Origin of the sequence: Psychrobacillus sp. BL-248-WT-3 (assembly GCF_012843435.1) — a bacterium.
Classification (GTDB): Bacteria; Bacillota; Bacilli; order Bacillales_A; family Planococcaceae; genus Psychrobacillus.
In genome coordinates this window covers 1-41,908 of record NZ_JABAFC010000032.1, presented here as the reverse complement: position 1 = coordinate 41,908, position 41,908 = coordinate 1, and the positions used below count along the sequence as shown (strand labels likewise).

Annotated in this window: 39 protein-coding genes and 1 rRNA gene; 21 read left to right on the top strand and 19 right to left on the bottom strand. The window is 36.9% G+C overall.

From position 1 onward, the window contains the following. Window positions 1–348: 348 nt before the first annotated feature. From HF876_RS14585 to HF876_RS14575, 3 genes are all read right to left on the bottom strand, one after another. Complete coding sequence (locus HF876_RS14585) at window positions 349–2,250, bottom strand: heavy metal translocating P-type ATPase (protein WP_169360781.1); 1,902 nt, start codon at window positions 2,248–2,250, stop codon at window positions 349–351. A 151-nt stretch (window positions 2,251–2,401) separates the two neighbouring features. Then, window positions 2,402–3,931, bottom strand: coding sequence for a fumarate hydratase (locus tag HF876_RS14580; protein WP_277347133.1), 1,530 nt, complete (start codon window positions 3,929–3,931; stop codon window positions 2,402–2,404). Window positions 3,932–4,048: 117 nt separating this feature from the next. Further along, window positions 4,049–4,234, bottom strand: a complete 186-nt coding sequence (locus tag HF876_RS14575) for an SE1561 family protein (RefSeq protein ID WP_169360745.1) — start codon at window positions 4,232–4,234, stop codon at window positions 4,049–4,051. 374 nt (window positions 4,235–4,608) lie between these two features. Here HF876_RS14575 and HF876_RS14570 point away from each other — a divergent pair, with 374 nt between their 5' ends. Continuing rightward, the gene (locus tag HF876_RS14570) at window positions 4,609–5,784 is read left to right on the top strand and encodes an MFS transporter (protein ID WP_169360780.1); all 1,176 of its coding nucleotides are present in this window, start codon (window positions 4,609–4,611) and stop codon (window positions 5,782–5,784) included. A 165-nt stretch (window positions 5,785–5,949) separates the two neighbouring features. Then, window positions 5,950–6,858 (top strand): EamA family transporter, encoded by a 909-nt coding sequence (locus HF876_RS14565; RefSeq protein ID WP_169360779.1) that lies wholly within the window; start codon window positions 5,950–5,952, stop codon window positions 6,856–6,858. A 256-nt stretch (window positions 6,859–7,114) separates the two neighbouring features. Here HF876_RS14565 and HF876_RS14560 read toward each other — a convergent pair whose 3' ends face one another. Both HF876_RS14560 and HF876_RS14555 read right to left on the bottom strand, forming a co-directional pair. Beyond that, the gene (locus tag HF876_RS14560; RefSeq protein WP_169360778.1) at window positions 7,115–8,254 is read right to left on the bottom strand and encodes a zinc-dependent alcohol dehydrogenase; all 1,140 of its coding nucleotides are present in this window, start codon (window positions 8,252–8,254) and stop codon (window positions 7,115–7,117) included. Window positions 8,255–8,335: 81 nt separating this feature from the next. Then, the gene (locus tag HF876_RS14555; RefSeq protein WP_169360777.1) at window positions 8,336–8,845 is read right to left on the bottom strand and encodes a DUF421 domain-containing protein; all 510 of its coding nucleotides are present in this window, start codon (window positions 8,843–8,845) and stop codon (window positions 8,336–8,338) included. A gap of 95 nt (window positions 8,846–8,940) precedes the next feature. Here HF876_RS14555 and HF876_RS14550 point away from each other — a divergent pair, with 95 nt between their 5' ends. Further along, window positions 8,941–9,636 (top strand): hypothetical protein, encoded by a 696-nt coding sequence (locus tag HF876_RS14550; protein ID WP_169360776.1) that lies wholly within the window; start codon window positions 8,941–8,943, stop codon window positions 9,634–9,636. A 276-nt stretch (window positions 9,637–9,912) separates the two neighbouring features. Here HF876_RS14550 and HF876_RS14545 read toward each other — a convergent pair whose 3' ends face one another. From HF876_RS14545 to HF876_RS14505, 9 genes are all read right to left on the bottom strand, one after another. Then, window positions 9,913–10,161 carry a hypothetical protein gene (locus HF876_RS14545; RefSeq protein WP_240949783.1) on the bottom strand — a complete coding sequence of 83 codons (249 nt, stop codon included), beginning with the start codon at window positions 10,159–10,161 and terminating at the stop codon, window positions 9,913–9,915. Window positions 10,162–10,366: 205 nt separating this feature from the next. Beyond that, window positions 10,367–10,954, bottom strand: coding sequence for a DNA-3-methyladenine glycosylase I (locus HF876_RS14540; protein WP_240949782.1), 588 nt, complete (start codon window positions 10,952–10,954; stop codon window positions 10,367–10,369). 525 nt (window positions 10,955–11,479) lie between these two features. Further along, window positions 11,480–12,895 (bottom strand): alanine/glycine:cation symporter family protein, encoded by a 1,416-nt coding sequence (locus tag HF876_RS14535; protein ID WP_169360773.1) that lies wholly within the window; start codon window positions 12,893–12,895, stop codon window positions 11,480–11,482. A gap of 284 nt (window positions 12,896–13,179) precedes the next feature. Then, complete coding sequence (locus HF876_RS14530; RefSeq protein ID WP_169360772.1) at window positions 13,180–13,539, bottom strand: DUF779 domain-containing protein; 360 nt, start codon at window positions 13,537–13,539, stop codon at window positions 13,180–13,182. Between the two features lie 23 nt (window positions 13,540–13,562). Beyond that, entirely contained in the window at window positions 13,563–15,083 is a 1,521-nt protein-coding gene (gene exaC, locus HF876_RS14525) for an acetaldehyde dehydrogenase ExaC (protein WP_169360771.1), read from the bottom strand. A 732-nt stretch (window positions 15,084–15,815) separates the two neighbouring features. Then, window positions 15,816–16,337 carry a YehS family protein gene (locus HF876_RS14520; protein WP_169360770.1) on the bottom strand — a complete coding sequence of 174 codons (522 nt, stop codon included), beginning with the start codon at window positions 16,335–16,337 and terminating at the stop codon, window positions 15,816–15,818. 133 nt (window positions 16,338–16,470) lie between these two features. After that, window positions 16,471–17,844, bottom strand: a complete 1,374-nt coding sequence (gene rlmD, locus HF876_RS14515) for a 23S rRNA (uracil(1939)-C(5))-methyltransferase RlmD (RefSeq protein ID WP_169360769.1) — start codon at window positions 17,842–17,844, stop codon at window positions 16,471–16,473. 124 nt (window positions 17,845–17,968) lie between these two features. Continuing rightward, on the bottom strand, window positions 17,969–18,778 hold the full coding sequence (locus HF876_RS14510; RefSeq protein WP_169360768.1) for a polysaccharide deacetylase family protein: 810 nt from the start codon (window positions 18,776–18,778) through the stop codon (window positions 17,969–17,971). 201 nt (window positions 18,779–18,979) lie between these two features. Beyond that, window positions 18,980–19,879, bottom strand: coding sequence for a TIGR01777 family oxidoreductase (locus HF876_RS14505; protein ID WP_169360767.1), 900 nt, complete (start codon window positions 19,877–19,879; stop codon window positions 18,980–18,982). A gap of 99 nt (window positions 19,880–19,978) precedes the next feature. On the opposite strand from HF876_RS14505, the gene recX reads away from it, so the two are divergent. The 3 genes from recX to HF876_RS14490 are packed head-to-tail and all read left to right on the top strand — an operon-like array spanning window position 19,979 to window position 21,369. Continuing rightward, window positions 19,979–20,794, top strand: coding sequence for a recombination regulator RecX (gene recX, locus HF876_RS14500; protein WP_169360766.1), 816 nt, complete (start codon window positions 19,979–19,981; stop codon window positions 20,792–20,794). Further along, window positions 20,784–21,113 carry a YfhH family protein gene (locus HF876_RS14495; RefSeq protein WP_169360765.1) on the top strand — a complete coding sequence of 110 codons (330 nt, stop codon included), beginning with the start codon at window positions 20,784–20,786 and terminating at the stop codon, window positions 21,111–21,113. The genes recX and HF876_RS14495 overlap by 11 nt, the downstream gene beginning before the upstream one ends. 1 nt (window position 21,114) lies before the next feature. After that, a complete protein-coding gene (locus tag HF876_RS14490) occupies window positions 21,115–21,369 on the top strand; it encodes a YfhJ family protein (protein WP_169360764.1) in 255 nt (84 codons plus the stop codon). A gap of 32 nt (window positions 21,370–21,401) precedes the next feature. Here HF876_RS14490 and HF876_RS14485 read toward each other — a convergent pair whose 3' ends face one another. Further along, window positions 21,402–22,382 (bottom strand): metal-dependent hydrolase, encoded by a 981-nt coding sequence (locus HF876_RS14485; RefSeq protein WP_169360763.1) that lies wholly within the window; start codon window positions 22,380–22,382, stop codon window positions 21,402–21,404. 127 nt (window positions 22,383–22,509) lie between these two features. On the opposite strand from HF876_RS14485, the gene mutY reads away from it, so the two are divergent. The 10 genes from mutY to HF876_RS14435 all read left to right on the top strand — a co-directional run bounded on the left by mutY (window position 22,510) and on the right by HF876_RS14435 (window position 33,291). Beyond that, window positions 22,510–23,580 carry an A/G-specific adenine glycosylase gene (mutY, locus tag HF876_RS14480; protein ID WP_446740156.1) on the top strand — a complete coding sequence of 357 codons (1,071 nt, stop codon included), beginning with the start codon at window positions 22,510–22,512 and terminating at the stop codon, window positions 23,578–23,580. Next, on the top strand, window positions 23,577–24,320 hold the full coding sequence (gene fabL / locus HF876_RS14475; RefSeq protein ID WP_169360762.1) for an enoyl-[acyl-carrier-protein] reductase FabL: 744 nt from the start codon (window positions 23,577–23,579) through the stop codon (window positions 24,318–24,320). Before mutY ends, fabL begins: the two co-directional genes overlap by 4 nt. 466 nt (window positions 24,321–24,786) lie before the next feature. Continuing rightward, on the top strand, window positions 24,787–24,996 hold the full coding sequence (locus HF876_RS14470; RefSeq protein ID WP_169360761.1) for a gamma-type small acid-soluble spore protein: 210 nt from the start codon (window positions 24,787–24,789) through the stop codon (window positions 24,994–24,996). A 135-nt stretch (window positions 24,997–25,131) separates the two neighbouring features. Further along, the gene (gene ntdP, locus HF876_RS14465; RefSeq protein ID WP_169360760.1) at window positions 25,132–25,671 is read left to right on the top strand and encodes a nucleoside tri-diphosphate phosphatase; all 540 of its coding nucleotides are present in this window, start codon (window positions 25,132–25,134) and stop codon (window positions 25,669–25,671) included. Window positions 25,672–25,729: 58 nt separating this feature from the next. Continuing rightward, window positions 25,730–27,481 carry an ABC transporter ATP-binding protein gene (locus HF876_RS14460; RefSeq protein ID WP_169360759.1) on the top strand — a complete coding sequence of 584 codons (1,752 nt, stop codon included), beginning with the start codon at window positions 25,730–25,732 and terminating at the stop codon, window positions 27,479–27,481. A 190-nt stretch (window positions 27,482–27,671) separates the two neighbouring features. Next, on the top strand, window positions 27,672–28,691 hold the full coding sequence (locus HF876_RS14455; RefSeq protein WP_169360758.1) for an ABC transporter ATP-binding protein: 1,020 nt from the start codon (window positions 27,672–27,674) through the stop codon (window positions 28,689–28,691). Continuing rightward, window positions 28,666–29,649, top strand: a complete 984-nt coding sequence (locus HF876_RS14450) for an ABC transporter ATP-binding protein (RefSeq protein ID WP_169360757.1) — start codon at window positions 28,666–28,668, stop codon at window positions 29,647–29,649. The genes HF876_RS14455 and HF876_RS14450 overlap by 26 nt, the downstream gene beginning before the upstream one ends. A 24-nt stretch (window positions 29,650–29,673) precedes the next feature. Beyond that, window positions 29,674–31,281 carry an ABC transporter substrate-binding protein gene (locus tag HF876_RS14445; protein WP_169360756.1) on the top strand — a complete coding sequence of 536 codons (1,608 nt, stop codon included), beginning with the start codon at window positions 29,674–29,676 and terminating at the stop codon, window positions 31,279–31,281. A gap of 88 nt (window positions 31,282–31,369) precedes the next feature. Continuing rightward, entirely contained in the window at window positions 31,370–32,374 is a 1,005-nt protein-coding gene (locus HF876_RS14440; protein ID WP_169360755.1) for an ABC transporter permease, read from the top strand. Between the two features lie 23 nt (window positions 32,375–32,397). Continuing rightward, a complete protein-coding gene (locus HF876_RS14435; RefSeq protein WP_240949784.1) occupies window positions 32,398–33,291 on the top strand; it encodes an ABC transporter permease in 894 nt (297 codons plus the stop codon). Window positions 33,292–33,476: 185 nt separating this feature from the next. On the opposite strand, the gene HF876_RS14430 is transcribed toward HF876_RS14435, so the two are convergent. Further along, window positions 33,477–34,556 (bottom strand): FUSC family protein, encoded by a 1,080-nt coding sequence (locus HF876_RS14430; protein WP_169360753.1) that lies wholly within the window; start codon window positions 34,554–34,556, stop codon window positions 33,477–33,479. Window positions 34,557–34,580: 24 nt separating this feature from the next. Next, on the bottom strand, window positions 34,581–35,882 hold the full coding sequence (locus HF876_RS14425) for a glutamate-1-semialdehyde 2,1-aminomutase (protein ID WP_169360752.1): 1,302 nt from the start codon (window positions 35,880–35,882) through the stop codon (window positions 34,581–34,583). 179 nt (window positions 35,883–36,061) lie between these two features. Between HF876_RS14425 and bcp the strand changes: the two genes are divergently transcribed. The 3 genes from bcp (at window position 36,062) to perR (ending at window position 38,048) form a co-directional block, all read left to right on the top strand. After that, complete coding sequence (bcp, locus tag HF876_RS14420) at window positions 36,062–36,544, top strand: thioredoxin-dependent thiol peroxidase (protein WP_169360751.1); 483 nt, start codon at window positions 36,062–36,064, stop codon at window positions 36,542–36,544. A 3-nt stretch (window positions 36,545–36,547) separates the two neighbouring features. After that, a complete protein-coding gene (locus tag HF876_RS14415) occupies window positions 36,548–37,492 on the top strand; it encodes a D-2-hydroxyacid dehydrogenase (protein ID WP_169360750.1) in 945 nt (314 codons plus the stop codon). 112 nt (window positions 37,493–37,604) lie between these two features. After that, window positions 37,605–38,048 carry a peroxide-responsive transcriptional repressor PerR gene (gene perR, locus HF876_RS14410; protein ID WP_169360749.1) on the top strand — a complete coding sequence of 148 codons (444 nt, stop codon included), beginning with the start codon at window positions 37,605–37,607 and terminating at the stop codon, window positions 38,046–38,048. Between the two features lie 38 nt (window positions 38,049–38,086). On the opposite strand, the gene HF876_RS14405 is transcribed toward perR, so the two are convergent. Then, window positions 38,087–39,772, bottom strand: a complete 1,686-nt coding sequence (locus tag HF876_RS14405) for a methyl-accepting chemotaxis protein (protein ID WP_169360748.1) — start codon at window positions 39,770–39,772, stop codon at window positions 38,087–38,089. A gap of 253 nt (window positions 39,773–40,025) precedes the next feature. Further along, on the bottom strand, window positions 40,026–40,370 hold the full coding sequence (locus HF876_RS14400) for a YgzB family protein (protein WP_169360747.1): 345 nt from the start codon (window positions 40,368–40,370) through the stop codon (window positions 40,026–40,028). Between the two features lie 129 nt (window positions 40,371–40,499). Here HF876_RS14400 and HF876_RS14395 point away from each other — a divergent pair, with 129 nt between their 5' ends. Then, window positions 40,500–41,366, top strand: coding sequence for a nucleotidyltransferase-like protein (locus HF876_RS14395; protein ID WP_169360746.1), 867 nt, complete (start codon window positions 40,500–40,502; stop codon window positions 41,364–41,366). Window positions 41,367–41,833: 467 nt separating this feature from the next. Continuing rightward, window positions 41,834–41,908 (top strand): 16S ribosomal RNA (locus HF876_RS14390); the annotation flags it as partial.

Genomic DNA, 41,908 nt, shown 5'->3' with positions numbered 1-41,908 from the left:
TATTTTCGTAATTTTGCATAATGATCATCTCCTATAGGAAAGTTATGGTCATTTACACAAAATTTTATACGTTCTCATAAGAAGAGTCTAAGTGTCCCATAAAGCGTAGAAGGTGTCCCATAAACTAGCGGGAAGTGTCCTATAAAAGGTGATAAGTCGCCCATAAAGAGGGTTGCGCCCATAAGAAGGGCCTAAGTGTCCCATAAAAAGGAGCAATCCGCCCATAAAGCCAAATCTCTCCCCATAGAAGGTGTTTATGTGATGGCCCCCTACAATCCTAAGTGTTTCAAACAATTAGCTATAAAAAAAGTATCCAACCTAGAAAGGTCGGATACTTTATGAACAACTTTAAATGTTACGATTTAACATTCTTAGTCCATTTAAAATAACTAGAATGGTGCTTCCTTCATGTCCAATGACACCCATAGGCAAGTCTACTACTTGCAAAAAGTTGGAGATGATCAGAAGAGCGATTACTGTGATAGAAAAGAAAATGTTCTGTTTGACGATTCGTTGCATTTTTCGAGACATTTTCACAGCGTATGCTATTTTGCTTAAATCATTTTTCATTAGAATGACATCGGCAGTTTCTAATGCTACGTCTGTTCCTTCACCCATTGCAAATCCAGTTGTTGCTGTTGCCAAGGCAGGCGCATCGTTAATCCCATCGCCTACCATTCCAACAAATTTATGCTCTGCTAAAAGCTCCTTCATGTGTTGTACTTTAGTTTCTGGGAGACACTCCGCAATATACTGGTCAATTCCTGCTTCTTTAGCAATTACATTTGCCGTTTTTTCATTGTCCCCAGTTAGCATGACTGTTTTAATACCTAGTGATTGTAACAGCTTAATAGCTTCTTTAGCTTCCTCTCGAACTGTATCCTTCAAAGCAGCTGCGGCAGCTATTCCTTTACTATCACGCATAAATATTACAGTCTTTCCTTCCTCCGCTAGAGCAGCCGCAACTCCTCCTTGGAATGCAAAAGCCTCGTCTTTGTTTACAAACTCAGGTTTACCGACTAAGATTTCTTCGTCATTTATAGTAGCCTTTAGCCCAAATCCTGGTTTGTCTTCAATAGGAATAATTGGTAGCTGGCTGATTCCTTCCGCAAATGCGAATGTAGAAATTGCTTGAGCTAACGGGTGATTCGATTGTGATTCGATGGTAGCAAGCAATTTAAGTGCTGATAGTCGGTCTAAGTCATCTCGTACAAAGAAGTCTGTCACTACTGGCTTACCTTGAGTTAAGGTACCTGTTTTATCTAGAGCTATAGCTTTCATTTCACTTATATTTTCTAAGTGCATTCCACCCTTAAACAAAATGCCGCTTTTTGCACCGTTTGAAATTGCTGCTAGCGTAGCTGGCATGATGGATGCTACAAGGGCACAAGGGGAAGCAACTACTAATAAAACCATTGCTCGATAAAAAGTAGTGGTCCAATCCCAGTCAAGTAAGTAATGAGGGAGAACCATCATCACTGCAACAGCAATTAAAACTACTTTTACATAAGATCCTTCAAATCGTTCGATAAATTGTTGGGCTGGAGATTTTTCATCTTGAGCCGTTTGGACAAGATCGATTATTTTTTGAAACAAGGAATTTTCATTGGTTTTAGTCATTTCCATCGTAATCGCACCACTTAAATTTACTGTACCAGCAAAAAGTGTATCGTTCGGCTTCTTGGAAAGGGGGAGAGACTCACCACTTATAGCTGCTTCATCAACTGATGTTAAGCCATTAATGACGATACCGTCAGCAGGAATTCTTTCTCCTGGTTTCACAACAAGCTTGTCACCGAGTATTAAATCCTTTATAGATACGCGTGTAGTACTTCCATCTGCTTGAAGCTTCCATGCTTCCTCAGGTTGGAGTTCCATTAACGAAGAGATTTCTTTTTTGCTTTTATTCATTGTATACGTTTCTAAGGCACCACTTACTGCGAATATAAAAATGAGAATCGCACCTTCAGTCCAGTAACCAATTATGGATGAACCAATGGCTGCAAGAATCATTAGCATTTCTACATTTAATTCTTTTTCTTTTATCGTTGCTTCAATACCTTCTTTAGCCTTAGCAAATCCACCAATTAAAAAAGCTAACAGGTAGAAGATGATGGAGGCCATTTCAAAACCTGAATTGCCTATAAGCCAAGCGATTAATATTAAAAGACCAGAAAATAGTGCTGCAACTAGTTCTATATGGGGCATTACTTTAGATAAAAATGTATTTTTTTCTTCTATAGTTGACATTTAAATCCTCCTCTTGATATTGATTTTCATTATTATTTCTCTCTAAAATAAAGGAAAACTGGATTTTCACTAAGGAAAACCCAGTTAATTAAATTAAGTATTACTTTATAATTATTATAATCTAGAGAAATTTAACTGTCAACCATTTGATTTAAGCGAATACTGGTTCCTTGTACAAGGCTAATTTCTCTAATGAGGATTTATCTACATCTGCGTGAAGACTATTGCCGTGAGAGTCCATTGTAACAACAGCTGTGAAGTTTTCTACACGTAAATGCCACATTGCTTCAGGAATTCCAAATTCCATCAGATCAACACCTTCTACGTCTTTAATACAGTCTGCATAGTATTGAGCCGCACCGCCGATTGCGTTTAAATAAACACCACCATGCTCATGAAGGGCTGCTAGTGTTTTTGGTCCCATTCCACCTTTACCTATAACTGCGCGTATGCCAAACTTTTTCATAATGTCACCTTGATATGGCTCTTCGCGAATAGAGGTGGTAGGGCCTGCAGCACGGACATGCCATTTTCCAGCCTCGTCCTTCTGCATAACTGGACCACAATGATAAATAATATGGCCATCTAAATCAACTGGAGCATCGTGGCTCATTAAATGATGGTGGATAGCATCACGCCCTGTGTACATACGTCCAGTGATAGAAACAACATCGCCTACTTGAAGTGAGCGAATTTGTTCTTCTGTAATAGGAGCAGAAAGCTCGACCACTCTTTTTGGTGTTTCATTTTGAGCTTCATCTTTAAACTCAATTTTTTCACCATCTTGGTAATGCCATTCTGTAATATCTCCAGTAGAAGGATCAATATTGATGGCCATACGGCGATAAGCCCAGCAATTGTATGCTACTGATACATAGAAGCTTGCAGGAATACGGTGCATGACACCAATCTTACAACCTAGTAGAGTTGCCTCCCCACCAAAGCCCATTGTTCCAATTCCTAACGTATTCGCTTTTTCTACGATATAAGCTTCTAGTTTTGCTAAATCTTCATTTGGATTTATATCATCTACAGAGCGGAATAACTGCTCCTTTGCTAAATCGTATCCTGAAGAACGATCTCCACCAATTCCGACGCCTATAAAGCCTGCTGAGCAGCCTTGACCTTGAGCTTGATACACTGAATGCAGAATACATTTACGTATACCATCCAAGTCTCTCCCTGCACGACCAAGCCCCTCTAATTCAGTAGGTAGGCTATATTGTATGTTTTTGTTTTCACATCCGCCACCCTTAAGGATCAGCTTCATTTCTATGTAATTTTTTTCCCATTGTTCAAACTTAACTACTGGAACACCTTCTCCTAAGTTATCTCCACTGTTTTTTCCAGTTATAGAGTCTACAGAGTTAGGACGTAGCTTAGCGTCTTTTGTAGCAGCAACAATAGCTCGTTTAATAGCTTCCTTAATTTCTAGTTGGTTCACCCCAACTGGAGTTTTTACCTTGAAGGTAGGTAGTCCAGTGTCCTGGCAAATTGGAGAAATATTTTCATCTGCCATTTGAATATTATTTGTAATGGTATCTAAGCTCATTGCAGCGCGAGTGCCTTCATTTTCAGCAGCCTTTGCTTTTTGAATGGCTCTTCTTACATCCTTAGGTAAGTTGGTAGAAGTCTCGGTGATCAGTTCATAGATACTTTTCTCTAATTGTCTCATTTGCATTTAGTTATGCCCCTTTAAATGTAGTTACAAACATTAACAAGTATACTATTTTACAAGAATGAAAAAAAGAGCAGTATAAAAGGCATCAGAAATATAATTTTCCGATGCCTTTAAATACTACTCCTTAGAGTCTTTAAATTGTTCCATTTTTAGTTCTAAGTCATCCATCATTTGAATAAGTCTGTCTATATCTTCTAAATTAGTCGTCTCAGGTTCAATAGAATCAAGTACTTCTAAAAACATTTGAAGTCGGTCTTTTAAATAAGATACTTGTTGTTCTGAATTTGATATTTGTTTGCCCACAGAAAAACACCTCACTTTATAAGATAAGAATATAACAAGATGAACTTAAAAGATAGGTAAAAAGAGTTATTTTATAAATTAGTGTATTTAAAATATTTACACTATTCAGTTTATATGATAAAGTAACATTAAGTTATACGAAAGGAGGCCGTAGTGAAGAGTCGAAAACCAATTAACCATTTGAAGGAGGCGGTTCAGACATTTCACCGGCAAAATAGCCGCAAATGCAGTTATGAATACTCACAAGGATATAAGTAATATATAAAGGCTCAGTCAATCTTAAACGATATTGACTGGGCCTTTTGTTGTTTATAGAAAAGCTAATTTTTGTTATGATAACCTGTATGAAAATTAAATAGTGAAGAGGTTATCTTATGCAACAATTTACAGCTACAGAGAGCAGACGATTTAAAATTTTAGTTATTATTGTTTCAATTTCAGGTTTTTCTCAAGGAATGCTTTTACCACTAATCTCTGTAATTTTTGAGCAGGATGGGGTAAGCGCTACATTAAATGGGTTAAGTGCTACAGGTTTATACATAGGTACTTTATTAATATCACCTTTCATTGAGCTTCCCTTACGGAAATACGGATATAAGCCGATGATTGTAGTCGGTGGTCTTATAGTTATCGTTTCACTTCTACTTTTTCCTTTATGGAAAAGTGTTGCATTTTGGTTTGTCCTTCGGCTGTTAATAGGAATTGGTGATCATGCTCTTCATTTTTCTACTCAAACATGGATAACAAGTTTTTCTCCTCAGCATCGTTTGGGAAGAAATATAGCCATCTATGGATTATCTTTTGGAGTTGGCTTTGCAGTTGGTCCTTTGTTCGTTCAATTGGTAGAAATTTTTGAAGGACTTCCTTTTATCGTTTCTGGACTTTTATGTTTATGTGCATGGGTATTGGTGTTTTTTATAAAGAATGAGAAGCCCGAAGCCTTTTCCTCTTCAAACTCCGCAAATGGAACTTGGAAACGATTTGGTGCAGCCTTTGGAGTAGCATGGATAGCTTTTATCCCTCCGTTTAGCTATGGCTTTTTAGAATCATCTTTAAATGCGATCTATCCTGTATATGCGCTACGAAATTCGATAGAAATTAGTGATCTATCGTATATTCTAGCTGCATTTTCTATTGGTGGTGTAGTCTCTCAATTACCGCTTGGTATGCTGAGTGACCGCCTTGGAAGAAGACAGGTGCTATATAGTATGCTTGGATTGGGTGCTATCACATTCGGATTAGCCAGCTTTTTTGAGGCTTCTGCTATAATTGTAGGTACATTTTTCTTCATAGCAGGAACTTTTGTAGGTTCTACTTTTTCTCTTGGAATTGCATATATGACCGACCTCACACCAAAAGAGCTTTTACCAACAGGTAATTTAATTTGTGGTATATTTTTTAGCTTAGGAAGTCTATCAGGTCCTTTCTTTGGTGGGTTGTTCATTCAATTATTTGAGGGAGTCAGCTTTTTGTTACTTATTTCGCTACTATTAGGCGTAATGGCTATCATTATATTTTTTACTAAAACTAATCGTTCCAATACAGTATAACCAATTTCAAAAAATGGATTCAGACCACCAAAGTTCACGGAGCTATGGTGGTCTAATTTTATTTATTATTCTAACTTCTCCCAATTCTATTGACATTCAAGTTTCATTTATTATAATTGTAAAGCTTCATTTACATTTGATTTTTAAAGAAAAGGAGAACAATTTATGTGGTTTATATTTGCTCTAGTAACTGCCCTTGCATGGGGAGGAGCAGACTTATTTTATAAAAAGGGAACAGACCCTAAGGATAAATTTAGTCATCTTAAAATAGTTGTTATGGTAGGCTTGGTTATGGGAATCCACGGAACATTTTATATGCTCTTAAAGGGTATTCAATTTGATCCAATGGATATGTTGTTATACTTACCTGTGTCGGCCCTTTACATATTGTCAATGGCTATTGGTTATATAGGATTGAGATATTTAGAATTATCAATAGCATCGCCTGTTCAAAACTCATCCGGAGCTATTACAACCATTCTATTATTTATCTTCTTTACGCATTCGTTAAGTGCATTAGAAATAATTTCAATTATTATCATTACTCTAGGAGTAATTGGACTTGCCGTCTTTGAAAAACAAATGGAAAAACAAGTGCTTCAAGCAAACCCTAAGACGATAGATACGAAATACACGATTGGTTTTATGGCTATTATTTTCCCAATCTTATATGCCTTGATTGATGGGCTAGGCACTTTTGCAGATGCTGTGTATTTAGATGAGCTTAGTCTAATAGGAGAGGATGCAGCTCTACTTGCTTATGAGTTTACATTCTTTATTTGTGCTGTTGTTGCTTTTGTCTACCTAAAAGCTATTAAGAAGGTTCCATTTAATATATTTAAAGAGCGAGATAAAACAAGCGCTGCCATTTTAGAAACAATAGGTCAATTCTTTTATGTATTTGCTATGTCTTCAAATGCAATTATTGCAGCACCAATCATTGCTTCATATAGTATTTTTTCAGTACTACTCTCCAGAATCTTTTTGAAGGAGAAGCTCACGAAAAAGCAATATGCTGTAATTATTGTAGTGATTGTCGGAATTGCACTATTAGGAATTGCAGATGAACTATAAAAGATGCTAGGACAAGACTAAAAAAACACTATTTTTCTCATCGAGAAAATAGTGTTTTTTTGCATAAAGAAAATTGATTTCCATTCCGGGTACGCTTTCCGGGGGCACGGCTCGAGTCTGTAGTCTCTCACTCGTGCTGTTCCCCCAGGAGTCGCCCCTTCACTGCAATCAATTTAAAGATTATCAGATGCTTACTAGGGATAAAAGCTACTTGTTTTTGAAAATTACGCTTATGTCCCAGCCTCGTTTGTTTGTATTACGGTTTTAAAACAAATTTAATGCTTTCTTCTTCATGGTCATGGAATATTTTATATGCTTCACTAGCCTGCTCAAGTGGAACGCTATGTGTAATGATTTGTGTAGGGTCAACGTCACCTTTTGTAATCATTTCATATATCTTTGGCATATAGTGTACTACAGGCGCTTGTCCTGTTTTAATATTAATATTTCGCTCGAAAATATTTCCAAGAGGGAACATATTGTAATTCGATCCATATACACCGGTTAATTGAATTGTACCAAATTTACGTACAGCATCAATTCCAATATCAAGGGCACTTAAAGTACCACCTTGGAGTTTTAGTTTTTGCCCAACTTTTTCTAATGTAGACATTTTACCATCCATACCTACACAGTCGATTACAACATCTACACCACCATTTGTGATTTCTCGAATATATTTTCCCATGTGATCATACTCTTCAAAGTTATACGCTTCAACTTTATTCATCTTTACAGCATGATTCAAACGATATGGTAAATGATCGACAGCTATAACACGCTTAGCACCTTTCATCCAAGCAAACTTCTGTACCATTAATCCGATAGGTCCTGATCCTAAAACAGCGACCGTATCGCCTTCTTTCATACCTGAATGCTCTACGCTCCAGTAAGCTGTAGGTAGAACATCTGAGAGAAATAATAATGATTCATCCTCTAGCTCACAAGACTCAGGTATTTTAAATGGTAAATAATTTCCGTATGGTACGCGTAAATACTCTGCTTGACCTCCAGGATAGTCACCGTATCGTTCTGTAAATCCAAAGTATGCTCCGGAATCTATTACCGGATTTTCATTGGAATTGTCACACTGACTTTCCATTTCATTTTGACAATAAAAGCATTCACCACAGGAAATGTTAAAAGGAATTACAACGCGGTCACCCTTTTTAACTTTTGTAACAGAGGGGCCAACTTCTTCAACTATTCCCATTGGTTCGTGACCAATTACATAATCCTTACGAGCTGGCACTGCACCTCTGTAAATATGTAAATCGGACCCGCAAATAGCTGTAGTAGTAATACGCACGACAATATCATCGCTTTTTTCAATTTTTGCATCTGGTACTTCTTTTACTTGAACATCTTTTGCACCTTGATAAGTAACAGCCTTCAAATGATCTCCTCCTATTAATAAGTACTTTTTCTATAATAATTATTACCCTAAGTAAGGTAAAAAAACTCTTTTTTGAAAGAATCAGTCTTTTATTATTTTGTTAAGAGTATCTTCTTTTCCATTCTCATTATTAGGTAAAATGGATAACTCTCCGTTTGGCTCCAAAATGACAGCACGGACTTCTTCCATAGATAAATTACTTTCTAAACGAACAGCTTGAATCATTTCATCTTTACGAATTCGTTCCTTCTCCATCGTTTTAACGAAAAAATTACCATTGTAAAAGAGTAATGCTGGATCGCTAGTAACTACATCATCAAATGTATTACTTTTCCTACTACTAAAAGAAAAAATCCATTGTAAAGCTACCAATACAAATAATGCAGCTATCCCATCAAAAATGGAAATCTTACTATCGAGCATGATAGTAGCTAATACGGATCCAATAGAAACAGTAATAACAAGATCAAAAGCATTTAGCTGAGCAAGTGACCGTTTACCAGCTACCCTTAATAAGATAATCAAGAAAATATAAGCCATTATGCCTAACAAGAATATTCGTCCAATTTCCATCCAGTTTAAATCAAACAATTATTAGCCTCCTAAAAATGTTTATTTTTCTTTACCACCATCTATATAAATAAAACATGAAGAATGCTAACAACTTAAAGAATAGGAGTGGATTCATGAAAAAATTTTATATGTTTTTGTTAATTTTAATACTTTCCTGTATATTAGCGGCATGTAGTCAGAAAGAGAATAGTACCAAAACTGAAACTGATATAACGGAGGAAGTAAATGAGGAACACGACCACAATCACGATGATCACGAGGGCCATGACCACGAAGAAGATATTGTTGAATTAGATTATAAAAAATTAGATGAAGCAATTGCAAAAGTCCTAAATGAGATTCCGAGCTTCTCAGTTCAAAGTGAAATAGAGAGAGGTACAAAAGAAGATCTTGCTAACTATTTTAATGCAGATAAAATGGAGTTTCGCTTAAAGGTAGAGCGTGTTATAGGCAATCAGGAGTATAATAGTGAAGAACTAAAGGCATATGCCGAATACTATGTGGAAGAGAACTTATTAGCAATTGATATCGCTAAGAAAAAGTATAATATTGAAGTTACTAAATCAGAGGTAACAAGTTTTATAGAGGAAAATGTAAAAGCTGTAGTGCCAGAAGAGAAGAAGCTATATGCGAATAGTATAGGGATCACTTTAGAGGAACTAGACAACGTTTTTGATAGGGACATCTATATAATGGACGTGCTATGGTCTAAGCTTACTCCCATACTAATGGAAAAGCATCCCCAGGCTGTTGGGGAAAGCGAAGTAGAATATATGAATAGACTCACGAATGACTTCTATGATGTATAAGAGAATACTAATTGAGTCAATTTCGCAATTACTTGAGTTTTATATGAATAAGTAGAATTGATTTCCGCTCTGGCGGACGCTTCTTCGCGGGGAAGGGGGAGCGATAAGCCATCACCCATAGCTTACGCTCGTATTGTGATGGGTTATCTGTTTCACTCATCCCCTAAAACTCACTGAAATCGGGACAATCCAAACAGAGAGAATTTATAAATGAATTTACTCAGTTGAATAATCGCACTCGACGACAGAAATGGTAATGGGGTAAGTCTGTCTCTTTTAGTAGGTTAATAATTCTTCTTTTGAAACAATACGCCACTCATTTGCTGCAAGTTTGTCTATATAGTCATTGATACAAATTTCCTCTAAATTACTTGCAAGTGGATGTAGAGATACATAGCATTCATTTGTCTCATAATTTATAGTAACTTTCACAACCTCATATCCATTATGAAATCTTGCGTCAAATCCAGGGTCATCAATTATATCTCCTTTAACAGGTCGAATCGTTGATTCAAATGTTTTCATTACCATTTGAGTCCTATTATTTTCTATTTGTTCTTTCGAAGATGTTAGAAAAATGAGCATTTTAATTTTCATTGTTTATCTCCCTTAAATCAATTAATTTGTTATTTATAGTTTGTATCATGTCACCAAAAAGTTCCCTCATAAAAAATATAAAACTAAGCTCTCAAACCTATTTTTCGTAAGCTTTTTTAGAGGATAAATAATTCTATAGCGCTTCATCTTTTTCCAACTTCATAGAAGGATGACAGTGACAGTCAATTGTATGGTCATTGATCATTCCAACTGCCTGCATATACGAATAACAGACTTTACTTCCTACAAATACAAAGCCATCCTTTTTAAGACGCTTACTCATTGTATCGCTTAGCTCATTGAAGATAGGGACTTCATTTATAGAAGTCCAATGATTGAGGATAGGGGTTCCATTTACAAAACTCCAAATGTAATTAGAAAAAGATCCATGTTCTTTTTGAATTCGGAGGAATGCATGTGCATTTGTCAACACACTAAGTATTTTTAAACGATTTCGGACGATCCCGCTGTCTTCTCGGAGAGATTGAATTTTATCCTCAGTGTATTGAATGATTTTATGAGCATCAAAGTGATCAAATGCTTGACGATAATTATCTCGTTTCTGTAGAATTGTCCACCAACTCAAACCAGCTTGAGCTCCTTCTAAGCATAACATCTCAAATAATAGCCTATCCTCATAAATAGGAACGCCCCATTCATTGTCATGATAGTCTAAGTATAAAGGATCTTTTCCAACCACCCACGCACATCTAGTAACCAATGTCATCAACCTTTCTAAAAGGGAACGTATATTCTATTTTTATTGTAAGGTAAATTCAGAAAAATAGCAATATATATAGACTAGAGTGTATATGAAAAAAGCCTTTTGAAATAGCTTTGTTAAAGTTAATAGTTGATTTTGATTAAAGAATTCTTTTTTATGTGACTATAAACATTACAAAAGTGATGATTCAAATGACTATTAAGAACATAAGTAGGTTATAAATTAGGGGGAGTGACAGTTTTTGGCTTAGTTTAGGAGTGTAAATTTATAAAGCACCAGACGGCGACTCCTACTAGATGTGGGAAACAGATCAGACAAAACAACCACGCGCTTTCCTCGGGGTGATGGCTGATTGCTTACTCCAAGGAAAGAGCCCGGCTGGTGCGAAAAATCAATTCTACTTTCTCATTTAGTGATTTCTTTGCACCATAAATCAGCCCAACCCTATAACATAGCCTTTGAAAAAAAGAGCTTCGAAAATTCTACTGTTCGTAGTATTTTCAAAGCTCTTGTTATTCCATATTATCGATCTTTATCTTCATCGCCCCAGCACTCTACTTCTCCAATGTCAGGAACATTTTTCTTGTAGAATACAGGATCTAAACCTTTTTTACGTTGTGATACATAATCATTAATAACACGTTTAGCAATCTTCCAAAGCATTAAAATAGCTAACAGGTTAATGATTGCCATTACAGCCATAAAGAGATCCGCTAAGTCCCAAACTAACTGAACTTTTGCAACAGAACCAAACATAACGAAAGCCACTACTAGCACACGGAAAATAAGCAGCATAGTTTTAGATTCCTTGATAAAACCGATGTTCGTTTCCCCGTAGTAGTAATTCCCTATTACTGAGCTGAAGGCAAACATGAATATAGCTATAGCTAAAAATGTACCTGCCCAGCCACCTAAATTATCAACTAAAGAAACTTGTGTCAGGTTGACCGAGGCAGCTTCTGAATGAAGGTACGCATCGCTCATTAAAACAATAGCAGCAGTTGATGTACAAACAATGATTGTATCGATAAATACACCGAGTGTTTGAATAAGCCCTTGTTTTACAGGGTGAGTTACTGACGCAGTAGCAGCTGCGTTTGGCGCAGAACCCATACCAGCTTCATTTGAGAATAACCCTCGTTTAATCCCATTCATGATAGCAGCTCCGACCATACCAGCAAAAGCCTCTTCGAAGCCAAAAGCAGATTTGAATATAAGGATGAATACATTTGGTAGCTCACTAATATTCAAAAATACTACAAGAAGAGCAACTGCAATATATGCTATTGCCATAACTGGTACTAAAATTTGCGTAACGCTAACTATACGTTTAAGACCACCAAAAACAATGACAGCAGTAATAATAGATAAAATAACTCCAACTACTACTCGGCTTGATCCGAAGCTTTCTTCAAATGCAATAGTAATTGTATTAGCTTGTACCGCGTTGAATACAAAGCCATAGGTGAGGGAGATAACCACTGCAAAGAGAATTCCCATCCACCGCTTGTTTAAGCCTTTTTCCATGTAATAGGCTGGACCACCGCGATACATTCTACCATCTTTTACTTTATATACTTGTGCTAAAGTGCTTTCAATTAAAGAAGATGCTCCACCGATAATAGCGATCATCCACATCCAAAAAATAGCTCCAGGACCACCAAGTGCAATAGCCGTTGCAACCCCAGCAATGTTACCAGTCCCTATGCGAGAGGCAGCTGATATTGTAAATGCCTGAAAGGAGGAAACACCTTTTTTTCCTGTACTATCGATCGTGGCTTTTTCCGAAACAACACGGAACATTTCTGGTATTAATCTAATCTGAATAAATCTAGTTTTTATTGTAAAAAACAATCCCACTCCTACTAAGAGTACGATCAGGATGTAGGAATATAAAGCATTATTCACATCCTGTAACATGCTTTCAAACAAATCCATTATTAATTCCTCCTAAAAATCGGTAACGCTTATTATGTAATCTTGATATATAGATTGCTTTTATTACGCTATTCTATAACACCTCACAAGAATAAAGTGAAATGTGCTGGATAAATAAATAGAGCTGGTTTATAAAAACCAACTCTTTATTTACTAACTGCAATATTACAATTACTAATAATTTTATAACAAAAAAATCAAAGAGGAAAGCGTAAATATATTATATGTACAGGAGATATAAAAAAATATGGATAAAAAGATAGCTCTTTTTATCCATAAATTAGTTAAAGAGGAGATAGCTCTGCTCTTTCCTTATCTGTAAATACACGAGAATGAATATGAAATGAAATTCCTTCTGTACTTTCAAGAGAAAAGGCAGCTCCCATGCCATCAACAACATCTAATATTAGCTGTGTATGCTGCCAATAAGTATAGTGGGACTGATGCATATAATATGGTGCATTTCCAACAGTACCAAGAAGCAAGTCACGACTTCCTATATAGAAGTCACCTTGCTTATAGCACATTGGAGCAGAACCATCGCAGCAGCCAGCAGACTGTACGAACATAATTGCCCCATGCTTTGCCTCAAGCTCTTGAATTAGATCAAGAGCTTTATCCGTTGCTACGATGCGTTCTACCATTCTGTCATCTCATTTCTAACTTCTTAGAAGAAGCCCATTGCAGATTTATTGTAGCTTACTAACATACATTTTGTTTGTTGGTAATGCTCAAGCATCATTAAGTGGTTTTCGCGACCGATACCTGATTGTTTGTAACCGCCAAATGCAGCATGTGCTGGGTATTGGTGATATGTGTTTGTCCAAACACGACCTGCTTGGATTGCACGACCTGCACGGTAAGCAGTGTCAATGTTACGAGACCAAACACCAGCTCCTAAACCAAACTCAGAATCGTTAGCAATTTCCATTGCTTCGTCAAAGTCTTTGAATGTTGTAACAGAAAGTACTGGTCCAAAGATTTCTTCTTGGAAAATACGCATTTTGTTGTCGCCTTTAAATACTGTTGGAGCAATATAGTAACCGCCTTCGTGGTCACCTTCTAATTTATTTTGAGTTCCACCGATTAACAATTCAGCGCCTTCTTCTTTACCTATTTCGATATAAGAAAGAATTTTTTGTAATTGTTGGTTAGAAGCTTGAGCACCCATCATAACTTCTGTATCAAGTGGGTTACCAATTTTAATTGCTTTAATGCGTTCTAATGCACGCTCCATGAATTTTTCATAGATTGATTCTTGAACAAGTGCACGAGATGGACAAGTACAAATTTCACCTGAGTTAAGTGCGAATAATACTAAACCTTCGATTGCTTTGTCTAAGTACTCATCATCTGCATCCATAACATCCTCGAAGAATACGTTAGGTGATTTACCACCAAGCTCTAATGTTACAGGGATAATATTTTCAGTTGCATATTGCATGATCAAACGACCAACACCAGTAGAACCAGTGAATGCTACTTTTTGAATACGTGGGTTAGTTGCAAGTGGTTTCCCAACTTCTGCACCGAAACCGTTTACAACGTTTAAAACGCCTTTTGGTAAAATATCTTGAATAAGCTCTAAAAGGACCATTAATGAAGCAGGTGTTTGTTCAGCAGGCTTCATAACGATTGTATTACCAGCAGCTAAAGCTGGAGCGATTTTCCAAACAGCCATTAATAATGGGAAGTTCCAAGGAATAATTTGTCCAACTACACCGATTGGCTCGTGGAAGTGGTATGCTACAGTATCGTTATCGATCTGGCTGATTCTACCTTCTTGAGCACGGATAGCTCCTGCAAAATAACGGAAGTGGTCAATTGCTAGTGGGATGTCAGCATTCAATGTTTCACGAACTGCTTTACCATTGTCCCAAGTTTCAGCAACTGCAATTTTTTCTAGGTTTTGTTCCATGCGATCTGCAATTTTGTTTAAAATAATTGCGCGATAAGCTACAGATGTTTGAGCCCAAGCACCTTTAGCAGCATGAGCAGCATCTAATGCAAGCTCAATGTCAGCTTCAGTGGAGCGAGCTGCTTGAGTAAATACTTTACCGGTAAGTGGTGAAACTACATCAAAGTACTCTCCATTAACTGGAGCTACCCATTCTCCACCGATAAAGTTATCATAACGTTCTTTAAAATCAACTACTGCACCAGCAGTATTAGGATTAGCATAAATCATATATCTTACCCCCAAATTTTTATAGTGCGATTTGCTAGACGTCAGACGACGTTGTAGCAATAATCAAATCATGCACCAATTAAAAAAAGAATGCAAGATGAATTTTCAATTTTTATTCACATTTTAAAATAAAAGTTTCTTTTTAATATTGAAAATATACAATTGGTTTTATTACTACAAATTGCCATAAGTAGTTGGTCTATAACAAGATTAAGCTAATAAGATAAGGGAGAGTATATGTGTTTTATAACAGTTGAAAAATGAATATACATGTATTTTTATACAGTTTAATTAATTCCTAATGCTGTTTCTAATGAGCCTATGAATCATTCCATAAAGTAGGTTTTTTTCCTCTAGTCGAGCGTTCGCCCATTTCATAAGATCAACAACAGCCACCTTGGCACAAATATTTTATTCTTTTGAGAAGTGAGAGACATAACTAGTCTCACAATTTAAAAAACGTGAAATCGAATATTTCCGATTTCACGTTTTCATTTATAGAGCAAGTCCATAAACTTTCTACTTTAGTTGTTTGAAGAGGAGGTGGAGACTACTGCAGGAATAGCGTGAGCGTAAAAGCCTAAGCAGGAGCAAGCCGAGGAGATTGAAGCTTCGCCCCCTGCAACTCGAAAACAATTACAGATCACTGGAATAGAAGCTCCGAAAACTTTACCAGGTCGTAAAATGTTCGAGGCTGTTTCTTTTCGGAGAGTGTTGTCCGTACCCCAATAGTTAACCTCTATATTTAATAGCTAATCCCTTTAAGAAATTCCGGGCAAATTTATCGCCACATTCTTTATAGTTACGGTGGCCTTCCTTGCGTAGGATGGCACTTAGTTCGCTTTTCGTGATAGCCACTCTAGCTTCCTCCAAGATATCAATCATGTCCTCACTTGTTAAAGTAAGTGCAATCTTTACTTTTTTTAGAAGCATGTTATTAACACTTTCTGTACTACCAGATGTAGAGGGAGGGGCCACTGGTTGTCCTGGCTTTGGCTCCTGGGGTCCTCTTTTAAAAGTAATAAGACCATTTAAAAAGGCTTCTAACGTTTTATTGTTGCACTTGATTTGATTGTCATCATCCTCAATATCATCTTCATATTCATTATCAAAGTGATCCTTGGATTTAGTTAAAAGCTTCAACACATCTTCTTTTGAAATTTCTATACCACCAAGCTTAAAGATTTCTACCATTTCTTTGTTCTTGATATCTAAAGCGTATCGCAAACGTATTAATATGTCGTTATTTTCCATTTTATATGAATCCTCCTAGCAATATCAAAATACATCCTCAGTTATGTAATAGCCTTCCCGGTAAAGGGATAAACGATTAGAAGAAAATCCGAAAATCATTCAGATTCTCGGATCCTTCTTACATAATGTGCAATTATTTAAGTGTAAGTAGTGTAACTACTTCAATATGGGCTGTTTGAGGGAACATGTCCACGGGCTGCATATATTGAACATCATAAAGCTTCGTTAGCTCCTGCAGATCCTTTGCAAGAGTTGAAGGGTTACAGGAAGTATAAACAAAGCGTTTTGGTTTTATCTCTAATACTGTTTTTAGTAGTTCCTCGTCTAAACCAGTTCTAGGAGGATCTACTGTTAGCACGTCAGGTACAAAGCCTTCACTCTGCCATTGCTTCAACCATTTCTTTGCAGTGCCATGAACATACTTTGTGTTATCAAAGCCGTTGCGTTTCGCATTTTTCTTAGCGTCCTTAATGGACTCTTCGATAATATCCATACCACGAACCTCTTTAGCATTTTTAGCTAACCAAAGTCCGATTGTCCCGACACCACAATAAGCATCAACGACAGTTTCCTTACCAGTTAATTCGGCTGCCTTTTCAATTTCATCATATAAATGCTCAGTTTGTTCCGGATTTAGCTGGAAGAAGGCGCGAGCCGATAGGTCAAAAGCTAATTCTCCAAGCTTCTCATGAATAATTTCTTTACCAAATAAATTAAAAGTTGTGTCACCGAATACTAACGATGTTTTTCCAGGATTAATATTTTGGCTAATGGATACGATATTAGAATCGATTTTACGAATCATTTGTACAAGGTCTTCTTTGTTGGGCATTTTCTTTTGTGTTGTAACTAATGTTACTTGAATTTGTCCAGTTTTCATCCCAGTTCTCACAACAATAGTACGAACAATACCTTGAGGATTTTTCTCGTCATATATAGGTATTTTAAGCTCTTTTAAGTAGGCTTTAATTTCATTTGTAATCTTAGTGGTAGCAGGATGTTGAACCATACATTCATTAATATCAATTAACTTGTTAGATCCTTCTGCATATAAACCAGCAATTACATCATTACCAAGCTGTCTTGTTTGGAATTGGCTTTTGTTTCGATACAGCCAAGGATTTTCCATTCCAAGTGTAGGTTTTACCTCAATTGACGGAGCAAGGTCTCTCACATAACGCTCAAGGGCTTGAATGACTATGTCTCTTTTTTCAATAAGCTCTCGTTCATAGGTCATATGTTGAAGCTGGCAACCTCCACATGCCTCATAAACAGGGCATGGTGGTTTTACTCTGTCTGGAGAAGCTTGACGAATTTTTTTTATCGTTGCTTCCGCATACTTTGGATTTACAGTAGTTACTTCAGCAGTTACTACCTCTCCAGGAAGTGCTCCCTTAACGAAAACTACATTTCGTTTAAAGAAGCCAACTCCTTCTCCATTAATACCAAGTCTTTTTATAGTAAGTGGAAATTGTTGTCCCACCTGTATTGCTGTTTGTTCTTTCATTATTTCCTTCACGTCCTTTATCAACCAATAAAACAGTATAACTTTTTTATGGGGTTGGTTGCAAGCAAAAGGTGCCAGTTAAAAAACTGGCACCTTAGTTACATTATATCTATTATAAAGGAAATTACTGTGGAAGAGAATACTCAGGTATATCCAATTTGGATATATTGAGGTCATTGATCTTTCCAAAGGAATATCCGCGTTTTTTCGCTTCTTTGATAAATGCCGGAAGACCCTCAGCATTGTCAGGTGAAACCGTGTGCATAAGAATAATAGCGCCAGGATGGATTTGTGTAATAAGCTCATTATAAGCATATTGTCCACCCTTTTTTTGATCCCTATGCCAGTCGATAAAAGCAACAGACCAGAAAAAATGCTGGTGACCAATTTCGTTTGCAGCTGCTAGCACATCTTCATCAAAGATTCCTTCCGGTGGTCTCGTGACAGTTGTTCTTTCTAAAGAAGTGAGCTCTTTTAGTCGGTTATCAAATTTTTGTAATTCCTTTTTTATTTCATCCTTTGACAGCTTAGCTAGGTTTGGATGTCCATAGGAATGGTTACCTATTTGATGTCCGTCTTCAATCATCCGTTTTACTAGTGGTGTGGCACTTTCGAGGTAATGACCAGTTAAAAAGAAGGTGGCGCTAATGTTCTCTTTCTTTAATGTATCTAAAATGCTTTCCGTATAGCCGTTTTCATAGCCATTATCAAATGTCAGGTAAATAACCTTTTTGTTAGCTGGCCCTTTATAAATGGCTCCATGCTTTTCTAATAATGCATCCAGCTCTGCTCCGGCCTCTGGTGGTACCTCATCTCTGGCTTTTTTAAAACCCCAGTGAATTTCTTTTGCTTCCGCGGTAAATGGCTCATAGGAAAAGCCGAGGCTTATAATAAAGGCTGCTATAATAATTCCTATTACATGATGCTTCCACATGATTTTTGCTCCTTTTTAATATATATTTGCATAAAAAAATGCAATCAACTTAAAAGTAGATTGCACTTGGGTTTGATATTTATTCATTTTTGCTCGTTGGTTAGTTTTACTATATGAAGCAATATCATAATTCCCTTTTAGAAAAGGTTATATTAAAGGATAGGGTGAGCAATAAGCCATCGTCTGTGGAAATTGGCTCGATTACTGACTATATATATTAGTCAATGCGCTCGTAAGTTCTGGGTATTTAAAGGAAAAGCCATTAGCTATTAATACGTCTGGAACTACTTTTTGCCCTTCTAAGACAAGCTGACTTTTTTCACCAAGCACTAGCCTCAAAGCAAATGCAGGTACTGGGAAGTAATGAGGTTTATTTAATACTTTAGCCAATGTTTTACTAAATTCATCCATCCTTCGAGGATCTGGTGCAACTATATTAAAAGGTCCTTGAATATTATTTTCAATAGCGTAAAACAGGGAACTAGCAACATCTTGGATATGAACCCATGACATCCAATTATCTCCCTTTCCAATTGGACCACCTACAAACATTTTATAAGGTAATGCCATTAAGGGAAGTGCTCCTTCTTTTCTATCTAATATAATCCCAAATCGACCTAAAGCTACGCGGACTCCAAGCTGCTCTGCAGTTAATGCCTTTTGCTCCCAATCTGCAACTGTTTTGGCTAGAATATCATGACCCTGTTGTGTTGATTGTTCATTATAAACTTCTGTATTGGAAGCTGGATAAATTCCAATAGCACTTGCATTGATCAAAACTTCGGGTTTTTTCTTTAATACTTGGATAATACGTATGACTTCATCAGTAGCTTCCATCCTACTATCATAAATTTTTGCTTTTTGCTTTTCTGTCCATCTACCGTTGTTTATAGATTCTCCAGCAAGATTTACTATTGCATCAATACCTTCTAAATATACCTCAGGTTTAGAATTATTTGTAAGCCAGTTAATATAAGTAACATTGTTTGCTGAGTGCGAGCTCGACCGTGATAAAATAATAGCCTCATGTCCCTTTTGCTGCAGTAGCTCAGTCAAAGCCCTACCTACAAAACCAGTTCCACCAGTAATTGCTACTCTCATCGAAATCAGCCTCCTTAACACAATAATACCAGTTCAATCATTTATCACATATTAATTTTTACGCTATAATTAAGGAAAGCGAATGGAGAGATTAACAAAATGCCGGTTATTACAAAAATAGGACGTCAAAAAAAAAATAATGAACGGTATAATTTATATTTAGATGAAAAGTATGCCTTTAGTGTGGATGAGGCAGTACTGATAAAATATCAGCTTACAAAGGGTAAGGTAATAGAGGCCTTTACCTTAGATGAAATTGTTTTTGATGATGAAGTAAGAAAAGCATATAATAAGGCGATTAATTATTTGAGCTTTCGGATGAGAAGTGAGCATGAGGTAAAGCAAAAATTACTACAAAGTGAGTTTGGAGAAGCGGTCATTTTAGAGGCAATTCGAAAGCTATATGAGCATGGATTTTTGAATGATGCTAGCTTTACGAAGGCTTTAGTAGAAACTCAAAAAAATAGCAGTAAAAAAGGCCCTGCTGCAATTAGACAGGAGCTCAAAAAGAAGGGAATAGAAAAAGAGCTTCAAGAGGAAGTACTTGCCGCTTACTCGGAGGAAGAACAAGTTTCTATTGCTAAAACACTTACAGAAAAAATTATCAATCAAAACCAAAATAAGACTCCACGCCAAATTAAACAAAAGGTCCAGGAGAATCTTCAAAGAAAAGGGTATAACTTTGGCATCATTTCTCAGGCAATCGAATCTTTTGATTTAGAGAAAAAGGAAGACGAATGGCTTGAAATAATTGCTGCACAAGGAGAAAAGATTTGGAGAAAGTATTCTGCAAAATATAGCGGCTATGATCTGAAAAATCGTGTGAAACAGGCCCTTTATATAAAAGGTTTCCCGTCAGAGCACATAGATATGTATATAGAAAATAAGGAGCTGGAATTACAAAATGAGCAATAAAAAATATAGTCAGATGACGGAGCAAGAGCTTAGAACTGAAATTGCTAACCTAAAGGAAAAAGCAAGAAAGGCTGAGCAACTAGGCATTGTTAATGAGTATGCAGTATATGAACGAAAAGCAATGATGGCTCAGTCATTTCTAACAGATGTAAATTCTATAAAACCTGGTGAAATGTATAGAATTAGCGGTGATCCTGGGATGTTTTTTCAAGTCGAATACTTAAAGGGAAAATTTGCTTGGGGCTACCGTTTAGGTGGAGACAAGTACGAGGAAGCATTACCAATTTCTATACTACAGCCGTTAGAGGAGGGAAAATAATATGGAAACTAAAATAAATGAATTAACAGAGTTATTACTTGAAAAAAACGACAAGCTTTCCTTTGAAAAGGCAAGAGCATGGATTGAATTACTTTGGTCTGACTTCGAATCATCCTATGCACGTGCAGGCTATGAATATAAAGGTGCTGCAGTAACAGAGATGGTTATTAAAAAGTGGATAGATGGATATGGTGAACAACTACACGAGTTTGCGGGTACTAACGAAAAGTACAAGCATTTATTGGAAACAGACTAAACGCTAGGAATTTAAATTCCTAGCGTCTCTGTTTAATGTGGTAAAAAGTCTAATTTTTTTCTTAGCTTATCTTCGCTGAAAATCCAACCAGTGTAAGAGTTGATGATATTAAGGTCTTCATCCAAATGTACAACTGCTACAAAAGGATAGTAATCATTACTTCTGTAACGCAGATCGATTAACCGAACCTCATGGATATGATCGAATTGAGTTATTTCCCATCTGTAAATAGGGGAGAACGAAGTAAAGGCACTTAGATTTGTATCCTTTAAGGCAGCTTTTACTAAAGGAGAGTCTGGAATTTCCTCTCGTTCAAACTTGTCGTATATCGTTATGGAACGCCCGTATGCTCGGCCAACGTAATGATGCGTCTCGGAGCTTGCGGCAATCCTCCATTGAAAAAACTTAATAGTTGGAGCCACAATAATTTCTGTGGTATCCGGAATTGTTTTTCTCACGCTATTTTTAACCGCACTTTGGACTGCAAAGCGTAGTATATAATAAATGGCGATAATAGCGTACATGGTTAGGAATGTAGGTACTGGGTTAAAGCCAAACATCCATAGTAATAATCCTAATACATGAAAGCCAAAGATAATCGGATCAAATGTATTAATGACACCTAGTGCAACCCATTTCTTAGAAAAGGGTCGTAATGCCTGGGTACCATAGGAATTAAATATATCCACGAAAACATGAAGAAATACTGCTAAAAATGTCCAAAGCCAAAGATGAAGCCAGTTCACCTCTGGAATAATTAGCCACAATACTCCAGATATAAGTAACGGCCATAGTAAAACGGCTGGAATAGAATGAGTTATACCACGATGATGACGTATGTATATGGCATTATTTTTTAATTTTAGAACAGTATCTATATCAGGGGCTTGAGAACCAATGATAGTACCTGCAATAACAGCAGTAGTAGTCAAAGAACTACTTGTAACGACAGGATCTGCCATTGCCAAACCACCAAGTGCAATACCCATGACTATATGTGTGCCTGTATCCATGTGTGACCAGCTCCTTTTAAGGAAACAAGTTATCTTAATCATAAGATAAAGTATATAAATTAACAAAGCAATTATTAGTGTTATACCCTATTATCGCATACAATAATCGCCAGAAAGGATTCTAACTGTGAACGAATTATACAATAAGCAAATGAGCGAGGCATTAGTTTCCTGGTTTTTAGAAGAAAAACGTGATTTACCGTGGAGAAAAACCACGGATCCCTATAAAATTTGGGTTTCCGAAGTAATGTTACAGCAAACAAAAGTTGATACAGTTATCCCTTATTATGAGAGATTTGTCTCTAAATATCCCTCGCTTGAATCTCTTGCAGAAGCTAATGAGGGAGAATTGCTAAAAGAGTGGGAAGGTCTGGGCTATTATTCTAGAGCACGCAATCTCCAAGCTGGAGTAAAAGAAGTTGTAGAACAATACGATAGCATCATACCGAACAACCGAAAGGAAATATCTAAGCTAAGAGGCGTTGGACCATATACGGCTGGAGCGGTGCTAAGTATTGCTTATGGTGTTCCAGAGCATGCTGTAGACGGGAATGTTATGAGAGTATTATCTCGGATTTTACTGATAAAAGAGGATATTGCTAAACCAAAGACGAAAAAGATATTTGAAGATGCCGTGATGAGCTTGATGTATGAGGAAAATCCCTCTGCCTTTAACCAAGGTTTAATGGAACTTGGTGCTATTATATGCACTCCAAAAAAGCCGAAATGTTTACTTTGTCCAGTAAGAGAATTTTGTTCAGCATTTTATGAAGGAGTTCAAGAAGAGCTTCCGGTTAAAACAATTAACAAAAAGACAAAATTACATAAAATGAAGGCAATAGTGATCCAACGAGATGACGGTAAGATTCTTTTAGAGAAGCGACCTTCTAAAGGTTTACTTGCTAATATGTGGCAATTTCCAATGGTTGAGCTTCCAACAGCGACTCACACTGTTGAAGAGGTAGTGGAGTTGGACTATGGAATAGAAATTCAAAAAGGAAATGAATTACTTTCTTTTAAGCATGTTTTTTCACATCTAGTATGGGAAGTTGAAAGTTTTGAAGCAAAGCTTATAAATGAAAAAAAATTATCCTTGAATAGCCAGTGGTATTCTATAGAAGAAGTGAACAATCAACCTATGCCTATTCCAGTATTAAAAATATGGAATGCGTGGAAGGAAAGGAAGAACATCACATGACAAATCCAGTAGCATTAGTAACAGGCAGTAGCAGAGGACTAGGAAAAGCAATTGCCATTGAGCTTGCAAAAAGTGGTTATGATATTGTAGTGAACTATGCTCGCAGTAAAACGGCTGCATTAGAAACGGTTTCAGAAATAGAGGCATTAGGACAAAAAGCTTTACTTGTTCGTGCAAATGTTGGTGATGTAGAAAAGCTTCGGGCAATGTTTCAAACGATAAAAGAGGAGTTCGGTCGTTTAGATATTTTCGTGAGTAATGCTGCATCCGGTGTTCTTCGACCAATCATGGAGCTCGAGGAGTCTCATTGGGACTGGACGATGAACATTAACGCAAAAGCAATGCTTTTTGGAGCACAGGAAGCGGCAAAGCTAATGCCGAGTGGCGGGAAGATATTAGGCATCAGTTCATTAGGGTCTATTCGATATTTGGAAAACTATACGACAGTAGGAGTTTCTAAAGCTGCTATTGAATCCATTACAAGATATTTGGCGGTAGAGCTAGCAGAAAAAGGGATTGCCGTTAATACTGTTTCTGGTGGAGCATTAGATACTGATGCTTTAAAGCATTTCCCAAATAGAGAACAATTATTAGAGGATGCGCGTGTAAATACTCCGGCAGGACGAATGGTTGAAATTGAGGATATGGTAAAAACAGCTATGTTCCTGCTTTCAGATGATGCCAGCATGATCCGAGGACAAACTATCATTGTAGATGGCGGCCGTTCGATTAAAATGTAGTTTTCATAAATAATAATTTCTTTTTAAAGAGCAATACAATGTTAAAGATGAATGTTTGACATTAATTAATAAAAAATTAAACTAAATAAAAATACGGCAATCCCAAATAATATCGAGGTTGCCGTATTTGTTTAATTTTCATTATCATTCTTTATGAGTTAATTTCATAAATAGAAATTTATGTATGAAATAAATATGTTCACATTTATTGATTGGAGCGACAGACGGCGACTCCTGTGGGATGAGTGAGACAGTTAAGACATCACAACCACGCGCGTAAGCGATGGGTGATGGCTTAACGCTCACCCCACGGAAAGCGTCCGGCTGGCGTGGAAATCAATTCTACATTCTGACTTAGAGATTTGGTAGCATATATCAACCCTATTCTTTAACATGCCCCAAATTTTCCTTGTCTGTGCTTCAATAAATGATTTCAAATTAACCAAAACACACAAATTTATTTTTTATGAATATTATCTCCGAAAGTGCACAAGATATATTTTGTACGGAGGTGAAATCCATGAAAAAGAATAACAGTCAATCATCAAACAGAAGTCAAGAATTTGCTTCAGAAACTGTAATTCGACAAGTTAAAGAGCAAAACCGTCAAGCTGAAATGAAAAAACAACAAGCAAGCGGGAAGTTTTCAAAAAGTTCTTATAACCCATCAAAATAACATGGATTCACCAAAAATCAGCGAGAGCATTTTGCTCTCGCTGATTTTTTTACTACAGTTTTTTCCTATGGATTGCTATAATATGAAAATAAGTATAATATTCAATTTTGCGCTTGATGAAAAGGTGGCTAAATCATGGCGATTCCAACAGAAGGAGAAATTATTCAAATTCACAGCTACAAGCATAATGGCCGTATCCACCGTGTCTGGCAGGAAACGATGGTTTTAAAGGGGACCAAGAATATTGTAATAGGAGCGAACGAACGAACTCTTGTAATTGAATCAGATGGAAGAACCTGGATTACTAGAGAACCGTCAATCTGTTACTTTCACGCTGAACATTGGTTTAACATTATTTGTATGCTAAGAGAAGACGGTGTGTATTATTACATTAATATTAGTTCGCCATTTGTCTATAACAATAAAATTCTGAAATATATTGATTATGATCTAGATGTGAAGGTTTTCCCAGACATGACCTACACAATTTTGGATGAAGATGAATACGAACAGCACAAAAGGGAAATGAATTATCCAAATGAAATGGATTCTATTCTTGATCGAAATATAGAAAAACTTATTTCTTGGATTAAACAAAGAAGAGGTCCATTTGCCCCGGACTTTATCGAGGCTTGGACAAGTCGTTATCATTTTTATAAACAGCTGAACGAGTAGTAGGAGAACCTGTTGAATTTGCAACAGGTTCTTCCGTTTTAAGAAAGGAAGTAGTTTTATGAGCACCATGAAAAGATATATGGAATTCGTAAAACCTTATAATTGGCAAATCTTTTTAACGATTATTATAGGGGTTATTAAATTCGCAATTCCATTGTTTATACCCATTCTGATTAAAATTGTCGTAGATGATATTATCGGTGGGGATATGGCAACAGATGAAAAAATTCAACAACTTGTTTATTGGTTAGGTGGAACCGCATTAGTGTTTCTAATCGTTCGACCGCCAATTGAGTATTATCGACAATATTTAGCACAATTAGTCAGTAATAAAATTTTGTATGATATCCGTCAAAAGCTATACATACATCTTCAAAAGCTAAGCTTAAAGTATTATTCAAACACGCGAGCTGGAGAGGTCATTTCTCGAGTCATCAATGACGTAGAGCAAACGAAAAATTTTGTCATGATTGGCTTGATGAATGTTTGGCTCGACTTAGCTACAATTCTTATAGCTATTGGAATAATGCTTACGATGAATGTAAAACTTACACTTGTAACTTTAATCGCGTTCCCATTTTACGCATTCAGTGTAAAGTACTTTTTCGGAAAGCTTCGAGACTTAACTAGAAAGAGATCGCAAGCATTAGCTAGAGTACAAAGCTATCTTCATGAACGTGTACAAGGCATGAGTATTATTAAAACCTTTACGCTCGAAAAGCATGAACAAAAGCTGTTCAATGAGACGAATGGAGAATTTCTGGATAAGGCCGTGGACCAAACGATATGGAATGCAAAAGCGTTTGCGGTCGTTAATACAATTACCGATATAGCACCACTGTTAGTTATTGCCTACGCAGGATATGAAGCAATTCATGGAAGACTATCTGTTGGGACAATGGCTGCTTTCATCGCCTACATAGAGCGATTATATAGCCCTTTAAGAAGATTAGTTAATTCATCCACGACATTAACGCAATCTTTCGCGTCGATGGACAGAGTATTTGAGCTGATGGATGAAAAATACGATATTATTGATAAGCCTGGAGCGAAAAATTTAGGAAATACTTTTGGGGAAGTTACCTTTTCAAATGTCTCCTTCCAATATGAAAAAGGTGGACAAACAATCCTTAACAATATAAATCTCCAAGTCAATAGTGGAGAAACAGTTGCTTTTGTAGGTATGAGTGGTGGAGGGAAATCCACCATCATTAGTTTGATTCCCCGCTTCTATGATGTATCTGATGGCAGTGTGAAAATTGACGGCAAAGATGTTCGCGATGTAACGATTGAATCACTGAGACAACAAATAGGAATTGTGCTTCAAGATAATATTTTGTTTAGTGACTCAGTCAAATCGAATATTTTAATGGGTAAACCAGGAGCTAGTGATGAAGAAGTAATAGAGGCTGCAAAAGCAGCTAATGCACACGATTTCATTATGGAGCTACCTGAAGGATATGAAACAAAGGTTGGGGAGCGAGGAGTTAAGCTCTCTGGAGGTCAAAAGCAACGTGTAGCAATAGCACGTGTATTTTTGAAAAATCCTACAATATTAGTTCTAGATGAGGCTACTTCAGCATTAGATTTAGAAAGCGAATCATTAATCCAAGATTCCTTGGAGCGTTTAGCTCAAAATCGGACAACGATTATTGTAGCGCATAGACTTTCCACTATAACGCATGCAGATAAAATATGTGTAATAGAAAATGGAGAGCTAGCAGAAGAAGGTTCTCATTCTGAACTCATGAAGAGTAAAGGTGTATATTATAATTTATTTCAAATACAACAACTAGATACTGTGGACTAACACACACACCCTATAAGGCGATTCTGTTCTTATTGGGTGTTTTTATTTACCTATTTTACAAAAAGTTGAAATATGACAAATGTTTCAAAAAATATAAAAAGTATTGCATAAAAAGTATGTATGTGTAAAATATCAATATGAACAAATATAAAGAAAATTTTAAATAATCTCGTAAAAAAGGAGAATTATCATGGAACAAGGAAAAAAAGTGCTAGAAGTAAAAGGGCTTCAAACTTCCTTTTTTACAGATGACGGTGTCATTCCATCTGTCGATTATGTAGATTTCCATGTTAGAGAAGGGGAAATTTTAGGCATCGTTGGCGAATCTGGCTGTGGTAAAAGTGTTACCTCTCTATCTATCATGGGGCTAGTTCCTAGTCCACCGGGAAAAATCACCAATGGAGAAATCCTTTTTAAAGGTAAGGATTTAACAACCTTCTCGGAAAAAGAGATGCGGAAAATAAGAGGAAATGAGATTGCAATGATCTTTCAGGAGCCAATGACCTCTTTAAATCCATTATTTACAATTGGTAATCAGCTGATAGAAGCAATAACCCTACATAAAAAGGATTGGAGCAAGAAGCAGGCTAAGGATAGAGCGATTGAGATGCTAAAGCTTGTTGGACTTCCGAGAGCAGAGGCACTTATGAAGGATTACCCACACCAGCTCTCTGGAGGGATGCGTCAGAGAGTCATGATTGCGATGGCCCTTGTATGTGACCCAGAAGTATTGATAGCTGATGAGCCAACGACGGCATTGGATGTAACCATTCAAGCTCAAATTTTAAAGTTAATGAGAGATTTGAATAAAAGGTTAAACACAGCAGTGCTGTTAATCACTCATGATCTTGGAGTAGTAGCAGAGACATGCGAACGAGTAGTGGTTATGTATGCAGGTAAAGTAGTAGAAGAGGGACTAGTGGAAACAATCTTTAAAGATCCACAGCACCCCTATACAAAAGGACTGCTAGCATCAGTTCCTGATATGAGATATAAAAAGCAACGATTATATTCTATACCAGGTAATGTGCCGAAGCCTGGAACTATAACGACGGGCTGTCGGTTTGCAGCTAGATGTGAATTTGCGTTCGAACGCTGTACTCAGGAAAATCCTCCTCTGTATGAAACATCGGAGGGACATAAAACAAGATGTTTCTTATATGATCCGAAGGAGGTAACAGATTATGACAGAGCCACTGTTAAAAGTTGACGGGCTTAAAAAGTACTTTCCAATCCGTTCTGGTGTTTTGTCCAAAAAAGTCGGCTACGTTAAAGCTGTAGATGATATATCCTTCTTTGTAAATGAAGGAGAAACTCTAGGGATAGTTGGAGAATCCGGCTGTGGTAAATCTACTACCGGAAGAATGCTTATGAGATTACTAGAACCTACAGAAGGTAAAGTGACCTTTGAAGGGAAAGAATTAACATCAATCTCTGACTCTGCTATGCGTAAGGTGAGAAGAGATATCCAAATGGTGTTTCAGGATCCTTATGCATCATTAAATCCTCGGCACACGGTTGAGAAAATTTTAATGGAGCCACTGATTGTTCATAATATTGGAGATCCAAAAACTCGCAAACAAAAAGTTCATGAATTTTTGGAGATTGTAGGATTGAGCAGTTATCATGCAAAACGATATCCTCATCAGTTCAGCGGAGGGCAAAGACAGCGTATTGGTATTGCGAGAGCTCTTATGACTAATCCAAAGCTGATTATAGCAGACGAGCCAGTTTCAGCGCTTGATGTATCTATTCAAGCTCAAGTTTTAAATCTGATGCAGGATTTGCAAAAAGAATTGAAACTAACCTATATATTTATCGCTCATGACCTAGGGGTAGTACGCCACATCAGCGACCGGGTTGGAGTTATGTACTTAGGCAGGATGGTCGAGCTTGCACCTAGTGAAAGTTTGTACGCGGAGCCGCTCCATCCCTATACAAAAGCACTTCTTTCTGCTGTACCAGTACCTGATCCACAATTTCAAAGGGAACAAATAATATTAGAGGGAGATATCCCAAGCCCTTCTAACCCGCCTACAGGTTGTACATTCCATACACGTTGTCCTTTTAAAATGGATGTATGTACAACCGTTAAACCGAAGCTTGAGGAAGTTAAGAACAGTCATTTTGTTGCCTGCCATCTATATAACGAGGCAGTACAGCATTGATAATATAAATTTGGAGGGGTCCATGTGAGAAAAAAGAAATTATTGTCATTTATGTTTTTAATGATACTTGCGGTATTTACAATTGTTGCATGTTCAAGTGATGAATCTGATGGGGATAAAAAAGGAGAATCGTCATCATCAGAGAATAAAACATTGGTATTTGGTCGTGGAGGAGACTCCGTGTCTCTAGATCCGGCTACAGTTACAGATGGTGAATCTTTCAAGGTAACACAAAACCTTTTCGAAACACTATTAAACTTTGGCGAGGAAGATACAACTATTCAGCCAGGACTTGCTAAAGAGTGGGAAACATCTGAAGATGGATTAACGTATACATTTACTTTAGAAGAAGGAATTAAATTCCATGATGGAACTGACTTTAATGCTGAGGCAGTCGTGAAAAACTTTGAACGCTGGGCTAACGGATCAGAGGAAAAATTCTATTACTACGGTTCTATGTTCGGCGGTTATGCTGGTGACGAAGGCCATGTAATTGAATCTGTTACAGCTGATGGTGACAACAAGGTAGTGTTTAAGCTTAAACGCCCTCAAGCACCATTCTTAAAAAATATTGCAATGAGTCCATTTGGTATTGCTAGTCCAACAGCATTTGAAAAAGATGAAAAAGCATTCGGTGACAATCCAGTAGGAACTGGTCCATTCAAATTCGTAGAGTGGAAACGTAATGCTACTATTACAATCGAAAAATATGAAGATTACTGGATTGATGGTATGCCTAAGCTTGATAAAGTTGTATTCAAAGCAGTACCAGATAATGCAGGTCGTCTTAATGAACTACTATCTGGAACGATCGACTTAGCTGATGGTGTAAACCCATCCGATCGTTCTACAATAGAAGGTGACTCTGCTCTTCAATTGTATGAGCGTCCTTCTATGAATGTTGGTTACTTAGGACTGACGACTACAAGACCACCGTTTGACAATGTAAAGGTACGTCAAGCAATGAACTATGCAATCGATAAGCAAGCAATTGTAGATGCTTTCTTTGAAGGTGGAGCAGAGGTAGCTAAAAACCCGATTCCGTCATCTATTAGTGGATACAATGATGATATTGCTGGATATGAATATAATCCAGAAAAGGCAAAAGAACTTTTAGCAGAAGCAGGGTTTGCAGATGGTTTTGAAATGGAACTATGGGCAATGCCAGTTCCAAGACCATATATGCCAGATGGAGCTAAAGTTGCAGAAGCGATTAAAAATAATTTAGAAAAAGTAGGCATCAATGCTAAAATCGTTTCTTATGAGTGGGCTACTTACTTAGAAAAAGCTCGTTTAGGAGAAGCAGATGCTTTCTTACTTGGATGGACTGGTGATAATGGAGACGCAGATAACTTCCTTTATGTTTTACTAGACCAAGATAATATTGGAAGCAATAACTATACGTACTATAGTAGCGACCCATTACATGAGATTCTTATCGAAGCACAATCAGAAGTAGATGAAAACAAACGTATTGAGCTATACAAACAAGCACAAGAAATAATATTTGAAGATGCACCATGGGTACCACTTGCTCACTCAACACCATTATTAGCTGGTAAAGCAGAATTGACTGGATTTACACCACATCCAACAGGTTCAGACAAACTAGGGAACGTTGACTTTAAGTAAGGAATAGAGTGGAGGGGGTCTTTATGGATTCCCTCCTCTTTTAAAGATAAGGTAATTTCATATTTTAGAATAAAGAGGGTGAAGAAACATGCTTCACTATATTGGAAAGAGGCTGCTACAGCTTATACCGGTATTGCTTGGTATGACTTTTTTAGTTTTTATGATTATACGTGCAATTCCTGGTGATCCAGCACAGGTTATTTTAGGACAATTAGCTTCTAAGGAAGCAATTGAGTCACTAAGAGCAAGCCTAGGCTTAGATAATCCCTGGTACGTGCAATATTTTGATTACTTATTTGGATTACTTCAAGGAGATCTTGGGGAGTCGATGCGAACTGTTCAGCCAGTGGCTACCGAAATTTGGCCATACCTTGCTGCTACGTTTGAGCTAGCTTTCTTCGCAATCCTAATAGCTGTTGTAATAGGAGTGAATGCAGGAATTATATCTGCATGGTTTCAAAACTCATGGTTTGATTACTTAGCGATGGTAATAGCTTTGATAGGGGTGTCCATGCCAATCTTTTGGTTAGGGCTTATGGAGCAATGGATTTTTTCTGTAGAATTACAGTGGCTTCCACCAGGTGGAAGAGACGATGCAAGAGATCCAGTTTCGGCAGTAACAAACTTATATGTGATTGATACGATTATGAATGGTCGTTTTGATCAGCTTGGTGACGTGCTTAAACATTTAATATTACCTAGCATTGCTTTGGCAACAATTCCAATGGCCATTATCGCTCGTATGACAAGATCTAGTATGCTTGAAGTTATGAGAGCAGATTATGTACGAACAGCAAGAGCTAAAGGACAAAAAATGTTTTGGGTAGTATACAAGCATTCATTGAAAAATGCTATCATCCCAGTTTTAACAGTAGTGGGGCTTCAAATGGGATTACTTTTAGGAGGCGCTATTTTAACTGAAACTATCTTTGGATGGCCAGGAATTGGTCGATACATTTATGATGCTATTCAGTATCGTGACTACCCCGTTATACAATCTGGAATATTAGTAGTTGCTTTTATATTCGTTATGATTAATTTATTGGTTGATATTTTATACGGATTAATTGATCCACGCATCAAGTATGACTAAAAGGAGAGATGATGATGACCCAAATGGTTCCAAAAGCACCGGATAATTTATTGGCTACCGAAAAGGACATATCAGCTGGTCCTTGGAAAGAAGCGTGGAGAGGTTTCCGTAAAAACAAAGTGGCGCTTATTGGCACTTTTATCGTATTGTTCTTTATAGTAGTAGCGTTGATAGGGCCTTTTCTGGTCCCGCAGGGCATTGATGAACAATCCATTTCAGACAAACGACTCCTACCGCCGTCTAGCCAATATTGGTTTGGCACAGATGATTTTGGTAGAGATATTTTTTCACGAATTGTCCATGGGGCAAGAATTTCTTTATGGGTAGGTTTTTTCTCTGTAATTGGTTCTGTCATTGTAGGGAGTATATTGGGGATTATAGCAGGCTATTATGGAAAATGGGTTGATATGATCATATCTCGCCTATTTGATATTCTTCTTGCTTTTCCAAGTATTCTATTAGCAATTGCAGTCGTGTCTGTGCTAGGACCATCTCTGCAAAATGCTTTAATTGCGATAGCAATTATCAACATCCCTAACTTTGGACGTTTGATAAGATCAAAAGTGTTAAGTATAAAAGAAGAGGAATACATAACCTCCGCCAAGGCAATTGGTATGAAGGATGTTCGTATCCTTTTTTCGCACATCTTACCTAACTCTATGGCACCTGTAATCGTAGCAGGCACATTGGCCATAGCATCGGCTATTATAGAAGCTGCTGCATTAGGATTTCTTGGATTAGGGGCCCAGGCTCCAACTCCAGAATGGGGTAAAATGCTGGCGGATGCTCGAAATCACCTAAGAACTGCTCCGTGGACAATGATTTTCCCTGGGCTTGCAATCATGCTGACAGTTTTAGGCTTTAACCTGATGGGCGATGGGCTTCGAGATGCACTGGATCCTCGGATGAAAAATTAAGATAGAAACAAAGCTCCAAAAATAAAAAGTGAAATCGTTTAGGCGATTTCACTTTTTTTGACGAACATGGCGAGTATACCTAAAGAAAGAGAAATCTGAAATAGAGCCTTTTAATGAATGAAACCCTGAGCATTCACATTATGTAAATGTTCAGGGTTTCATTTTTTCTGTGAGTCTTAATCGATTTAGTATGTTTCTTCAATTTGAACGGTTAATTCATTACTATGGAAGTTCTGATACGAGGTAATCAGTCTATCCACATGCTCCAGCTGTTCCTCATACTTTAATATAGAGGATAGTAGATGGAGAAGGTGGTAGGTAGAAAATTCCTCATCTATTTGTGTTATCGCAATCTGCTGAACAAAAATATTCATAACCTCTTGCCTTTGGATAAATGCGTCGGGACCATGCAGCTCTGTATGGTCTGTTTTTAGCTTACCAATAAACTTGAGGTGGAGCTGTTCATGGTAAGTTAAAAGCAGATCAAGTCTTTCCGTGATCATCATTCTAAAATGCTCAGGAAGATCATTTAGTTCATTTTCATGAAGGTGTAATCTATTCAATACTTCTAGGCTATTATGGGAGATTTCGATAAGCTCTCGGTAAACGACGGCTTTTCTGCCCTTTGAATGGGTAGCCTTTTTGGTATAAACTCTTTCCTCTTTAAAAAAGGAGTATATTTGGTCAATACGTTCTAATCTATCCTTCAGCTGCGTAATAGCTTGTTTGGTAGATTGATGGTCACCAGCATTTCTAGAAGCAATCCGAATCCATCTAATTATTTCGTCCTGTGTATAATGGATGGAGTTAAAAAGCTTTGTCTCAAACTTTGGTGGGATAAATACAAGATTTACGATAAAGGCCGAAATCACTCCAACAAGAATCGTGCAAAAACGAATTAATGCAAAGGTTAAAAACTCGTCGCTTTGAATCTCCATAATAGCTATTACAGTTACTAATGCTAAGGAAACCGTTTTTTCTAATTTAAACTTTAGCATGATAGAAATAGCCACAATTGCTGCGAATCCAACGGCAATAATATGGTTTCCAAATACTAATGCAAACAAGACGGCGATGGCTGCTCCAATTAGATTAGACTGTATTTGTTCAATTACGGTTAAGTAAGACCTATAGATAGATGGTTGAAGTGCAAAAATAGCGGCTATTCCTGCAAAGACAGGATTAGGAAGCTGAAGTAATTCAGCTATAAATAAGGCAAATACTATAGCGACTCCAGTCTTAAAAATACGTGCTCCTAATTTCATTCCATCCTATCCCTTCGTTAACGGTTATTTCATTGAATTATTTAATTGGGCAAAAGCATAATTGACCGCTTTAATTGTCTCTACTATATCATGTTCTGTATGGGCGGTAGTAATAAACCAAGCTTCATACTTAGAAGGAGCCAAGTTAATGCCTTGTTCAAGCATAAGCTTAAAGAATTTAGCGAACATTTCACCATCACTAGCCTCTGCTTGCTCGTAGTTTTCTACTTTAACATCGGTAAAATAAACAGAAAGTGCACCTTTTATGCGATTGATTGTAATCGTAATATTATTTTCCTTAGCAGCATCCAAAATTCCTGCCTCTAACAGTGCACCTAGTCTATCTAGTTCTTCGTATAAACCAGGAGCTTGAAGTACTTCTAAACAAGCGATGCCTGCTTGCATGGACGCCGGATTACCTGCCATCGTTCCAGCCTGATAGGCAGGTCCAAGTGGTGCCACCTGCTCCATAATTTCTTTTTTGCCACCATATGCACCGATTGGAAGACCTCCACCAATAATTTTTCCTAATGCGGTTAAGTCTGGTGTGTGACCAAGTAAAGTAGATGCCGCTCCATAGTGGAATCGGAACGCAGTAATTACCTCATCATAAATCACAAGAGCTCCTTTAGCTTTAGCGATTTCATGAACTAAAGATAAAAACCCTTCATTAGGCTCCACCATTCCAAAGTTTCCTACGATTGGTTCAACTAATATACATGCTAGTTCTTCTCCCCATTTTTCCATCGCATCCTTGTAGGCTTGAGGATCATTGAACGGAATCGTGATAACCTCTTTTGCGATAGATTGTGGCACGCCTGCAGAATCTGGAGTTCCAAGAGTAGCAGGACCTGAACCTGCAGCTACTAACACTAAATCAGAGTGCCCGTGATAACAGCCAGCAAACTTCATTACCTTTGTTCTTCCGGTATATGCACGAGCTACACGTATAGTAGTCATCACTGCTTCCGTCCCTGAATTCACAAAGCGAACCTTATCCATAGAAGGGATTGCATCTTTTAGCATTTTAGCAAAAACCACTTCATGCTTTGTAGGGGTACCATATAATAGACCCGTTTGTGCTGCTTTTGTAATAGCTTCAGTTATGTGCGGGTGGGCATGACCGGTAATGATAGGGCCATAAGCTGCTAGGTAATCGATATATTTATTGCCGTCCACATCATAGAAGTATGCACCTTCCGCTCTTTCCATGACAACGGGTGCTCCGCCACCAACGGCTTTATAGGAACGTGAAGGACTATTTACCCCGCCAACTATATGTTCTAATGCTTGTACTTGAATTTGTTCAGATTGTGTATGTTTCAAATGTATTACCTCCATTATAAATGTATGTAAGATGAAAATTATAACTTGTCTATCCTAAAACTTCTAGTAATAGTTGGGTATTTTTATATTTTAGACAAAAAAGAGGAAAAAGGCTAAAGAAATTGAACATACTTATAAAGTTAGTTACGATATAACTAATTAATCGAGGAGGGATATTGATGGAAAAATTAGAAGGAATGGTTGCCCCAAAGTTTTCATTAAAAAATGAAAAGGGTGAAATTATATCGCTGGATGACTTTGCTGGAAAACAGTATGTTGTTCTGTACTTTTACCCTAAAGACTCTACACCTGGGTGTACTACAGAGGCTTGTGAATTCAGAGACGCAAATGCTGATTTTTCGGATTTAAATGCAGTTATTCTGGGAGTAAGTGCAGATGATGAGAAGGCGCACACTAAGTTTATAGAGAAGCATGGACTTCCGTTTTCATTATTAATAGATGATACTCATGAAATTTCTGAGGCTTACGGTGTTTGGAAATTGAAGAAAAACTTCGGAAAAGAATATATGGGTATCGAACGAACAACCTTTTTAATAGATCCAACCGGAACTGTTGTGAAGGAATGGAGAAAAGTTAAAGTAAAAGATCATGTAGAAGAAGTGTTACATACATTAAAATCCATAATCAAAGATGGTGAATGATTGATGAAAGTACTTTTTTCTTTTTTACCAAAGGAAGAGCAACAGTTAAGATTAACCAATCAGTTTCCACAAATAGCTTTTATCTTTCAAAAGGGATTAAATGAAAAAAAGTTAGAAACTGCCGATATTGTTGTCACATATGGAGAAGACCTGAAAGCCTTCCATATAAACAGTGCAAAAGAGCTGAAGTGGATTATGGTTGCCTCTGCAGGCTTAGAAAAGATGCCTTTAAAGGAAATAGCAGACCGCAATATTTTACTCACAAATGTTAGAGGGATCCATAAAACTCCGATGGCTGAATCCGTTTTAGCTCATATACTTTCTATAAAGAAATCGTTGCCAGTAGTCGCAGAAAATCAACGCAATGCAAATTGGTCAAAAAGAGTTCCTTCTTCGGAGCTTTTAGGCTCGACTGCCTTAATATTAGGGCCAGGAGCAATAGGTGGAGAAGTGGGAAGATTATTGCAGGCCTTTGGGGTTAGGACAATCGGTTGTAATCGAAGTGGAAATACTGCTTCCTACATGGACGAGATGATATCTTTTGGGTCTTTAAAAGAAGTGCTACCTCAAGCAGATATAGTAGTATCTATTCTGCCAAGTACGGAGGAAACAAGAGGGCTGCTGACATATAAGCATTTTCAGTCTATGAAAGAGAGTGCTATTTTTATGAATTACGGACGCGGAGATTTAGTGAAAGAACTGGACCTATTAAAAGCACTAGAAGACAAATGCATTGCTTACGCAGTGTTAGATGTGTTCGAGCAGGAACCGTTAGAAAGTGACCATCCTTTTTGGCGTATGCCAAATGTGATTGTTTCCCCACACATTTCTAGTCATTCCTCACAATACGTAGTGAGAGCGCTTGAAATTTTCTCTAGAAATTTAGTGGCGTTTCTAAAACAAGAGAATGATATTGAGAATGTAATAGATGCTACACGAGGATACTAAAAATGTATAATACTATGTTAATAGCCGAAAAATTTGACATTAAGGACAGTTCCTCTTTATAATAATTATAAACTTATCATTTAATAATGATTATAAAGAGAGGTGCATAGCGATGACGGAAGTACATTTAAGAGACGCTTTAGATACATTGAAATCAACCGGTGTACGTATAACGCCTCAACGCCATGCGATTCTGGAATTTATTATTCAATCTATGTCCCATCCCACCGCGGACGATATATATAAAGCGCTTGAAAGTAAATTTCCTAGCATGAGCGTTGCCACAGTCTATAACAACTTACGTGTGTTTAGAGAAGCTGGCCTAGTAAAGGAATTAACATATGGTGATAATTCAAGCCGTTTTGATTTTATCACAAATGATCACTACCATATGATTTGTAACTCTTGTGGTAAAATAGTTGACTTCCATTATCCAGGATTAGATGAAGTAGAGCATCTTGCCTCTCACTTGACCGGATATGATGTTAGCTCTCACCGAATGGAGATCTACGGTACGTGTCCTACCTGTAAAGAACAAGCAACTAAAGTCCAATAAGAAAAACCGAGCGTTTATTCGCTCGGTTTTTCTTATGGTTAAATTTTAAATTGATAAATTAATTCTTCTAATTCTACTGCTTTTTGGGTTAGGTCCTGTGCTACACTGTTAATCTCCTGCATGGTTGCTGTCTGTTCCTCGACAGCCGCTGAAATCATTGTAGTTTGCGAAGAAGCTTCAATAGTTTGATTTACAATTTCAGCTACAGATGCAGCTACTTCTTCTGCGCTAGCAGCAATTTCCTCCGAGGTTGCTGAAATATCTTCAATCTGATAGGAAACTTGCTCAATTGAGGATGCAATTGATTGGAAAGAAATATTCGCTTCATTTATTACCTTTACACCTTCTTCTGTATTATGAAGACCTATTAGAACAGACTCTTCAACATTTCTTGTGTCCTTTTGAATTTCTGTAATAAGGGCTACTATCTGATTTGCTGAATACTTGGATTCCTCCGCTAGCTTCCTTACTTCATCGGCGACTACCGCAAATCCTTTCCCGTGTTCTCCTGCTCGAGCAGCTTCAATAGCTGCATTTAAGGCTAGTAAGTTTGTTTGTTCAGAAATCCCAGTAATAACCTTAGTAATATTCTCAATTTCAATAGACTTAACACTTAATTTTTTTATTAACTGATTTGTTTCGCTAGAGGAGTTATAAATTTGATTCATTTGTCCTTTTGCTGTTTTTAAAACTTCTTCACCTTTGCTAGCAAACTCTAAGGTGTTGGTTGCATTGCTCTGTAAAACCTGTGTAGCTTCAGCAATACGCTGAACTCCTGCAGCAGTTTCATCCATTGCAGTAGCACTATCTTTTGCTGATATAGATGCAATGTGGGCACCTTCAGATGTCATTTCCACTCGCTTTGCTACATCGGTAGATGCAGCGGTAACTTCTTCTGTGCTAGCTGAAAGTTCCTCGGAAACACTAGACAAATGGTTTGCATTTTCATGTAAGCTAATAATTAGATCTTTTAGATTTGCTTTCATTTTATTAAAGGACCTAGCTACATCGCCTATTTCATCCTTTACTTGATTGTTAATATCAGATGCTGTTAAGTCACCATTTGATATAATTTCAGTTGCAACTACTAGGTGTTTTAGACGGTTAGTAATAGATCTTTTTATAAATAAGGAAATACCTATTGTAAGCAAGATACTTACGACCAGTATAGCTAGTCCTATTCGAATTGTATTTTTAACGATTTCCTTAGTTTCAGCAGTAATAATCTTTAATTGATCTTTTTGATATTCATTGATTTCGAGAGCTACAGCTAATATACCCTCATTTGCAAGATGTGCTTCATTATTAACCACCTGCAATGCTCTATCCTTATTACCGGAATTTAAATTGGTCAAAACTTCATCGGCAGCATCATTAAATGCATCATTATGTTTATTAATCTCACTTAAATAGGTTTTCATAGTTTCAGATGAGGCGAGCTTATCTAATTTTAGAATAGCCTCATCAAGCAAATCTTGGTGTAGAATTAGTGCTTCTTTTGTTTGCTCAGTGTTATTTAAAATCATACTCCTTAAGTAAAGACCTTGCATACCAAGTTCTATTTGAATCTCATCTGATAAAATTTGTTGCTGAACACGGTTGTCCAATGCGTAATCAAACTTATCCTCTATAGTTAGCAATTGGAGAAGAGTGACTACTACTGAGATAAGTAGTAAAGAGAAAATAGACAGTAATGAAAAATTCAATTTCTTTCTGATAGACATATTGTTGCACTCCCTTCTTTATAACTTAAGTCTAAAGTAGGTGTGATTGTAGGTCAAATGAAATATTATTGTCTTTTTTTGATAAAAAATATTGAAGTTGCCTTTTGGATAATTTGCGTAATGCTATGTATGCTCAGAGGATATTTACTCTCATAGTAGCTTGACATGGGGAATTTAAACCTTAAGTTATCTTACTTTATAGGAACTATGTTAATATAAAAAAGCACTTTGCCTAAAAGCAAAGTGCAGAAATTTATTTCTTTCTATTGTAGCTAACATCAAATTCTTCGCCTTCAAGAGTAGGATCTAATGTAAGTGGTTCTTTACAATACATACACATATCTACTCTACCTAAAACTTTCGTATGTTTTCCGCAATTGGGGCAGACTACTTGAACGGCTCTAGTAGATAGTAAACCTATCCAGCCATAAACAACTGTACTTCCTATAATAGAAAGTAACCCAAGTGTCATGAAAATAGTTACTAGGATTGGGTTTTCTCTGAAAAATATAGCGCCGTACATAATGATAAAGCCAAAGAAAATTAAGCCAAGCGCAAAGGAACGGATTCGATTTATTTTGTTTTTATAGGGTTTCATATTTTTACCTCCTAATTGTACATACACTATAACATATTTTTATATAAAGGAATGTCCTAAAAGTTTAAAGAGGAAATATCAAATAATTGTCGAAGAATAATACATAAGTTTAAAAAGGAGGCTTTCACATTGGAAGCATTGTTAAGACCTATTTATCAAGAAAGAGCAAGTGATTCAAATACTTTAGGCATCATATTGATAGAAAAAATAGAAGAGGTCAGTCCAATTACGGATACCTTTGACTCTATACTATTTATAATAACAAAAGATTCCTCTAATCCTGTTTTTACAAAGCATTATACGTATAGCGACAAAAAAGCTGCCCTGCATATAATTACAGAAAAACAAATACGAAAATGGTTTATAGTTGGAGCCAACCCTAAGCTAGTAGATTGGATGATCAACGGCCGAGTTGTTTTTGATAGAAATGAATATGTAGAAAACCTAAAAAGGGAACTACAAGAGTTTCCGATAAATGGTCGGAACGTAAGGATGGGAATTGAATTTGCTAAGTTAAGTAGAAGTTATATGCAAGCAAAGGTGTTCTTTGAGCAACTAAATTATCTAGATGCTTATACTCATATTGTAAACTCACTTCATCATTTAGCGAGATTAGCTATTATTGAAAAGGGAATGCACCCAGAGGTTATGGTGTGGAAGCAAGTAAAGCAATTAGATCCTTCTATATATAAATTGTACGATGAGCTAGTATCAAGTCGAGAAACATTAGAGAAGAGATTAGAACTATTATTTTTAGCTAGCGATTTTCTAATTCATTCTAGAACAAAGGATGGGGCACGTCATATAGTAGAAGTACTTTCTACTAAAGAGTATTGGACCATTCAAGAGATTCATGAACAAGAGGAATTGAAAAACTATTCTGTAGACCTAGAAGTATTTATAGAATTCTTAGTGGACAAAGGGTTAATTATAGTCGAAAAACAACCGACGAAAAGTAGCCATATCGAGCATAGATACTACAAAGTTAAAGGGTGAAAATGAGTCAACAAAAAACGTTTTAAAAAAATACTCGTTTTTTGTTGACATATGTATTAATTGTGCGGTATTATAATAAGCGTCGTCAAAAACGAATTAAAAAACAGCAGAAACTTAATAAAAAATGTTTTTTAAAAAACTTCTTGACTAGCCGGTTGAATGGTGATAAATTAGAGAAGTCGCAAAAAACGACAACGCAAAAATGAACATTGAAAACTGAACATGCAAAACGTTAAGACATACAGCATCAACAAGTTTCGGCTTGATTGACGCAAAACAATTTTTGACATCATTTAATGATGATGCCAGCGAAACAAAATGAGCTTTTAAACTAGTTCTATTTAGAGGGTTTCGAGACACGAGCAGTGCTAGGAAACGAAGGAGTGAGTGATGGAGCGTACTAACGCACGTGACCGATTGAACGACTGAAGTTGACGACGCAATGCGACGTGTATCGGAAGCCGACTATTATGGAGAGTTTGATCCTGGCTCAGGACGAACGCTGGCGGCGTGCCTAATACATGCAAGTCGAGCGGATGATG

Coding starts and splice junctions, on each gene's coding strand:
- HF876_RS14585 (WP_169360781.1), bottom strand. CDS start 2,250: ATGTCAACTATAGAAGAAAAAAATACATTTTTATCTAAAGTAATGCCC.
- HF876_RS14580 (WP_277347133.1), bottom strand. CDS start 3,931: ATGCAAATGAGACAATTAGAGAAAAGTATCTATGAACTGATCACCGAG.
- HF876_RS14570 (WP_169360780.1), top strand. CDS start 4,609: ATGCAACAATTTACAGCTACAGAGAGCAGACGATTTAAAATTTTAGTT.
- HF876_RS14565 (WP_169360779.1), top strand. CDS start 5,950: ATGTGGTTTATATTTGCTCTAGTAACTGCCCTTGCATGGGGAGGAGCA.
- HF876_RS14550 (WP_169360776.1), top strand. CDS start 8,941: ATGAAAAAATTTTATATGTTTTTGTTAATTTTAATACTTTCCTGTATA.
- HF876_RS14545 (WP_240949783.1), bottom strand. CDS start 10,161: ATGAAAACATTTGAATCAACGATTCGACCTGTTAAAGGAGATATAATT.
- HF876_RS14535 (WP_169360773.1), bottom strand. CDS start 12,895: ATGGATTTGTTTGAAAGCATGTTACAGGATGTGAATAATGCTTTATAT.
- HF876_RS14530 (WP_169360772.1), bottom strand. CDS start 13,539: ATGGTAGAACGCATCGTAGCAACGGATAAAGCTCTTGATCTAATTCAA.
- exaC (WP_169360771.1), bottom strand. CDS start 15,083: ATGATTTATGCTAATCCTAATACTGCTGGTGCAGTAGTTGATTTTAAA.
- HF876_RS14520 (WP_169360770.1), bottom strand. CDS start 16,337: ATGGAAAATAACGACATATTAATACGTTTGCGATACGCTTTAGATATC.
- rlmD (WP_169360769.1), bottom strand. CDS start 17,844: ATGAAAGAACAAACAGCAATACAGGTGGGACAACAATTTCCACTTACT.
- HF876_RS14510 (WP_169360768.1), bottom strand. CDS start 18,778: ATGTGGAAGCATCATGTAATAGGAATTATTATAGCAGCCTTTATTATA.
- HF876_RS14505 (WP_169360767.1), bottom strand. CDS start 19,879: ATGAGAGTAGCAATTACTGGTGGAACTGGTTTTGTAGGTAGGGCTTTG.
- recX (WP_169360766.1), top strand. CDS start 19,979: ATGCCGGTTATTACAAAAATAGGACGTCAAAAAAAAAATAATGAACGG.
- HF876_RS14495 (WP_169360765.1), top strand. CDS start 20,784: ATGAGCAATAAAAAATATAGTCAGATGACGGAGCAAGAGCTTAGAACT.
- HF876_RS14490 (WP_169360764.1), top strand. CDS start 21,115: ATGGAAACTAAAATAAATGAATTAACAGAGTTATTACTTGAAAAAAAC.
- HF876_RS14485 (WP_169360763.1), bottom strand. CDS start 22,382: ATGGATACAGGCACACATATAGTCATGGGTATTGCACTTGGTGGTTTG.
- fabL (WP_169360762.1), top strand. CDS start 23,577: ATGACAAATCCAGTAGCATTAGTAACAGGCAGTAGCAGAGGACTAGGA.
- HF876_RS14470 (WP_169360761.1), top strand. CDS start 24,787: ATGAATATTATCTCCGAAAGTGCACAAGATATATTTTGTACGGAGGTG.
- ntdP (WP_169360760.1), top strand. CDS start 25,132: ATGGCGATTCCAACAGAAGGAGAAATTATTCAAATTCACAGCTACAAG.
- HF876_RS14460 (WP_169360759.1), top strand. CDS start 25,730: ATGAGCACCATGAAAAGATATATGGAATTCGTAAAACCTTATAATTGG.
- HF876_RS14455 (WP_169360758.1), top strand. CDS start 27,672: ATGGAACAAGGAAAAAAAGTGCTAGAAGTAAAAGGGCTTCAAACTTCC.
- HF876_RS14450 (WP_169360757.1), top strand. CDS start 28,666: ATGACAGAGCCACTGTTAAAAGTTGACGGGCTTAAAAAGTACTTTCCA.
- HF876_RS14440 (WP_169360755.1), top strand. CDS start 31,370: ATGCTTCACTATATTGGAAAGAGGCTGCTACAGCTTATACCGGTATTG.
- HF876_RS14435 (WP_240949784.1), top strand. CDS start 32,398: ATGGTTCCAAAAGCACCGGATAATTTATTGGCTACCGAAAAGGACATA.
- HF876_RS14430 (WP_169360753.1), bottom strand. CDS start 34,556: ATGAAATTAGGAGCACGTATTTTTAAGACTGGAGTCGCTATAGTATTT.
- bcp (WP_169360751.1), top strand. CDS start 36,062: ATGGAAAAATTAGAAGGAATGGTTGCCCCAAAGTTTTCATTAAAAAAT.
- HF876_RS14415 (WP_169360750.1), top strand. CDS start 36,548: ATGAAAGTACTTTTTTCTTTTTTACCAAAGGAAGAGCAACAGTTAAGA.
- perR (WP_169360749.1), top strand. CDS start 37,605: ATGACGGAAGTACATTTAAGAGACGCTTTAGATACATTGAAATCAACC.
- HF876_RS14405 (WP_169360748.1), bottom strand. CDS start 39,772: ATGTCTATCAGAAAGAAATTGAATTTTTCATTACTGTCTATTTTCTCT.
- HF876_RS14400 (WP_169360747.1), bottom strand. CDS start 40,370: ATGAAACCCTATAAAAACAAAATAAATCGAATCCGTTCCTTTGCGCTT.